This window comes from Fructilactobacillus sp. X2R5C2, assembly GCF_059901375.1.
This window is the reverse complement of record NZ_JBWXUX010000003.1, coordinates 115,343-173,013: the sequence shown is the minus strand read 5'-3', so window position 1 is coordinate 173,013 and position 57,671 is coordinate 115,343. Positions and strand designations below refer to the sequence as shown.

The following is a 57,671-nucleotide window of genomic DNA, read 5'->3' as shown; positions in this document are numbered from 1 at the left end:
CAAAGTCAACCGTCATTGCGGTTGTTTTAAACTTGCTACTCTCATGAACGTTCAAATGAACGCCATCTGTCATTACTTTCTTCAAACCAATTCCTCCAAAACAAAAAGTTCTCCTAGAAAGAATTCTAAGAGAACTTTATCAATTAGTACAACTAATTCTTTGTAAACACATGCTTAAATTTTGACCAGAAACCTTGTTTCTGTGGTTTGATCTTCATCAAAGGAACGGTTTCACCTAACAAACGACGCGCAATATTTCGGTACGCCGTTGAAGCAGGATCATCCGTATCTAAAACGACTGGTTCACCGTGGTTGGATGTAGTAATGACCTTATCATCATCAACTACAACCCCAAGTAAACTAATTCCTAAATGATGAGTAATTTCATCAACATCCATTACATCACCATCATCCATCATGCTAGGACGAACTCGATTAATGATCAAACTGGGTGTCTCTTTTAAGGGATGCTTCCCTAATAAGCCCACAATGCGGTCAGCATCACGAACAGCCGAGATTTCAGGAGTAGTAACCACAATGGCACTATCAGCACCAGCCACTGAATTCAAAAATCCTTGTTCAATTCCAGCCGGACAATCAATCAACACGAAGTCAAATTGTGGTTTTAACTCATCAACAATTTCTTTAACTTGATCCTCTTTTAGAGCTGTTTTATCTGTATTTTGTGCAGCGGGTAATAAGTATAAATTATCATCAAACCGTTTGTCTTTTACTAGGGCTTTCTGAAGCGGAACTCGACCATTTGCGACATCGACAATATCATACATAATTCGATTATCCAAGCCAAGAACAACGTCAAGGTTTCTTAGGCCGATATCCAAATCCATTAGGCAGACACGCTTACCCATCAAGGCTAAAGCAGTCCCGATGTTAGCAGAAGTAGTTGTTTTACCAACTCCACCCTTTCCAGAGGTAATAACGATTGCTTTTCCCATTATTCAGTTCCTCCTATTCGATTATAAAACTTTGGACTAATGTTTTTAATCTCATCTAAATTGCCATACTCGATAGTATGTAGGTCATTAATGTAAATTACGGTACGGCTATTTTCAGACATTCTATCTTTATTATCACTCACAATATCAAACTGTTCACCAATCCGAACTTGTTGAGCATCATTTAAGTTTCCGATCACAAGGGCTTCTTCATCATTAGGGAATCCAGCATGAACGATTCCTTTAACATACCCTAAGTTATAAACGTTACCACCGGCAAGTAACTTCCCACCTTCATGTATTGCTCCACAGAATAGCACGTCACCTTTAGCCATGACTTCTTCGCCATTTCTGATGGTTTTCCCAATTACTGAAACCTTATTTAAATCACGAATGCGATAGGCCTCTGAAGTTGTAACTACATCGGCCATAAAACGTCTAATACTCATTTGTGGATACTTGGAAACGATCTCCCTTAACTCTTGCTTTTGGGCTCCGGTTAAGATGCGATTCCCGGTAAAGACATCGAAGGAAAATTGTTTAGTGTTTCCTAGTTCCTTACCACTACTCAGTTGCTCCATTAAATTCTTAAACTCATTAATGTCACTGTCAAAATTACTGGTATCAGAAATATTAATCTCATAACCATTCTGAGTACCCTTTAAAACTACGTTCTCCATACAATCAATGCTCCTAGTTTAACTAAAATAATTGAAAAGTGCCCTGATTGGGAAATAAAGAATAACAAACAGGATCAGATTCAATACTAACGTTGGCCCCAAGGTGTAAATCAATAACTGAGTTCCACTAAGAGACGCAATGTGGGCAATTCGATCACCCAAGTAACTCAAGATAAATACCACTAAAACATCCCCCATATAAATTAGGGATGAAGTTACCAGGTTTTCACGAACAAACTTAAAAACAATGCGATTAATATAAACCACCAGTGGAAAGGCAAACATAAAGATTCCAACGATTCCAACGTAATAAACATCGTAGACGATTCCAATTCCTAAGGCCCACCATCCAATATGAAGTTTTTCGTGGCGCGCAAAAAGCGTTGCCATCACTAACCACATTAAAGTTAGGTATGGTACCATCGAAAATTTTTCAAAAAGTACTGGTGAAAAAAGTTTAGAGATTGACCCCTCTAGTAGGAATGCAATTACCAATCCAATTGGAAATAAGAATTTCAAACGGGATGGGCGACGCATCGTACGCCCTCTTCTAATCCTTCTTGCCAATTACGGTCACCGCCTCAATATCATCCATATTTGCAGCTGGCTTAATGTTAACTTTTTCAGAAATGCCATCACTATTCTGCTTGGTTCCGGCCACTTTTCCTACAAAAAGTCCTTTGGGAGTGACACCACCAAGACCATTTGTCATGACTTTCGTCCCCGTCTTGATTTTATCCTGATTAGTGACACTTCCCATTACCAACTCGTTAGTATCACGATTATAGCCATCAATGAGACCATTAACAACTTTCTTTTGTCCCTGAACTTGAACAGAGAAACGACTAGCGTTATCACCTTTATCTGTGATTAATTCAACTTTACTATTGGTTTTGTTGACTTCGGCAACTCGACCTACTAATCCTGAATTAACGATTACAGACATGTTCTTTTGAACTCCAGAAGCTGATCCCTTATTAATGATCAATTGGTTCAACCAAGAAGATGGCGTTCTAGTAATTACACTAGCATTAATTGATTTGTAGTCCGTGGGAGTTCCTTTAATATCCAACTGTTGTCTTAATTTTGTATTTTCATTTTCAAGTGCTTGATTTTTAACTTGAGTTTGAGCTAATTGTTCAACTTGACCCTTTAAATGATTGTTCTCCTGATAAGTGTTTAATAAATTACCAGTTGCACCAAAGAGTGAACCAACACCATTCGCAGGGATGCTAACAATTCGATCACCAAATCCAACAACGTCATTTCCTACCTGCTGAATCAATGGAGGAGTAGCACGGTTTTTTCTAACTGCCACTGACCCACTAATCAAACCTAAGCCAATAATTAAGCAAACGACAATGATTACTAGCTTTCGACTTGAAAAAAACTTGTGCATAATAATCCTCCGTGCGTGCTTAAAATAAATAAGCGGGAATTAAATCCCCGCTTATCCAGTTTATTTTTTATTCATTACTTCAATACTCTTAAGTGATTCACCTGTACCAATAGCAACACAATCCATCGGATCCTTAGCAATGGTTACAGGAACTTGAGTGGCATCTGAGACTACTTCGGGGAGATTCTTAAGTAATGCACCACCACCAGTTAACACAATTCCATGATCAATCACATCAGCCGAGATTTCGGGTGATGTTTCTTCCAAGGTTTCTTTAATTGTGGTAATAATTTCAAGAATATCTTCGTGCATCGCAGAAGCAACATCTTCAGCAGTGACTTCAACTGATTTTGGTAACCCAGTCAGAAGGTCTCTTCCACGAACGGTTTCATCACTCATATCTTTGGCAGCGCCAATTGAGGCAGAACCGATTGAACACTTAAGATGTTCAGCGGTGGGCTCACCAATTAAAACGTTATAATTTTTTCTAATGAAAGTAACGATCACTTCATTAAGTTTATCACCAGCCATTCGAACTGAACGAGACGAAACAATTCCGCCAAGAGAAATGGTTGCCACATCAGTAGTTCCACCACCAATGTCAACTACCATACTACCAGTAGGATCCATCACTGGTAATCCCGCCCCAATAGCTGCAGCGAATGGTTCCTCAATTACATAAGCATCTTTGGCTCCTGCCACACGAGTAGCATCAATTACGGCGCGTTTTTCAACGGCTGTAATTCCACTAGGAACACAAACCATTACGTATGGTTTGGCCCCGTGGTTGCCAAGGGCTTTATCAATATAATACTTCATCATGGCTACCGTAGTATCATAATCAGCGATTACCCCATCCTTCATTGGGCGAATGGCTTCGATACTAGCTGGCGTTCTGCCAATCATCGATTCCGCTTCCTGTCCCACAGCGACAACTTCACCGGTTTTGGTATTTTTAGCAACCACAGATGGTTCTCGTAAAACGATTCCCTTTCCATCAACATATACAATGGTATTAGCGGTTCCTAAATCGATTCCGATGTTTTTCGTACCTAATCCGAACAATTTATTCATCCCTTCAATTTTTAAGTTTTAAATTTTAAGTTATTACTTTGATAAGACTAGTATATCATACTGCATTTACATCAGTCAGGAATATAAAGCCAAATTTAGTTACTTAAGTTTTTCTTCATTTTCTTTAATTAGTTTCCGAACTTCCGAAATAAATAAAAGTGAACCAGTGACTAAAATCAATCGTTGCTCATTCTTACTTTTCAACTCTTGATCAATCGCTTGCTTTAACGCCAACTTCCAGTTACTAGTGAACGCGACGTGGTCACTGCCGGAAACATCAAGACCAGTGAAATCAGCGCTGGCCCTGTTTTCGTTGGCAGTAAAACGGGTCAAAATAATGTCAGCATTAGGAATTTGATTCACAATTTTAAACATCTCTGGGTATTGTTTGTCAGCAAAAACTCCCATGATAACGGTAAGATGATAGTCTTTCCATTGACTATAGGGAGCCCGAATTGCCGAAAACAGTTTTTTAATGGCGGGAACATTATGAGCTCCATCAATCATAATTGGAGGGTTAGTTTGGATTAATTCCATTCGTCCAATCCATCGCGCTTGAGCAATTCCTAATCTGACGGCCTTTGCAATTTTCCCTTGATCTTGGTTTAAATAATTAGAAGCATAAATCAGGAAGGCCTCGATGGCAATGGCGGCGTCTTCCATCTCAAAGCTTCCAATTTGTTTCATCGTAAGATTCTTGATCCTAAATCTGGAATTCATAAAATCAAATTGGTTTTGCTCTTGAGGAATAAAACGGTAATCTTCCCCTTCTCTAAAGATCGGACTTTGAAGTTTCTGAGCCGTCTTCTCAATTACCTCACGTGGTCCCTTTTTAATTTTTCCAATCACACATGGACGATTGGGTCGAATAATACCAGCTTTATTATCAGCAATTTGTTCTTCAGTGTCACCTAAAAGCCTCATATGATCCATTCCAATGGTAGTGATAATTGAAAGTCGAGAATGAACCACGTTGGTAGAATCAGACCTTCCCCCAATTCCTGCTTCCACAATGACAATGTCAACCGGATGGCTTTGAAAATATAAAAACATCATGGCACAAATGATTTCGAATTCTGAAGGTCCAAGAGATGGAGTGGCCTGATCAATTTGATCAACAACTGGCTTGATTTTTTGAACAAGTTTGAGAATTGCTTCATCAGAAATGGGAACATTATTAACACTAATTCGTGCATTAAACCTAATCATAAATGGTGAGGTAAACGTTCCTACCGTCAGCCCAGCAGCTTGGAGCATGTTACTCAAGTAAGCTACACAGGAACCCTTTCCATTCGTTCCTGCTACATGAATACACTTTAATTTGGCTTCTGGATGCTTTAATTTCCCCATCAAATGTTCCATTCGTTTAGTGGGAGGTTCTTTTTTAATGCGTGGCCGCCCGTGAATATAATTCAAGGCGGCTTTATAACTAGTAATCATGGTCTTACATCTCCAAAAATAAAGCTCAGCTTGTTAGCTGAGCTTTAATGTTATTTATTTAGAGCATCCTCAACGTCTTTTAAGCGAATTTGAACGGCTTTAAGTTTATTTTCATTATCCTGCTGCTTCTCTTTTTGTTCGTTTACAACGGCTTCAGGAGCATTTTCAACGAATTTTTTATTAGCCAGCTTTTTCTGTGCCCGTTGAACTTCTGCTTCAAATTTTTGAACTTCTTTTTGCAAACGAGTTTTTTCATCGTTTAAATCAATTAGTTCATCCAACGGAATGCTGATCTCAGCATCCGTAATCACTGATGTCATGGCCAACTTAGGAATGTTAATATCCGCCCCAATTTCTAACTTATTGGGATGACCAAATCGGTCAATGTAGTCACTATTATCTTCCAAAACCTTTTTCAATTCTGGGTCATCAGTTTTAACCAAGATATCCACTGGGCTTGATAATGGTGCATTAACTTCAGAACGGATATTTCTAACCGCCTTAATAACATCAATTAAATGATTCATGTCGGATTCAGCCTGTGAATCGTTAAATTCGTCATGATTTACAGGATAATCAGCGACTACCAAAGATTTTCCAACATGTGGCATTGAAAGCCAGATTTTTTCGGTAACAAATGGCATCACTGGTTGAAGTAGTCGCAAGATTTGATCAAGGACGTATGCCAAAATGTTTCTAGTATTTTCCTTGGCCACTTCGTCTGAACCAGTTAAAATTTCCTTACTCATTTCAATGTACCAATCACAGAAGTCATTCCAAATGAAATCGTAAAGGGAACGGTTAGCTTCACCAAAGTTAAACTTATCGTATTCCTCGGTAACGTGGTTTACCACATGATTCAGCTTTGAAAGAATCCAACGATCAGCCAAATTCCATTCAGATTGTGCTGGCAATTTCGGCTGTTTCATATCACCAAGGTTCATGATGACGTAGCGACTAGCATTCCAAATTTTATTAACAAAATTCCAAGCTGACTCAACTTTACTGTAACTGAACTTCATATCCTGGCCAGGAGTTGTTCCAGTTGAAAGACACCAACGTAATGCGTCAGCCCCATACTGATCGATCACATCCATCGGATCGATTCCATTTCCAAGCGATTTACTCATCTTAACCCCGTGTTCATCCCGGATTAAACCGTGCAGAAGAACATTTTTAAAGGGACGCTTACCAGTGAAATGTAAACTTTGAAAGATCATCCTAGAAATCCAAAAGAAAACTAGGTCGTATCCAGTAACCAAGGTATTCGTTGGGAAATACCGTTGGTAATCCTTAGAATCAGTGTCAGGCCAACCAAGAGTCGTAAACGGCCACAAAGCTGATGAGAACCATGTATCGAGTACATCTGGATCTTGGGTCCAATTTTCTGGATCCTTGGGAGCCTTTTCACCAACATAAATTTTGCCAGTTTGATTATTATACCAAGCTGGAATTCGATGTCCCCACCATAGTTGTCTTGAGATGACCCAATCATGAACATTTTCCATCCATTGCATAAACGTATGCTCAAATCGTTCTGGAATGAAGTTAACGGAATCCTTGGTCTTCTGATTTTCCATTGCTTTTTGAGCCAATGGTTTCATTTTGACAAACCACTGGGTCGAAAGCCGAGCTTCAACCTGAACTCCCGTCCTTTCAGAATGACCAACGGAATGGACAATTGGATCAATCTTAATCATCAATCCCTGATCCTTTAAGTCCCTTACCATGGCTTTGCGAGCGTCAAAACGATCCATACCTTCGTACTTACCAGCATTTTCGTTCATGGTTGCGTCTTCGTTCATGGTATTGATGCGCTTCAAATCATGTCGATTTCCAACCTTAAAATCGTTAGGATCATGAGCGGGTGTAATTTTAACCATTCCAGTTCCAAATTCTGGATCGACATATTGATCAGCAATAATTGGAATAGTACGGTTTACAAGTGGAACCACCACTTTCTTACCAACTAAATCCTTGTAACGCTCATCGCTTGGATTAACGGCAACTGCGGTATCACCCATCATCGTTTCAGGTCGAGTAGTGGCAATTTCAATGTAATCTTTCCCGTTGAACTTCGTATCATCAGCAAAGGGATACTTAACGTGGTAGAAAGCCCCCTGATCATCCTTATGAATTACTTCAATATCGGATAATGCAGTGCGAGCCTTAGGATCCCAGTTAATGATGTATTCCCCACGATAAATCAATCCTTGATTATATAGGTCAACAAAAACCTTGCGAACAGCTTTTGACAAACCATCATCTAAAGTAAATCGTTCACGGCTGTAGTCAAGTGATAATCCTAGTTTAGCCCACTGCTTATGAATGGTATCAGCAAAATCATCCTTCCATTCCCAAACCTTATCAACAAACTTCTCCCGACCAAGATCATAACGAGAGATTCCTTGTTCATTTAACATGGCCTCTACTTTGGCTTGGGTTGCAATTCCAGCATGATCCATGCCTGGAATCCATACGGTATCGTATCCTTGCATCCGTTTCTGTCTGATCAGCATATCTTGGAGGGTCGTATTCCAAGCGTGCCCTAGATGAAGCTTACCAGTAACATTTGGTGGAGGCAAAACGATTGAATATGGTTTTGCTTCTGGGTTCCCACTGGGTTTAAAAACATCTTCATCAAGCCATTTTTTATACATCCCTGCTTCAACAGAAGTGGGATCATACTTCGTTGACATATCAACTTCTTTTGCCATTTCTTCACCTCATTATAAAATAAAAGCATCCGTCCAGAATAGGACGAATGCTCGCGGTACCACCTAAATTGAATTATTACTAATTCCAACTTAACTAGATAACGGCTAGTACCGATTACATCTTTATTAATTCAACATAACTGCTCACAAGCAACATTAATCGTTTTAACACATGAATTTCTCAGCTTTCATTCACTCTCTGTGTGCCCTAACAATTAAACTCTTGATCAATGCATTTAACATAATAAATACTACTTAATTTAGGATGCTTCGTCAACCACATTAAAGTAATTCTGAAAAAACATCTTCATTAGCGTTTAGATAATCATCATCAGGATGGATTTTACTAATCTTAACGCCATCGAGAGCTTCTTTCATTAATCCATCAACATCAATATTTTGTTCAAACTCACGAGCTTTTTCCACTTTAGGCTTAGTCTTGGGTGCGGGTGGAGTAAAGATGGTACAGCAATCTTCATAAGGAAGAATTGATAAATCATAAGTATCAATTTGCTCTGCAATCTTAATGATTTCAGTTTTATCCAAAGACAGTAGTGGTCTAAGTACTGGCAAGTTGGTGACATCGTTAATGGCACGCATACTTTCAAGCGTCTGAGAGGCCACTTGTCCCAAGGATTCTCCTGTGAACACACCATCGCAGTGACGTGCAATGGTAATTGCTGCAGCAATTCGTAACATCATTCGTCTTTGAACCGTCATCAAGTATCCCTCGGGAACTTTTTCCTTAATCTCTTCTTGGATCTTAGCAAATGGAACCTGAATAAAGTCCACGGTTCCACCTAAGGCAGAAAGCTTAGCAGTTAAATCTTTGGCTTTGGCTAACGCCTGTTCGCTGGTATATGGAGGACTGTAAAAGTGAATCATATCTAACTTAACTCCACGCTTCATTGCCATGTAGGCAGCTACTGGAGAGTCAATTCCACCCGATAACATCATTGTCCCTCGTCCACCAGTTCCAACTGGTAGTCCAAGGGCGCCTTGAATGGTCTGACTAGACAAATAAATTCCTGACATTCGAACATCAATTTGTAAATTAATGTCAGGATGCTTCATTTGAGCCTCAATTCCCTTTAAATGATCTAAAACATAACCACCTACTTCATCATTCATTTGATAAGTATTTAATGGATAATCTTTGTTTTGGCGATTCGTGGAAATCTTGAAAGTTTCGCCATTTTTAAATTGGTTTGAAATCATTTCTAAAGCGGTTTCTTGAATTTTCTCAATTGGAGTATTTTTTTCTAATTTAACGACTGGCGAAAAGGTTTCAATTCCAAATACCTTTTGCAAAGCGTCCATGACTGGTCCTGCATCCTGGTCATGCAAGCTAACGTGCATTCGATCACGTTGGGCATCTACCGTGACTCCGTCAAACTGCTTTAAGACCTGTCTAACATTATGGCCTAATTGACCAATGAAAACCCTTCGATTTTTCCCTTTGGTTGATAATTCACCATAACGGACCATAATTTCGCTGTATTTCACGTTCTCACTCCTTTATTATTTAATAATTATTATTAATTAGCTTAACTTTTTGAATTCTTCGTACAACTGATCAAACACTTGGTTAAATTGATTAGCTTCCTCTAAAGTATTTTTGTCACCTAAAGAGATTCGAACTGCACTTCGCGAAATACTAGGATCGATGCCCATAGCATCTAACGTGCTAGCCGTCTCCTCCTTCTTAGATGAACATGCACTGGTGGTTGAAATGTAGATTCCATGTTCTTCAAACGCATGCACAATTGTCTCACCTTTAACGCCCTCAACTGCAAAACATAAAATATGAGGAGCAAAATGATCGGATAAACCAGAAAAGGTATGAACTTTATCAAATTTTGTAATATGATCATAAATTTGTTTTCGAATCTTTTGCTCACTAGCGACACTTTCAGTCTCATGATCTGAAATGATTCTCAAAGCTTTAGCCATTCCAGCAATGGCTGGCAAATTTTCGGTTCCACTTCTTTGACCGCGTTCTTGACCGCCACCATCCATTAATGGGGCAATCTTTCGGCCATTTCTACCATAAATTAGTCCAATTCCTCTTGGAGCATGAAATTTGTGTCCTGAAAAAGTGACAAAATCAACCCGATCATTAAAAACGAGATCATGGAGACCCTTTCCCACGGCTTGAACAGCGTCAACATGAAAGTGAATCTTAGGGTACTTTCTTAAAACATCACTAATCTCATCAAGTGGTTCAACTGCTCCCATTTCGTTATTCACTGCCATAATGGAGACTAGAATAGTATCCGGTCTAATCACATTTTCTAAATCTTGAGCTGATACTCGTCCTTCTTTATCAACGGGAAGGTAGGTAACATCGAACCCCAGATCCTCTAACGCGTGCATCGAATTCTTAACAGCTGCATGTTCAACCGAACTAGTAATGATGTGTTTTCCAAATTGATGTTTTTCCTTAGCAGTTCCTTTGATAACCCAATTATCACCTTCGGTTCCACCACTGGTGAAATAAATTTCATTGGGTTCCACTCCTAAAAGTTTAGCAATTTGGTTCCGTGACTGACTCAATAGATTAAAGGATTGTTGACCAAAGTTATGAAGACTGGAAGGATTTCCCCATATTTTTTCACTTACCTGATTATAAGTGTCCAGAACTTTACTATCCACTTTAGTCGTCGCACTATTATCAAAGTAAATCATTATGGCATCTCCTCTTATTTTTAATTCGTTCAAATTACAACAAATTTCATTATACCAGCATTACATCATAATAAAAACAAGCTGAATTATATAATTTCAATTCAACTTGTTTTTTATTATTTTTGGTTTTGTGAATCCTGTTTATTTTTATAATAGGCATTTTCAATTCTTTTATATGATCCCGGATTAGCCTTATCAATTGCCGTTGCAATTGTCTCTAGACTTTCAGGGTACTTATATTCATCATCAAAAAGATGTTTAGCTTTAGAAAGAGCACTACTAATCTCTGGATTTGAATTGCGATAACGGTTAGCGTACTGCATGACCTGTTCTGCTAGAGACGAACTATCAATTAAATCATCAGTTTTTTCTTCGAGGGTATCCCGATCTGATTTAATGACACTAAGCTGTTTTTGCACATCATCCATACTGATCTTAACTTTATCCATGGTCCGGTTCAAATCTTTAATTTCATCAGCAACAATTCCAAAATAATCAACATAGTCCTGGGAAATTCCCGGTAAATTCAATTCATCAATCTTACGCTGAATACCATGAAGTTCTAAGTCCAGATCATCTAGGACTTGATGAGCCTTTTGCTCTTCATCCTTAAAGTCAGCCACTGAATCATTAATTAAGCGTTGTTTCTTTTCAATATCATTGAGTTGACTATCACTACTGGTAATGTGCTCCAGAATATGAGTATAAATGGCTTCCTTATTATTGATGGCATCGCGATCTTTTTTATACGTGTCCTCAATTTCATCAATTTGTTTGCCAAGAGCATTCGCATTGTCAATCTCACCATGTTCTAACGAATAGTTATGACTTAGTCGATCTAACTCTGAAATTAAAATCTGATTCTGTTTTTTGGCATGCTGAATGTATTCACCGGTAATTTTGAAGTTCTTATCAACCTTTTTCTTAGCGACTAACTGCTTTTCCATTAAGTCATAAAGCCGATCAATTTTAGTTTCAATCTCATTATCCGAATCTTCCGCTAATTTTAGATCCAAATGGGCAATGTTTTTCAGATTATCCGAAACCGCACTTCTTAATTCTTCGAGTGAAACATCAAATTCATCATCTGCAAATTCATAACCACTTGCATTCATCTTGGCATGGGTTGAACTAATTTCTTCAATCTGATTTTTGAATTCAACGTTATTAGTAGCAAAGATATGAGGGATTTTTTTAACGTCTAACTCAAGTTGGTCAGTTGATTTATTTAAATCCCCCAATATCTTATCGGCCTTTTCATGGTCCCCATTTTTAGAAAGACTAGAAAAATCATCAAACGTCCCTTCGATGGTCGATAATTGATTTTCTAAGGCATCAATAGCCGGGCCAAAGGAAGCATTCTTAGTCAATAACTTTTTCCTTAAATCTTTATAACGTGCCTCCAGATCAGTAATGGCCTTTTTATGTTCAGAATTTAACTGATTCATTTTGGCTAAAAATTGACGAATGACCTTCACATCATCTTCAGCCGTATTGACGGATTGTTCAGCTTCAGAACATTCATCACGGGTTTTAACAAAATTAACTCCTTTTGAATCACTTTTCACAGCTTCAACATTCTGCTTGATGGTTGGAATTAAATTGTTAGTAACATTATTAAAATCAGCCTGAGCACTATTAACACTACTCAGTGAATCTCCCGTTAGACCAATATCCTTTACCTTGTTAATTTCATTCTGCAGATTCAGATCGTTCAACCGCTTAACGCGGCCCTCGATTCCTTCTGCAATCTTTAATAAATGATGTTGATACATAACAACTGCAAAATAAATCACAGCTACTACAACTAAAATTCCAATAATGACGTTAACCATTAAATATCCGTCCTTCAACAAATTAATTATGTATAAATTCTTTTCCTTGTTATTAAAATAATTATATCATAAATGGGCAAAACGTATGGTAGCATTCCCAATTTTTACCATCACAAATTCTAATGTTACATTGACTTTTATGCTTTAGTTTCATATAATTAGGCTTGTGTAAAATAATGCAGCAGTACGCGGTAAGCTCGTCAACATGTTCTTGCTACTTATAGTTTAATTAGTAACCCATTGGCTGCTGAGGCGAAAATTCAGAGGAATATGCACGAATACTAAGCGCACATCGTTATTTTACTCCAAATATTTTATTGGAGGATTCATTTATGTCAAGATATACAGGTCCAAGTTGGAGAATTTCTCGTCGTCTTGGAGTTTCTTTATCAGGTACTGGTAAGGAATTACAACGTCGCCCATATGCTCCCGGTGTTCACGGTCAAGGTCGTCGCCAAAAGCTCTCAGAATATGGTGTTCAATTACGTGAAAAGCAAAAGTTACGTTACATGTACGGTTTAACTGAACGTCAATTTTACTCATTGTTTAACCGTTCTGGTAAGATTCGTGAAGGTAAGCATGGTGACAACTTTGAAATTATGCTTGAAAGCCGTTTAGATAACATGGTTTACCGTTTAGGCTTAGCTACTACTAGAAGACAAGCTAGACAATTAGTAAATCATGGTCACATCACTGTTGATGGCAAACGTGTTGACATCCCTTCTTACGAAGTTAAGCCCGGCCAAGTAATCGGCGTTCGTGAAAAGGATAAAGATATGGGAATCATCAAAGAAGCTGTTGAGTCAGTTGTTAGCCGTCCTGCTTACGTATCATTTGATGCTGATAAGCTTGAAGGTTCATTAACTAGATACCCACAACCAGATGAATTAAATGCAGATATCGATACTTCATTAGTTGTTGAATACTACAACCGTTAAAATATTGTGTCTGTTCACAAAAAGGCGATCTCAATTGAGACCGCCTTTTTGTATCTCCATTTTCTTTAATGTTAAAATATAATAAATACCCAATAAGGAGCAAATAATATGGCAGATGACAAAGGATCAGTTCAAAATCGTCTCGATCAAGCAATGAGCGGAAATTCCCCTCAGATTAATCCTGATGAACAAAGAAAATACTTAGGAACCTTTCGTGAAAGAGTCGATTTCGCAATTACGGTTGCTGATGATAAAAACCAAAATGCGATTGATCAATTAAGTGACAAAATGAAACAACATCCTAATTACCAACTTTTCATTAATGGTAATATTCCTGAGGAACAGCAGCAACCCTACATGAAGTTAGCGAGCCAAAATAACGCTAAATTCACTTTGAAAAATAACAGTGCTTACGGAACTAAACCTGACGAATATGCGGTCGTTCTCGTTGCACCGGAAGCAATCCATCAAGATCAAATTGACTTTGACCCTGACAAAACTAGTAGTAAGAAGCAAGACGATCAACCTAAAAAATCTGAATCGTGGTTCTCACGTTTATTTCATAAGTAGAAAGAAGATATATGATGCAAAAGCCCCTCGCCTATCGAATGAGACCTACTAAAATTGAAGATATTGTTGGTCAACAAGACTTAGTTGGACCGGGCAAAATTATTGATCGAATGGTAAAGGCAAAAATGCTATCATCGATGATTCTATATGGACCCCCTGGTACGGGAAAGACTAGCATTGCAAGTGCAATCGCTGGATCGACTAAATATGCATTTCGAATGTTAAACGCAGCTACTGATACTAAAAAGGATCTTCAGGCTGTCGCTGAGGAAGCAAAAATGAGCGGTACGGTGGTTCTTCTTTTAGATGAAATTCACCGATTGGATAAGACCAAACAAGATTTTTTGCTACCCTTACTTGAAAGCGGACAAATTATCCTAATTGGTGCTACAACTGAAAATCCATACATTAATATTAGTCCAGCCATTCGTTCCCGAACTGAAATTTTTCAGGTTCATCCATTAAGTAGTGATGATATTAAAAAAGCCGTTGAACGAGCATTAACTGATAAAGAGAATGGATTAGGTAAGTTAAACGTTAAAATTGATCATAATGCAATGAGCTTCTTAGTTCACAGTACGAATGGTGATTTAAGAAGTGCATTAAACTCATTAGAATTATCAGCTAAATCAACTGAACCCGATAAGGATGGTGTTATTCATCTTACCCTTTCCGACATTGAAGCTTGCCTACAAAAGAAGGCCCTCAGTCAGGATAAGAATGGTGATGCTCACTATAACGTGGTATCAGCCCTTCAAAAGTCGATTCGTGGCTCAGATGTCAATGCCGCCCTTCATTATGCCTCACGTTTAATTGAATCAGGTGATTTAAATTCATTAACCCGTAGACTAATGGTAATTGCTTACGAGGATATTGGTTTGGCTAATCCTGCAGCTGCTGCTAGAACTGTTAATGCGGTGCAAGCTGCTGATAAGCTGGGTCTTCCTGAGGGACGGATCCCCTTGGCTGATGCGATTATTGATTTGTGCCTATCACCAAAATCTAATTCTGGCATTAAAGCCATCGATAATGCTCTATCAGATGTAAAATCAGGAAATTATGGCGATATTCCCAATCACCTTAAGGACACCCACTTTAAGGGTGCTAAGAAGCTTGGTCATGTTGGCTATAAATATCCACATAATTACCCAAACGATTGGGTGCAACAACAATATCTTCCGGATAAAATTAAGGATGCGAAATACTACCAACCAAAATTAAACGGAAAATACGAAAAAGCGTTAGCTGATCAATATCAAAAAATTAATGAAGCTGAAAAGCATCACGGAAAGGAATAGTTTTTAATGCTCATCAAAGTCTTAATGTTATTTTTCTCCGTAATTTTAATTATTAACGGAATCTACTTTTTAACTCATGCTCATAAAAGTTTCCTTCTCTTTCATCCTGAAAAATTTCCTTCATTAAGGATCATTTTAATTATTAGTGGAATCATACTGCTCGTAGTAGCAATTTTCGGGATTATTTCATTGTTCTTTGATAACACCGTTTTCACGTTGTTAGTCTTATGTGCCGGATGTTTATGTGCTGTTATTCCAGAAGTTTTTATCATTCAGTACATGGATAAATAACCTTTATATCTGACTTTTCAAGTAAAAAATACTAGAATTAAGTTAAATAAAACATTGAGGTGGTTTTTATGCTACAAGAATACAATAATATCTTAGTTCCCGTTGATGGTTCATATGAATCCGAATTAGCTTTTAAAAAAGCCGTTGCTGTTGCCAAACGAAATGATGCTCATTTGCACATTGTTCACGTTGTTGATACTCGAGCTTTTCAAAACATTTCTAGTTTTGATACTTCCGTGGTTGAAGAAGTAACGCAAAACGCTAAGAAAACCCTAGAACAATATGCTCGTGAAGCCAAGGATGATGGTGTTGACAAAGTTGATTATTCAATAGAATATGGAGCACCTAAAACAATTATTTCTAAAGAGTTACCAACCAAATTAAACATTGATTTAATCATGATTGGAGCTACTGGATTAAATGCTGTTGAACGCTTACTAATTGGTTCTGTGACCGAATATGTAACGCGAATGGCTATTTGTGACGTTTTGGTTGTTAGAACTAACTTAAATAACCAAAAAGTTGATCCTAAAAAGGGAAAACAAAAAGTTACTAAATAAAACAAAAAAGCATTCGTTAAATTTAACGAATGCTTTTTTGTTTGGCAATTTTTAATAATTTATCAATTCTCCCACTATCACGAACCCCATTCAACAAGTTAATCTTGTTCTGGATCGCTTTAGCTTTTGAACATAATTTTTCCTGTTTATAACTCAAGTACTTCAAACTATAAAATGATTTCAAACAATAAAAAGAATATTTACGCTTTAAATAAGCAATCATCCGATTCGATTCATTGATAACCAGTTGGTAATTGTTAGAAATAAACGCAAAGGTGACAATCGCTAATCCTAACTTAACGATAATGTAGCGTTCGTTTAAATTCGTCTGCTTTTGATGAAGCAGATGATGCATTCTCATTAATGCATCATCTAAGTACTTATGGGCTAATTTTTGACATCATAATCTACGATATGAGATGGCCATCCCTAAGTAACTCCATGCTGTACAAACAACATTCGCCTTAACTGCATAGGTATCAATCATCGTATGAAAACATAAAGTGACTTCGTCTAAAGAAACACCGCAAAATAATTCAGCAAATCCACGTTCACAATAATAACGTCCCTTAATTTCTTTTGAATCAATATTTTCAACTTTAATCGTTTTGATGATGGTGTTGGCATTTTCAAAATGATAGTGGAGTAAATTACACTCAATTTGCTTCAATAATTCTTTGGCGTAGCAGTAATTATTAGAAACACACATCTCATCCAGATTCATCCCTAATCGTGATACAATCTTTGGGATAATACTCCATTGGTTAAAACAACCATCGTTTTCCAACGCACTAATCGTCGATTGAGTACAAAGACCTTTTGATAATTCTGCCTGGGTCATATGAAGGTTCAACCGTCGTTTTCTAATTCTAATTCCGATCTTTTTTAATAACGCTTTTGAGGGCATGATGACTTCCAAGCCCGTCATCTCCCTCTGTATTTCAAAATCTCATCGTGCCTAAAGCACTCAACATCATGATCATTAACGATTCCTGATGCTTGTAAAAAAGAATAGAGCGTCATGGGACCAACTCTTTTAAAATGGTATCTCTGAAACATACGCTTAAACTTTTCCATCACTGGTTTCATTTCATCCAAATTAACTTGATCATTACTAACTAAATGATCAATTGGCGTGTAATTAACTAACTGCCATAGTTGGTCAAAAAAATGGATGTTTTGCGCTTCTAATTCAGCCATAATTTGGGCATTCGTTAAAATTGCCTCGATTTTAGATCGATTTCGAATTCCTCGGATATCATTCAAGGCTTCCCTTCTAACCTCCTCGAAATGATAAGCAAGGTAATCGAAGTCAAATTGATGATAAATATCATCCAATCCATCTAATTTTTTTAAAATTAGATTCCATTGGAGGCCAGCTTGCATAATTTCAAGTGACAAATCTCGAAACAACGATTGTTCATCATAATCAGGAACGCCCCATTTGGTATCATGATAATCCATTAGCTGCGGACTTTTAGTAGCCCAATCACATCTTTTCATCATTATCACCTCCTACTAAGTAAATACGTAACAATTCTTAAAAACAAAAAAGATTATGACTAAATTAAGTCATAATCTTTTTTGTTTATTTATCTTCATAAACTTTTTTCTGGTCACCCTTTTGAAGTGGCTTAAAATCATGAAGAATTTTAGATTGACGATTAAACTCCGCATATGCTAATTCAATTAATTGATCAATCAAATCGGTGTAACTAATTCCAGAAGCTTCCCAAAGTTGAGGATATAAAGAAATGTTTGTAAAGCCAGGCAAAGTATTAACTTCGCTTAAATATGGTTTGAAGTCTTTAGATACCAGAAAATCAATTCGAGCCATTCCTTTTAATCCAAGTGCTTTGTACGCTCCAAGTGCCATTTTAGTAATTTGATCATCAACTCCATCAGGTAATTGAACTGGGATAGTAAATCGAACCTGACTAGCATCTACGAACTTATTGTCATAAGTATAGAATTTATCATCAGCGGGAACCTTAATTGCACCAAGTTTAGAAGCCTTAGGGTCCTCATTTCCTAAAATAGAAATTTCAACCTCTTCAGGACCTTCAATGGCTTCTTCGATCAAAATTTTATTGTCATAACGAAAAGCATCGTTTAATCCACTTTCTAGTTCTGCTTGATTATGAACCTGGTGAATTCCAATTGAAGATCCTTGATTAGCGGGTTTGATAAACATTAAAGAACCCAATTTTGCTGCCAACTTATCATAATTCCAATCTTTTCGATTATCTGGAGTTAACAATACGTATTTAGTGTTGTTAATCCCAGCTTCATCTAAGATTTTCTTAGTAATGTCTTTATCATATGCCATTGCTGAAGCTAAGATTCCACTACCCACGTATGGCTTGTTCATTAAACGTAACAACCCTTGAATCGTTCCGTCTTCACCAAGATTTCCGTGAATAATTGGAAAGAAAACATCAATATCACTAGTACTATCAAAATTAATGATAGGTGCTAAGGGATTATTCATGTCTAACTTGGGAATCTCATCTTTTACTACATCAGCTTCATCTTCACCGTCAAATACACGGTGAGAAGCTTCATTGCTCAAGACAATTCCATTTTTGGTAATTAAGAATAAGCTGACTTCGTACTTATCCTTGTCCATCGCATCATAAATATTATGCGCGGATCTTTTTGAGACGTCGTGCTCTGATGAATTTCCACCGAATAATAGCGCAACGTGCTTTTTATTTTTAGTCATTTTCGCACCTCTGTCGTTCATAATAGAACCTTAAGTATAACACAAAAAATTCATTGTAGATGAAACCAAATAAAAAAGCATGAATAAACATGCTTTATGAGAAATTCTTTTCTGTACTGAACATTGAGCTCTTATTATGGTATTGCATTGACATTATCAACCCAATCCCTATCATATTACCAATTAAGGCTGATCCTCCTTGACTCACAAATGGAAGTGGAATCCCAGTCATCGGAAGCAATCCGATACTCATTCCAATGTTTTCAAAAACATGGAATAAGATCATCATGATTACTCCACTAGAAATGTAGGCATAGAAAACATTCTTAGTTTCAAAGGTAACTTTAATCATTTCATAAATTAATAAGAAATAAAGTAAAATCAATAAAACGCCACCAATGAATCCAAAGTTTTCTCCCATTACGGAAAAAATCATATCAGATTCACGAACTGGCACATACACTTTAGAAACGTTAAATCCAGTTCCGGATAATCCTCCCGAACCGACAGCTTTCATACTTTGCCACAATTGAAACCCTTGGTTACTCGTATCTGACTCAGGATGCAACCAGGTATCAATTCGAGCAAATTGATAAGCTTTGAAACCAAAGTTTCCTAGTAATGCTCGTCCCTCTTTGGTAATAGCCAGGGTAAGGGCAATCACGCCTAAACCACCAGTCACTCCAAAGATGGGACCGAGGATTTTCCAAGTAACTCCCGAGACAATCATCATGCCAGCTAAAATAGCAATAAACACGATGGTCGTACCAAAATCATTTTGTAACTTCAACAGAATTACGATTGGAATTGTCCATAAAATCATTTTACCAAGTAGTGCCCAATCCGTTCGTGGCTCATGAATGGGATGTTCATTATTATGGGCAGCAATCACCTTTGCTAGCATCAAGATGTACGCTGGTTTCATAATTTCTGATGGTTGAAATGTTAGTGGACCCAGTTGAAACCAACTCTTAGCACCGGTCTGTGCTTCATAAGATCGACTGTATAAGAACAGGACAGCGACTAGAAGAAAGATTCCAAACCAATACGCGTATGGCGCAAGTTTCCACAACTGTTCAGAATCAAACTGCATCACAACGACAATCGCAATTGCTCCAATTGCGTACCATACTAGTTGAGATACCACCGCTTTTACGACACTAGTCTGACTAGTGTCATGACTTGCTGCTACAAAAATTGATCCTAAACCTACCAAAGCAAGCATCAGTACACAAAAGATAATTTCCCAATCGATTCGATTATCGTCTATATCTTCCGACTTATTAAACACGATTAGAACTCCCTTTTTATAAGATCATACTTATCTTTGATGTAAATTATACTCTCTTATTACTTCAGCGACAGCATCTTCCTCACTATTTTCATGGAAAGTTTTATCACCGATTACGCAAACAGATTTCCCATTTTTTTCTTCAATTGTACCGACGGTATGGCCACCAATTTGAACTAACTTTAACGCTTTTTCTTCTGGATCCTCGACGATATTAACTCCAATTTGTTTTTCTTTTCTCGACACTTCTAAAACCTCCTAGAATAAAAAATAGTTGATAAAATCAACTATTTTAACTTCATTGAGCGACGATAATCTTCTTCAGCTTCCTTATTTCTACCCAGTGAAAACTTCATTGGAACGGGATCATATCCACCTTTTACAAGTGGATTGCATCGTAAAATTCGGGCGGTACCCATCAAAGTCCCTTTAAAAGCTCCAAAGCGGTCGATTGCTTCAAGCGTGTAATGGGAACAAGTCGGTGAGTAACGACAACTAGGCGGAAATAACGGTGAAATAAAATGCTGATAAAATTTGATTAAAGATATAAATATTCGTTTCAACTTTTTTCTCTCAATTATTTTCTACTGAAGAACCCTCGATTCTTCTTAGTGTTACTCATGTGTTCTAGCATTTCACCAGCACCTTTAGCAACGTTATCTAATGGATCTTCAGAAATATAAACTGGAACCGTCAAAGCATTCGCAATTACAGTGTCAATGTCTTTAAGTAGTGCTCCGCCACCAGTTAACATAACACCACGATCAATAATATCAGCTGAGATTTCTGGAGGAATAGTTTCAAGAACTGCCTTTGCTCCAGATACAATTGAATTAATAGATCCATTAATGGCTTGAGCAACCTCTTGACTAGTAATGGTTACCGACTTTGGCATCCCACTGACTGAGTCACGACCTCTAACTTCCATTTCTTTGACATCTTGACTTGATACGTCAGCCGTTCCAATCTGCATCTTGATTCGTTCAGCAGTATGTTCTCCAATGATGAGATTATGTTCTTGTTTTAAGAAATTAACAATATCACCATTCATAACATCACCGGCAATTTTCAGTGACTTACTAGCCACAATATCTCCAAGTGAAAGAACCGCAATATCTGAGGTTCCCCCACCCATATCGATGACCATACTACCATGTGGTTGATAAATATCCATTCCCGCACCAACAGCAGCTACCTTTGGTTCTTCTTCGATGAAAACCTGTCCACCAGCTGCTCGTTCTGCTGCTTGAATAATTGCTTTTCGTTCAATGTTAGTGATGTTTGTAGGAGCACAGATCATTGTCTGTGGTTTAGAAACAACGCCCTTAACGCTTAATTTACTAATAAAATATGAAAGCATTTCCTGAGTGATGTCAAAATCAGAAATTACTCCATCTTTTAATGGTCGAATGGCTTTGATGTTTCCGGGAGTTCTTCCAACCATCTGGTAAGCTTCAGTACCAACCGCTAATACCTTATTAGTCTTTGTATCAACGGCAACTACAGATGGTTCATTAAGAACAATACCCTTTCCTGTAACGTATATAAGAACGTTAGCAGTTCCTAAATCAATCCCAATATCTTGTGCCATAAAAATACTTCCTTCCGTAACATCGTTTAACTAAATTATAGCATATTCATAATAGCAAAAGAGAATTATCACATACGAAATTATCTAAGTTTTTCTAACGATCAAAGTTAGTCATTAGCAATTGCGTCGCTTTCTTTGATGGGAATTCGTTCAACTTCTGCACCAAGCTTTTGGAGCTTCTTGTGAAATTCATAGTACCCACGATCAAGATACTTGAGATTGGTAACTTCAGTATACCCATCAGCAACTAATCCTGCTAAAATCAGCGCAGCGGCAGCTCTAAGATCAGTTGCCGCAACCTTGGCACCCTCAAAATGAGTTGGTCCATACATAATGACTGATTGACCTTTAATATCAAAATTAGCACCCATTCGGCGCAGTTCTTCCATATGCATAAATCGGTTTTCAAACACCGTTTCTGTTAATTTACTAACACCATTAGCCTCTAATTGAAGAACAGTCATTTGAGGCTGCATATCAGTAGGGAACCCTGGGTATGGAGCAGTTTTAACGTCAACCGGTTTTAATTCAGCGGGGCCGATTACTCGAACCCCATCACGTTCCTGCTCAACTTTTACCCCCATCTGTTTCATTTTAGAAATCAAAGGAAGATTGTGTTCAGTAATTCCATTCTCAATTAAAACATTGCCTTGAGTAAGCGCAGCCGCTACCATAAAGGTTCCAGCCTCAATCCGATCCTGAACCACTTCATGATCAGCACCATGAAGACTTTTAACTCCAACTACTGTGATTGTATTAGTACCAGCACCAGAAACCTTGGCACCCATTTTGTTTAATACCTTTTGTAAGTCGACAATTTCAGGCTCACGAGCAACATTTTGAATCTTAGTGGTTCCCTTAGCAAGGGTAGCTGCCATCATCACGTTTTGTGTTGCTCCGACGCTTGGAAAATCAAAGTAAATATCAGTTCCAACTAATCCATTTGGAGCAGAAGCTTCAACGTAGCCATCATGTTGTTCAATATGGGCGCCTAAAGCTTCAAAACCACGTAAATGTAAGTCAATTGGACGACTGCCAATTGCACATCCGCCTGGCAAAGCAACCTTAGCCTGTCCTAAACGAGCAAGAAGTGGTCCCATAACCACAATTGATGCTCTCATTTTTGAAACGTATTCATATGGAGCTTCTGGTGAAATTTCACCGGAAGCATCCACGGTAATTTTATTTTTATTTTCATCAAAATCAACTTTAATGCCTAAATGTTTTAAAACTTGATTCATAGTAAAAACATCGGACAGCATGGGACAATTAGTTAAAACGGTCTGACCATCTTTAGCAAGAATAGTAGCAGCTAGAATCGGTAAAACAGCATTTTTGGCACCCTCAATGTGAACTCGTCCATTAAGCTTATTTCCGCCATGCACAACAATTTTTTCCATGGTACTCTCTCCTATAAGTATTATTTAAATAGTACTGTTAAATTTTTTAAGTTATCAATGAATGACATAAAGAACGAACTGCATATAAAACCAATCACGATCGAAAGTAAGACAATTAAGACCTTACCTTGACGCTCTTGAATTGGTAAGAACCGTTCAAAGTGAATTCCTTGTATAGCCCAAAAAGCTACTGCAATAAAGAATAGCTGGCTAATTATTGTGATTAATGATTCAACTCCAAATGGGTTCATTACGCGATACTCCTAATATTCATTCTTAGTATATACTATCATAAAAATACCTAATTGTCGTAAATCGGAGGTCCATGTAAAAAATTGTAACAAAAAAGAGGAACTAGAAAGTTCCTCTTTTTTAAAACTAATGCTGTGCAACATTAATTCGGTTAACAGCTCTTTGTAATGCAACTTGTGCACGTTTCAAAGCATCCGTATCGTTCTTAGATTGAGCATCTTTAATTTTCTGTTCTGCACGCTCACGGGCATGAGTAGCTCTCGATACATCAATGTCACCTTTACGCTCAGCACTATCAGCAACGATTGTCAAAGTATTATTGGAAAATTCAGCAAAGCCACCATTAACGGCAACGGTGTCCATGTCATTCCCATTAAACTTGAATCTCGTTTCACCAATTCTTAAAGAAGCAATCACTGGAACATGGTTAGCTAGAATTCCAAGATCACCCATCATGGTCTCAATAACGGCCATAGTAACTTGATCGTTGGAATAAACTTCGCCATCAGGAGTAACGATACTAACGGTTAATACTGATGATTTATTATCAGCCAATTAGATCACCCTCCTATTTGCTCTGACTTGCTTTTTGTTCTTTCAGTTTGTTGTAATTAGCAACAACATCATCAATTCCACCACAGTTTCTGAAACAATCTTCTGGAATATTATCGTATTTACCTTCAAGGATTCCCTTGAAACCTGCGATAGTATCTTTAACTGGAACGTATTTACCAGGAAGACCAGTAAACTGTTCAGCAACCGTAAAGCTTTGTGATAGGAAGAATTGGATTCGACGAGCACGACCAACAATGGTCTTTTCTTCGTCAGACAATTCATCCATTCCTAGAATTGAAATGATATCTTGCAATTCACGATATCGTTGAAGAACGTGTTGAACCTGGCTGGCAACGTCAAAGTGTTCTTGTCCCACAATTTCTGGAGAAAGAGCAGATGAAGTTGAAGCCAACGGATCAACGGCAGGATAAATACCTTGTTGCGTCAATGAACGTTCAAGGTTGGTAGTAGCATCCAAATGGGCAAACGTAGTTGCAGGAGCTGGGTCGGTGTAGTCATCGGCTGGAACATAAACAGCTTGAATTGAAGTAATCGCACCTTTTTTAGTCGAGGTGATTCGTTCTTGTAGCTGTCCCATTTCAGTAGCTAACGTAGGCTGATAACCTACGGCTGATGGAATACGACCTAACAAAGCTGAAACTTCAGTACCAGCTTGGGTAAATCTGAAGATATTATCGATAAATAGAAGGACATCGTCTCCTTCTGCATCTCTAAAGTATTCAGCGATTGTAAGACCAGTTAATGCAACACGCATACGAGCACCAGGTGGCTCATTCATCTGACCATACACCATGGCAGTCTGCTTTAAGACACCTGATCCTTTCATTTCGAAGTACATATCATTACCTTCACGGGTTCTTTCACCAACACCAGTGAAAACGGAAATACCGTTATGACCCTGGGCAATGTTATGAATTAATTCCTGAATTAAAACAGTCTTACCAACACCGGCACCACCGAATAATCCAACTTTACCTCCACGAATATATGGAGCTAATAAATCAATAACTTTAATTCCAGTTTCAAGAACTTCAGTAGATGGGTTTAACTCATCGTACTTAGGTGGCTGTCTGTGAATGGCCCATCTTGTCTGATCAGGTCCAAACTCAGGTCCACCATCAATCGGTTGACCTAAAACATTAAATACTCGACCTAGAGTATCATTACCTACTGGAACTTCAATTGGAGCACCAGTATTTTCAACATCCATTCCACGACGTAAACCATCAGTTCCGTCCATGGCAATGGTCCGTACTACTCCGTCACCTAATTCAAGAGCAACTTCGACAACTAACTGTTGGTTGTCACCCTTTTTAATGTTCAAAGCAGTATTGATTTCTGGTAAATCACCGTCTAGGGGAAATTTAACATCAACAACTGGTCCGATAACTTGTTGTACTTTACCAGTAGTATTCATTATGCTTTAATTCCTCCCATCTATTATTGGTTCAATGCTTCTTGACCACCAGTAATTTCTGTAATTTCGGTAGTGATTGCGGCCTGTCGTGCACGGTTATACTTAAGTTCCAATGATGAAATCAAATCATCGGCATTATCCGTAGCAGATTTCATTGCTGTCGAACTTGAAGCATGTTCAGCAGTTTTGGCATCCAAGATTGCCCCGTACATCAAACTTTCAGCATATTGTGGAATTACGACTCCCAATACTGCTTTAGCAGATGGTTCAATATCGTAATCTTCAATCAAGTTTTTCACTTTAACATCAGATCCAGCTTGACCACTATCTTTTTCATCCATGGAAGATTGAATGGAATCTTTGTCCATTGGCAAGAGCTTTTCGGCTCTAAAATCAGAAGAAATTCGGTTAATGAAATGGTTATAGCAAATGTACAAGTCGGTATAAATTCCGTCGTTATACATTGAAGTGATTGTTTTAACGATTCCTTGAACTTCAGTATAAGTAGGTACATCTGAAACCGTACGATTTTCGTACGCTACGTTTGCACCACGCTTCTTGTAGAAGTCAGCGCCACTACCACCAATTGCTAAAATCATATAATCATCGGTATTCGGAGTATGTTTTTCAATAAACTCGTTCGTACCTCTAATCACATTACTGTTATAACTTCCAACCATTCCACGATCGGATGAAATTACAATATACGCAGTCTTTTTCTTAGCATTTTTTGAATCTTGACTTGAAGGTTTATTATCCTCTAACAAATCGGACTGAGCCAGATGAGCGATTACAGACTTAACCTTAGATACATACTGATTATAGTTCACAGTATGTGCCTGAATTCTGTTCAACTTGACAGTTGAAACCATCTGCATCGCCTCGGTAATCTGACGCGTACTCTTGGTCGATGCGATTCTGTGCTTTACATCATTCATCGATTCAGCCATTAGTTGTTATCCTCCCTTCAAGTTAATTACTATTAACTACACTGTCACCCTTAGCCGAGGGCTTAAAGGTGCTTGCAAATTCTTGAATTGCACTGTTTAATTTCTTCTCATCTGGAAGATCACCAGTCTTCTTAATGGTCTCAAGTAAGTCAGAATAACTAGCATCAAAGAATTTGAAAATCTCATCCTGGAATCTTAAAACATCATCAACTGCGATCTTGTCTAAGTAACCATGAGTTAAGCAATACAAAATCAAAACTTGTTTTTCAACTGGTAGTGGAGAATGAAGTGGTTGTTTTAATACTTCCACCATTCTAGCACCACGATCCAGTTTAGCTTTAGTAGCTTCATCAAGATCAGAACCAAATTGAGCAAATGATTCTAGTTCATGATATGAAGCAAGATCCAAACGTAATGTACCAGCAACTTTCTTCATTGCCTTGATTTGAGCATCTCCACCAACACGAGAAACTGAAGTACCAGCATCAACAGCTGGACGATCTCCAGAATAGAACATGTCAGAATTTAAGAAGATCTGACCATCGGTAATCGAAATTACGTTGGTTGGAATATAAGCTGAAACATCCCCTGCTTGAGTTTCAACGATTGGAAGAGCGGTCATTGAACCGCCACCCATCTTGTCACTCAATTTAGCAGCACGTTCAAGTAAACGTGAGTGAGTGTAGAAAATGTCACCAGGATATGCTTCACGGCCAGGTGGACGTCTCAAAATTAAGGAAAGTTCACGATAAGCATTAGCTTGTTTCGTTAAATCATCGAAAACAATCAGAACATCTTTTCCTTTATCCATGAAGTATTCACCCATTGTTGCACCAGCATATGGAGCAATGTAAAGCAATGGGGCAGGTTCAGATGGACCAGCTGACATGACAATCGTGTAATCCATCGCACCATACTTTTGGAGCGTGTTTACTTGTTGTCTAACAGTTGAATCTTTTTGTCCAATTGAAACGTAAATACAAATCATATCTTGATCTTTTTGATTCAAGATCGTATCAATCGCAATTGAAGTCTTACCAGTTTTTCTATCACCAATGATCAGCTCACGCTGACCTCTACCAATTGGAACCAAAGCATCAATTGATTTGATACCAGTTTGTAGTGGTTGTTTAACACTTTGACGTTGCATGATTCCGGGTGCTTTTTTCTCAATTGGAGCAGTTTGATCAGTCTTGATCTCACCTTTACCATCAATTGGTTGACCTAATGAGTTAACAACTCGTCCAACCATGTTGTCTCCAACAGGAACTTCCATGATTCTTCCGGTTCTTTTAACACTGTCACCTTCACGAATACCTGTAAAGTCACCTAAAACAACGATACCAACTTCGTTGCTTTCGAGGTTTTGCACCATTCCATAAACACCGTTTTGGAACTCCAGTAATTCACCGGATAAAGCATTATCTAGACCATATGCACGAGCGACACCATCACCAACATAGGTAACAACACCGGTTTCGTCGACGTTAAGTTCGTCTTTGTAGCCATCTAATTGTTTTTTAATTAGGGCACTAATTTCTTCAGCCTTAATGCTCATAAAAGTTTCACCTCTTCAATATAGATATCTTATCGACTAAGAGAGCAGTTTTCGCACTTCTTTAATCTTTGTTCGAACGCTTCCGTCGTAAACAACGTTATCAGACGACAAGATTGCGCCGCCAATGATACTACTGTCTACTTTCGCAGACAAATCAACCGTCTTAGCACCAACTCGTTGAGCAAATGTTTGGGTTAATTTATCTTTCTCTTCGTCATTCATTGGAACTGCTGTAACTACGCTAGCACGCACGATTCCTTGTTTCTTATCATATAATTTGCCAAATTCATCAATAATCGCGACCATATCATTAATACGTCCATAGTCATAAACCATTTTTACGAAATTCTTGACGTACTCAGAAGTTGCGCCATCAATCAAAGAATTAATGATCGAATCTTTTTGCTTAAGATCAAGAACTGGACCAGCCAATGCCATTGATAAACTAGGATCATTTTGAAAAACAGCTTTAATAGCCATTAATTCAGCGTTTCCAGTTTCCAATTCATTGTGTTCTTCCAGGACTTGAAACAACGCATTAGAATATCTTTTGGCAAGCGTAACCTTATCTAGACTCATTTGGATTACCTAGCCCTTCAATATAAGAATCGATTAATGCTTTTTGATCATCAGCATTTAAGTTCTTCTTAATGATTTTGGAAGCAATCTCAATAGATAAATCTGCCACATCATCTTTAGTACTTGCTAAAGCGTCTTCACGTTCTTGTTCGATATCTTTATGAGCCTTATCTTTTAAACCTTTAGCATCATTTTGAGCATCGGAAATAATTGTGTCTCGACGTTTTTGACCAGCTTGTTCAGCATCACTAACGATTTTAGTTGCTTCGTCATGCGAGTTCTGTAATGCATCGGCACGTTCTTTTGCTAACTTAGCAGCGTCGTTACGTGATTTTTCAGCAGAATCAATATCGTTGGCAATCTTAGTTGAACGATCTTGCATCATTTTGGTAATTGGCTTCCAAGCGAAAATCTTAACAATCCACATTAGAAGTAAGAACAAAATGGCATAAAACAACATATCACCAACGTTGAATCCAGCCGCAATAACTAAATGTGTATACATCTATTGACACCTCCTTTTTCTAAACTAAGAAAATGTTTTCTTTATTTGTTCATAACCAAGAAGGCAACAACAAAGGCCAAGATGGGCATAACTTCGACTAAGGCAACACCAATGAACATGTTAGTTCTAAGTGTACCTGATAATTCTGGTTGACGTGCCATACCTTCAAGCATCTTGGAAATAATTAAACCGTCACCAATTCCGGCACCAATAGCGGCACCACACATTGCGATTCCAGCAGCAATAGCTCCCATAATATAATCCTCCTATTTTCTTATTCCTCAATTGATAATTTTTGAGAAACATATACAGATGATAATGTTACAAATACATAGGCTTGAATACAGCCAATAAACACTGAGAATCCTTGCCATGCCAATTCAAGCGGGGCAGCGACCGGAACCAGCCACAATCCATTTGAAAATGCTAAATTAGCAATTATTCCGGCCAACAATTCTCCAGCAAAAATATTCCCATAAACACGAATTCCAAGCGTTAAGAAGTTCGTAAGCTCCTCAAGCAGGTTGATTGGTAGGAACAAGAAGACAGGTTGTAAGAATCCCTTAAAGTGTCCCTTGTAACCCAACTTTTCAACACCACTATACATAGCAAATGTCAGAGACATTAATGAGAACGTTAAGGCAACGATTGGATCAGCCGTTGGACTCTTAACATAAACAATGTTACCTACCTGAATATGTATAAACAGTCCAAGCAGGTTAGCTATTAAGATGAAATAGAATAGCGTAAAAGCCCATAGTCCATATTTCTTAGGTGCATCATTTCCGATCGTTGACTTTATAATTCCATTTGTAAAATCAATCATGTACTCCAATAAATTTTGTTTACCCTTTGGCTTCAACTGCAGGTTTCTCGAGCAGACAAATATAAACGCAAACAAAATGACAGCCACAATCACACCAGAAATCATATTGCTGACGTTGAAAGTAAGACCTAAAAATTGAAAAGTACGAGTTGGCTCCACAGATATCACCTCTTTTCGCAACTATTATCACTCGCAATAAAAAACGTGCCATAAAAAAGTAGTTGAATAATTGCGATTCATTATTTAAATAAGTCACATGCTCACTTATTCAAATCTGATGAAATAATACCACCATTCTGAGCAAATTTCAAAGCTATAAAGCACCAAAAATTCTAATTTTATAGTCTCTATAACAATTGTTACACAATCGCAGTTTATAAAACTCAAATACCACCTTTAAGTAAAGCAATCCAACAAAAAAAGTGGGAGTTAACTCGCTCTCACTTAAAATTAATATTTATTTAGTACCAAACAAACGATCTCCGGCATCACCTAAACCAGGAACAATGTATCCATGGTCAAGATGATCATCAAGCGCCGCCGCATAGATGTCAACATCCGGTTCGGCTTTTTGAACCGCTTTAACACCCTCTGGAGCCGCAACCAAACAAACAAATTTGATGTTCTTAGGGTTAGCGCCATGTTTCTTTAATGCATCAAGGGCCATGATTGCTGAACCACCCGTGGCAAGCATCGGATCAACCACAAAGATTTGTCGTTCGCCAATATCACTTGGTAATTTTAGAAAGTATTCATGTGGTTGAAAGGTCTTTTCATCACGATACATCCCGATATGGCCAACTTTTGCCGTTGGAATCAAATCAAGAACTCCATCAACCATTCCAATTCCAGCTCTAAGAATTGGAACTACGGCAACTTTTTTGCCAGCTAATTTCTTAGCGTGCGCAGTTCCCTCAGGTGTCTCAACTTCAACGTCTTTAAGCGGCATATCACGAGCAACTTCAAAAACCATCAAACTAGCAATCTCATTGACGACTTCTCTAAACTCACGTGTCCCGCAATTCTTATCTCTAATAATGCTTAATTTATGTTGGATCAACGGATGATCCATTACGTGAAACTCGCCCATAACGCACTCTCCTCTTTGTATTATATTTATCAATATTATAACACAAGGAACAAACAAAAATTTCTAGAATCCTATCGGGTAATGGGATTCTCCTTACACAACTTTGCTACTTCACCCTTAATTTGTGCTAACACGCTCGGGTCGTCATAATTATCAATTGCTTTAATAATTAAATCTGCAACTTTTCTAGAATCGTCCTCATCAAATCCCCTTGAGGTAATAGCAGGAGTTCCAATTCGCAAACCACTCGTTAAAGTTGGTTTTAACTTTTCATTTGGAATTGCTTCCTTGTTAGTAGTGATCATTAACGAATCCAACATGTCTTGAACCTGCTTTCCATTCAAACCAGTATCGGTTAGATCCACGGTCATCAAATGATTATCAGTTCCACCTGAAACTACTCTTAGATGATCTGATTGGTTAAATTCATCAGCCATCGCGTTTGCGTTTTTAAGGATTTGTTTGGAATAGTCAAGAAAGTCAGGTTGTAAATCTTCATGAAAAGCGACTGCTTTCGCAGCAATTACCTGTTCCAGTGGTCCACCTTGAGTGCCAGGGAAAACCGCCGACTTAATTTTCTTAGAATACTTTTCCTGACTTAAAATCATTCCTCCACGAGGACCCCTTAAAGTCTTGTGAGTAGTGGTAGTAACTACATCGGCAATTCCAACTGGACTGGGATGCAATCCAGCTGCCACTAAACCAGCAATATGAGCCATATCTACCATTAAATACGCTCCAACACTATCGGCAATTTTACGAAACTGCTTCCAATCAATGATTCGACTATAAGCCGAGGCCCCCGCAACAATAATTTGGGGTTGGACTTCTTCAGCAATCTTCTGAATATTGTCATAGTCCAATTGTTCAGTTTGTGGATCAACTCCGTAAGTAAATGATTGGTAAATCTTACCAGAAAAGTTAACTTTAGCACCGTGAGACAAGTGTCCCCCAGCATTTAAATCCATTCCAAGAATTTTTTCACCTGGTTTTAGAAAAGCAGCATAAGCTGCCTGGTTAGCTTGAGACCCGGAATGAGGTTGAACGTTTACGTATTCCGCACCAAATAGTTCTTTTGCTCTATTAATGGCTAAAGTCTCAACCTTATCAACATACTCACATCCACCATAATATCGATGACCAGGATATCCTTCTGCGTACTTATTGGTTAAAACTGAACCTTGCGCAGCCCGAACACCCTTCGAAGCAATATTTTCGGAAGCAATGAGCTCGATCGTGTTATCCTGACGCTTTTTTTCGTCATGAATGGCATCCCAGAGCTCAGGATCCATTTTTTCGTAGTCTTTATTTGTCATATTATCAACCCCAATTTATTAGTTGAGTCAATTATACTTATTCAAAGTGTTTTTGTCCCGCTGATTTATTTAATCGATTCATATAGGCTTCTCCCAATTCAGTCGCAGGAAATCCCTGTGTCAGAATATTGTCGACACCATCTTCTAGGTCAAAATGGCGTAAGCCGGCAAAAAGTAAGTGACTAGCGGTTGAAACATCTTTTCCTAAACTATACAATTCAGCATTTTGGGGCCAATTAATCGAATCAATCACATCATCCGTGGCCATTACACCCACAGTTTCATCCTGACCTTTAATCCAATCAGCAGCACGTTTCCAGTCATCTTTATGATCAACAACCTGAACCTGTGCATCCGGAGCATAATGACGATACTTCATTCCGGGAGCCTTTGGAACTTGATCGGCACTCACATGGTGCACAGCATCATCCACCGGTCCAATCACCCGCTCAATTTGATCCACGGTAACAGCACCAGGTCGAAGAATGGCAGGTTTATCAGTCGACATGTCAATGACCGTCGACTCAACACCAAAATCGGTGGCCCCATCATCTAAGATCCCAGCAATCTTACCATTTAAATCATGATAAACATGCTTAGCAAGGGTCGGACTTGGCTTGCCCGAGGTATTAGCAGATGGTCCTACAAGTGGAACTCCAGCAGCTTGAATTAAGTTCAAAGTAGATTGTTTATTCGGGTTTCGAAAGGCAGCAGTATCAAGCCCTCCAGTAACCTCTTTTGCAAGAGCCCCTGGCTTTAATTTCAAAATAATGGTCAATGGACCTGGCCAAAACGTCTTCATCAACTTTTTGACGTTTTCATCTAGTGGTTGGGCATACTTCTCAACCGTCTCAACGTCAGCAACGTGCACAATTAATGGATTGTCACTTGGACGTCCTTTAGCTTTATAAACCTTCTTCACAGCCGAGACATTAGTAGCATCTGCTCCTAATCCATAGACCGTTTCGGTTGGAAATGAGACCAAATTACCCTTTTTAAGCTCAGCTGCTGCCGCTTGAATTTGATCCGGTGTAAATATCTTAGTATCCATCTTATTCATTCTCCTTATTTCATTTTAATCATCCGATCACGCATCGCCATGTCTTTTCTTAGACGAACCGATCGGTCAGGGTTATCAGCCTCTAGCAAACGTTTGACTGAATTTCCCTGTTTAAAGCCAATCTCTAAATAAAGTGAACCATTCTTCTTTAAGTAAGCATGAATGTTCTTTGCAATCTTTTGGTAAACCGCAAGACCATGATCTTGTGCAAAGAGTGCCTGACGTGGTTCATACTCTAAGACACTTTCATCCATATACTTAATTTCATCTTTAGCGACATATGGCGGATTAGAAACAATTAAATCAAATCTTTGTCCGTTAAAAGAATCGAATAGATCGCTTTCAACCATTTTCACCTCAGCATGATTGGCTATTGCGTTTGCTTGAGCTACTTTTAGCGCGGCTTCAGAAACATCCGAACCCGTTACGTTCCACTTAGGACGTTGCTTTTTTAACGAAATTGCGATGGCACCACTTCCAGTTCCCAAGTCTAAAACACTTATCGGCTGGTCATCGTGCTCATTTAAGACCCATTCCACCAACTCCTCGGTCTCAGGTCTTGGAATTAAGACATTTGGATTAACCTGAAAGTGATATCCGTAAAATTCTGTCGTTCCAATGACATACTGAAGTGGTTCATAATTAAGGATCCGATTTACCATTTGAATAAACTGACTTTGCTGATCATCAGTTAAATTCAACCGATAATTCATCAGTAAGTTGGTTAGATTCCACCCCATTAATGACCTCATCAACCAACGTCCCTGGTCGGGATCCAAATTTTTCTCCTTAAGACGCAAAGAAGCCCAATTAAGGGCTTCAAAAACGGTGGCATTCTTTTTAAGCTTCTGAATCATTTAACTTCTCCAGCTTTTTAGCCTGATCAGAAACAATTAGGGCATCAATAATGTCATCTAAATCACCATCCATAATCTTGTCTAACTTATTTAAAGTTAAACCAATGCGGTGATCAGTGACCCGATTTTGCGGATAATTGTAAGTACGAATTCTTTCAGAACGATCCCCCGTCCCAATCGCATCCTTACGCTTTTCATCATATTCATTTTGTTCTTTTTGCTTGTAGTAATCGTAAACCCGCGCTTTTAAAACTCGCATTGCCTTAGCCCGGTTTTGCTGTTGGGAACGTTCATCTTGCATGGCAACCACAATTCCAGTTGGTAAGTGGGTCATCCGCACCGCTGATGATGTTTTATTAATATGTTGTCCACCAGCTCCTGAAGAACGATAAACATCCGTCCGAATGTCACCGGGATCAATGTCAATATCAACGTCTTCCTCTTCTGGCATTACACCAACAGTGGCCGTTGAAGTGTGAACTCGTCCAGCCGACTCAGTGGAAGGAATCCGTTGAACCCGATGGGCACCATTTTCATACTTTAACTTAGAATAAACCTTATCACCAGTAATCATCAAAACGATCTCTTTGAATCCACCAACTTCAGTGTCAGTCTCATCAATCACTTCAATCTTCCATCCCTGTCGTTCTGCGTACTTGGTGTACATATTATACAGATCCGCAGCAAACAAACTAGCTTCATCACCACCAGCAGCACCACGAATCTCCATGATGATGTTCTTTTCGTCATTAGGATCTTTAGGAATCAACAGCAGTTTCATTTGCTCTTCTAACTTTGCTTTTTGATCCTTTAGATCACTAATCTCGGACTTAACCATCTCTTCCATCTCACTGTCGAGCTTTTCTCTGAGCATGGTCTCATCGTCATCCAACTGTTTACTAATCTTTTTATACTTGTTATAAGTTTCAACCGTTTCTCTGAGGCTACCCTCTTCTTTCGACAGCTTCATGAACTTTTGTGTATCAGCAATTATTTCCGGATCACTAATTAATTCATTCAGTTCATCGTATCTGTCAGAAACGGATTGCAATTTATCAAAAATCTTATCCATATCGGCTTCAGCCATTTTATTACTCCTTACTCTTCTGTGCTTCGATTGGCGGATTAAAGTAATGGTAGCGACAAACTGGGTAATAGGACTCATTGCCGCCCATAAAAATCTGTTCACCCTCATAAACAGGCTTCCCGTCATGGACTCTAAGATTCATAATTGCCTTTTTTTCACAGAACCAGCAAATTGTTTTCATCTCTTCAATTTTATCCGCATACAACAGTAAATACTTTGAGCCCTCAAATAATTTGTTCTGAAAATCATTTTTGAGCCCAAATGCCATGACCGGGATATGTAATTGATCTACCACTTCAGTTAATTCGAAGATGTGATGTTTATTTAAGAATTGCGCCTCATCAACTAACACACAACTGATGGGTTCATCGCGCTTTTCAATCTCTGCTTTGACCATCTTAAGTGCGTCAGAATCAGCATTAATTGAGAGGGCCTTACGCGTTAAGCCAATCCGAGAAGCAATGGTACCCTTCTTCTCCCTGGTATCGACCCCACTGGTCATCAAAATAACTGATTTACCCTGCTCCTCATAATTATGGGCCACTTTGATTATTTCGATTGATTTTCCGCTATTCATTGCTCCATATCGAAAGAATAATTGCGCCAAACTATCACCCTTTTCTCTTTTTCACTAACTGTTTCATTATATCGAATTTACCACCTTTTCGCATCCAAATTCAAAATTTGTTCTACCATTGTAAATTGCTTTTTTTTAAATTAGCCGCTATTCTACTTATAAGAGTGATTTTATGCTAAAATATTTTTTGATTGTGTAAAACTAATCATTTCTCAAGGAGAACCCATTTATGTCATTTCAGAGTAGAATTGCCACCATGGCTGGTAAGTCATCTTACTGGTTTTTGCATAACTTTTTGCACCGTGGTAGCTCATTACCAGGAAAAATAACCACTGCAATTGATCCCAATATTTTAAAAACTCTAGGCAAAAATTACGATGTTATCATCGTTTCTGGTACCAACGGAAAAACGCTGACGACCGCTTTAATCGTCCAGGTCTTAAAGGAAGAATATAGTCAGATTTTAACTAATCCAACGGGTTCAAATATGACCCAAGGAATTGTTTCAACCTTTCTCCAGGCCAAACATCCCAAATATGGTGAGAATCCAATTGCGGTCCTAGAGGTCGATGAAGCAAACGTGAAACCAGTGGTAGAAGCTATCAAACCCAAAATGTTTGTTTTAACCAACATCTTTCGAGATCAACTGGATCGGTATGGTGAAATTTACACCACTTATCAAAAAATTCTAAATGGAATTCTATTAGCACCAGACGCACTAGTAGTTGCCAACGGTGATTCGGCCATCTTTAATTCTAAAAAGATGCCTAATCAACAGATCTTTTACGGGTTTGAAGATCAACCCGCCGATAAAGATCTTAGAGCGGTTCCTAACACCGACGGAGTTCTTTGCCCGGTCTGTTCTCACATCATGCATTACCATTACATTACTTACGGAAACCTTGGCGACTACTTCTGCCCTAATTGTGGTTTTCATAGACCAGCACTAGAATACAAAGTTACTAAGGTTGTTGACGAAACTCCCACAAGCTCAACGTTTGATATCGATGGAAATCAATATTCCATTGACGTTGGTGGAACATACAACATCTATAACGCCCTGGCCGCCTATGCTGCAGGTCGTCAAATGGGAGTTCGACCCGATCAAATCAAGCATGCCTTTGAAACCAATAAGCGTTTGTTTGGAAGACAGGAAGAAATCAAGGTTGGCGACAAAGAAGTTACCATTGTTTTAGTTAAAAACCCTGTTGGACTTAACCAGGTAATTGATATGATCTCACACGAAAAAGATCCCTTCTCATTCGTCTTCCTCGAAAACGCTAACTACGCAGATGGAATCGACACAAGTTGGATCTGGGACGGTGATTTCGAACGACTTCCAAAAATGAACATTAAAAAATTCATCTCCGGTGGTGAACGGTACAAGGACATTACATTTAGACTCAAAGTTGCTGGAGTTCAAGATAAAGACCACCTAGTTGAGCCTAGCATTGATAAAGTACTCGAAAAAATTAAAACATTACCAACTAAAAAAGTGTATGTCCTAGCAACTTACACAGCAATGCTACAGTTTAGACATTTACTAGCACAAAAAGGATTCATTAAAGGAGGGATGGACTAATGACAAAAACCATTCGAGTCGCTCACCTGTACGGTGATTTAATGAATACTTATGGCGATATTGGTAACATTCTTTCGCTACGTTACTACGCCAAACAAATTGGTGTAGAAGTTACGTCAAACGTTGTCAGTCTTGAAGAAGATTTTAACGCGGATGATTATGATTTCATGGTATTTGGTGGTGGTCAAGATTTCGAACAAACCATCGTTTCTAAAGATATTCAGACTAAAAAAGATGAAATCAAACGATTCATTGAACAAGGTAAACCGGTCATTGCCATTTGTGGTGGCTTCCAGCTTCTAGGTAACTACTATGTTGCTGCTAATGGTAAGAAATTACCCGGAATTGGCGCCCTTGATCACTATACTGATGCCATGAAAGATAACCGTTTTATTGGTAATATTGAAATTCAAAATGAACAAACCAAAGAAAAGTACCACGGTTTCGAAAACCATGCCGGAGTGACCTACTTAGGTCCAAGCGAGCGTGCTCTGGGGAAAGTCATTAAAGGACACGGAAACAACGGTAAAGATGGAACAGAAGGTGCCATCTACAAAAATACCGTTTGTACCTACTTCCATGGTCCAATCCTAGCGCGAAATGGCAATCTAGCCAAAAGAATGATGTTTCACGCCCTGGAAAAGAAATATCCAGAGACTGATTTTACAAGCGAAAAGCCCAAAGTTAAGGTTGATTCATTTTAAAATTAAAGCACTACCAACTAGTTGGTAGTGCTTATTTTTTACATAAAATGAATGAATGGACGACCACCAGCCAGCATAATCCCGATGATTGCGACAATAATAATCGCAACAATGGTAATCCACAAAAATGTTTTTGATAGTTTTTGTTGTGATTTAAAAGCAAATGCCATTTCAATTAAACCAATCAACAGTAGTGCGCAAATAATTTTAACAATCGTCAGAATCGGATCACGTCCCCAGGCATACGGAACTAAGAAAATTCCTGAGATGATTAAAATTACATAACATAATCTAGCAATCATGGTCATGGCCTTAAAGTGCCAGTTTGAAAAAAGCGCAATACAAACTGCAATAAATAAAACCAACCATATAAGTAAATGAATCCAAACGAGCATCATAACACTTCCTTATTTAGCTTACCTTCATTATACACGTAAACCGTGCTGGATTTTTAGTTGTAATTCGTTAACACCATTCTTTGGTTATGGCATAATTACTGCAATTAAAGAAATGGTGTGATAAATATGAAAAATAATCAGTTTGCCCAGAAATCAGTTAATCTGAATACTGTTAAACAAGAGTTAGCCCAAATTGGATTCGATCCAGTAGAGATTGAAAATTCTAAGAACGTTGCAGATGCCTTTTTGAAATTACTTAAAAAAGCTCTCGTTAATGTGAATGATAAAAGCAGTCAAATTGAAAAATTAAATAATTTACTTGCAACCCCGGACCAACAACTAGGTAATTACTTAGTAAATAATGGTGAAATTAATCAACAGGTCTTTTATTTAGTTGTCCTTCAATTACTTCAGTTTCAAGCAGACGTTGATTTTAAAATCAATGATCCAATTTCAGCAATGAAAAAAATTAATTTAGCGTACATTTCCAAGACAGCAAAGTGGAATAAGAACGATCTTCTAAAAGCCTGGTATCTTCTCCTAACCACCCACACTAAAAATGGGCAAACATACCTAGATCACTTAGCCAATCAAGGCTTTTTTAAGGGAATTTCAAAAGAACATCCCCTCTTTTTTAACGGTAAAGCCCAGGCAATCTTTGAACCAAACGACCTAATCTACGAAACCGTCTACGTAGAAACAGACACTGATTCTGATAAAGATGGCAATGCCGACTTAATTAAAGTCGAGATCACTCGTCCTAAAACTTCATTCAAGTTAGGAACACTTTATACTGCCAGTCCCTACGATCAAGGAACTAATGATGATTGGGGCGAACAAATGACCCATAACGTAGATGAACCTCTTGCCCGAAAAGAACCCGACGATACCACGTACTCTGATATTCAGTATCAGAAACAACCACAAAAGTTCAGTACCAGAAAAATCATGGGCTTTTCCGATCATGCTACTGAACACCACACCCCTAAACCTGGTTACACCCTAAATGACTACTTCTTGATGCGCGGATATGCTGTGGTCTACTCTGCCGGAATTGGAACCAAGGATTCTGACGGGATCCAAACTTGTGGTTCACACGCTCAGACTGACGCTACCGTAGCGGTCATCGAATGGATTAATCATAAACGACGAGCATTTACTAATCGAACCGATAACATTGAGATAAAAGCTGACTGGTCTAATGGTAACGTAGCCATGACTGGTCGCTCTTACCTTGGAACACTGGCCAACGCAGCCGCCACTACCGGAGTGGATGGCCTTAAAACCATCATCTCAGAGGCGGCGATTTCATCTTGGTACGATTACTATCGTGAAAACGGACTAGTAATGGCCCCTGGTGGTTTTCAGGGTGAAGATGCTGATGTCCTGGCCGCTGAAACCTTTAGTCGAAGCTTAAATCCCGGGGATAATCTAAAAATTCGCCCCTTCTTTGATCGCTATCTGGCAAGTATGAAAAACTTAATGGATCGAACAACGGGTAACTATAATGAGTTCTGGGATGAACGAAATTATCGCAACGATGTTTCCAACATCAAAGCTGATGTATTAATCGTCCAAGGATTGAATGATTGGAACGTCAAACCAGTAAATGCTGCTAAACTATGGCAGGGAATTTCTCATCTTCCAATTAATAAAAAAATTATCCTGCACCAGGGTCAACACATTTATATCAACGCTTTTCGATCATTTGATTTTAATGACATCGTTAACATGTGGATTTCACACGAACTATACGACGTTGACAACGATGTAATGGAACAAATTCCCAATATGATCGTCCAGGATAACGTAAAGCCAGAAACTTGGACCAAGCAGAAAAGTTGGCTTGATAATAGCGGGAAAAAATATTACCTAAACCAACATGGATTAACTGATACTTCAAAAACAGGCCAACTAACTTATCATGATCAATTAGATCAAGCAGAATTTAAGCAATACCGTACCAGTCCCCAAAAATGGGCAAAAGACTTGCTTGATCAAAATGGCCCACTAAAAGCAAACCAACTTCTCTTCAAGACTCCTAATTTGACGGAAGACCAGATCATTTCTGGCTTTCCAAAGCTTCATTTAAGAATCGCAACGTCCAAGAATGTGGGACTTTTGTCAGCCCGACTGGTTGATTATGGAGAGGCTAACCGATTGAACGTTACCCCTACAACTCTTGTACCAAAGGGACTACTGCTAGGACACAAGTGGTATCCAGATGATCTAAGAGAATTTACCTTAAATAAACATCCCACACCTAATAAAATGATCTCATTTGGTCACATGAACCTTCAAAATCGGCATTCATCCTACCAAAATGATGAACTTGTACCCCATCAGTTTTATGATATCGACCTAACTTTCCAACCAACCTTTTACCATCTACCAGCTGGAAGAAAGTTAGGATTAGTCCTGTATGGAACTGATTTTCAAATGACACAACGTGGCAATCAGAAAATTGATTATACAATTGACCTAGAAAATAGTTATTTAAAAATTCCACACAAATAAAAAAAAGCACGTTTATTCTTTTTTAAGGGTAAACGTGCTTTTAATTAATTAAATAATTCATCAAGATACGTATTAATTAAATCATTGCGATCTTCCATAAAGTGTTCCCGTAATTGGGGGTGAACTCGATTTGATAAGAAAACAAACCCACTCTTTCGTTCACGAACAAGGACCATAACAACTCCTGTATATCCTGACTGCCAAATATATGGATTGTCATCATAATCCGCTAGGGCCCAACCAAACGAACGAGTTCCATCACCCATCGGAGTTTGATCGGTATATAGCTCATCAAAAGTCTCATTATTAAAGATGTTACTGCGGTCATTAATTTGCAACATCCATTGTGCAAAGCGCGATAAATCGTTGAGGGTACTAAACATCCCAGCTGAGCCACAGTCATCACCTAAAATCTGAGCTTTAGGATCATGAACTTTCCCTTGCAAGTTAGTCCCCGTTTTTTCGTTATAGGTCGTTGGAACCGACCGTTGGGCATCCGGGTGAAAGGTCGTCTCATTTAACCCCAACGGATTTAAGACCATCTGGGTAATTAAGGGTTGAATCGGAATTCCCATAACGAGTCCAGCAATCCAGCCTAAAAAAATGTAATTAACGTCTGCATACTTCATTTTTTTATCAAAATTATCACCCACGTGCAGTCCCAAAAGGGCCTCACGAAGTTGATTAATGTTCATTTCATTTCGATTAGGAATGTAGCCTTCAATCCCAGAAGTATGCGTTAGTAAATGTCTAATCGTAACTTCAGGATACTGCCATTCTGGCAGATAATCCGATACAGAATCATCCAGGTGAATGCGTCCGTCCTGAAGTAACCGCATGACCACTGGTAAAGTGCCAACTACCTTGGTTAATGAAGCAATGTCGTATACATCGTTCGGGCCAACAGGCTGTTCACTTGGCTCAACCTGCTTCAAGCCCACTTCGTCACTTTCAACGTTCATCCCAGTAATAAATGAAAATGAAGCTCCGGGGATACTTTGATCTTCAACCATTTGTTTAATTTTATTCTTTGTCTTTGAAAAATTCATTTTGTAATCTCCTAATAAAATCAATTATACTAGTCTTTTCAAAGATCGAGAAGTTCAAAAACTTTAAAATCGAATTATTGAGGATCATTAACTTTCAATGTCTGGTCAACATCCAACTTTTTCATTTCCGTTGCCCTTGGATCAAGAGTAGCCCGTGTCATTGTCAAGCATGTCGGAGTTTGAAGGTAGAGCGTCCTATTTTTAACATCATAACCAACCCAGTATTGCGTTGAATCGCTCTGTCCAGGAGTGTCAGGATTGCGACTGATTCCCTTTGGAACGATAAATGGTTTAAAACAATTGTACAGTGTACTGACTCCTTCAGCGTCGGAAAACTCATCAATGTTTTTAGCGATAAAAGTAGCTCGAACGAAACGGGATGGTGAGGTGTAGTCACCTGGTAAGCCAAACATACCGTAACCAGTTCCACCTTCAATTGGTTCAATGGGTAACTTCCCGCCAATCTTTGTGGCCTTTTGATTGTTGGCATCAAGTGAAATGTAATTTCTAAGATTGGTAGTATGAAAAGAGTATTCGGGACTGTTAGTCATCACACCTACGCTATCGTAAATCTTAAAACCACCGTTATTGGTTGCTTCTAAAACAATCGAATTTCCATTTTCATCAGAAAAAGTATAGTGCAGTTGAAGTTTGCCATTTTTACCATGGAAAACATAATCCCTATCAATTAATCCAGTCTTCTGGGCCAATTTTTTTACATCATCCAACGTTGCACATTGGGTCAAAACATAAGTCCCAAATTCTTCACCAAAAACAGGAGTTAAATGTCGTTTTTCTAAATTTTCAGCACTATCATGAGTGGTTTCTAAGAGAACTTGAAGATCTCCTGTAATTCCATGTTCATTAATGCCGTCAAAGAGGATACTTCCCTCATCAGGACCAACTCCCATGACCGCATATTGACTTTTCCAGTCCTTTAATTCTGACTTAATTATGTGATTTGCTGGAATATTCACGATTTTCGTTGGAACCGCAGCTTTTTCCTCTGGTGAATCAAAAAGTGGGACGATAAAGTCCATCGTTCTACCCCAAAACGGATGACCATCTTTTGACTTAATAATAATTGATGTACACATAAAACCATCCTCCTTAAATTTTTCAACAAAAAAAGCCCTCAAACGTGATGTTTGAAGACTCTATCATATTTGAATTACCCGTATGAGACTTGAACTCATAGCTCCGCCTTGAGAGGGCGACGTCTTAAACCAGTTTGACCAACGGGCAATAACTGAACAATTACATAGTTTACCCAATTTAAACCGGTCTGTCAACAAAGGAATGTTAAATTTTCTGTTGACAACTGTCCGGAAAGAATTGTAGTATATTAGATGTTCAATTATTGAGTATTCGCCAAATTGGTAAGGCAGCGGACTCTGAATCCGCAATTTACTGGTTCGAGCCCAGTATACTCAACTATAAATTTAAAACGTCATTTCAAGTATCCACTTGAGATGGCGTTTTTTAATGGATTAAAAAAGCATTTCATCACGAAATGCACTTCTTAAATGATTTTGATTTTACTAATAACTTCTGATTTCTTGAACCTTCCCTAAAATCGTTCGAGCAATTGGTCCAACGATAATAAGTTGAAGTGGTAAAGCCAAGATGACATTTCTAATCCAAGTAATTCCGAATGAAGTCAGATTTAAGCTTGAAATCCCTCCTTGAACGATAATGCCAAAAATTGACATGCATGTCACCATTCCTAAAACCATCAGAATGGAAATTCCTAGTGAAATCAGAAACGGTTTTTCTTCCATCTTCTCATTAAAGATAAATTTGAAGAAAATTTTCTTTGCGAGTGGACCAATAAAAAGTAAATCACAAAGCGCAGCGATTACTAATGCTAATGGATATCCTACTAGAACACTCTTAATAAACGTGGAGTCAATTCCACTACCTAACGCAATATTATAAGCTTCCATCACAAGGACCATCATTCCAGCCATTAGTCCAGTAAACAATAATTCTTCTTTAAAATCCTTTGGCATACTTAACCTCCTAATTTTTTAACAGTGATTAAACTATCATAAAGTAATTATTCATGTAAGTTAGTTTTATATCATGATGAAATCAAAAAAGATTAAACGTCGAAACGTTTAATCCCCTTTAATTAATTATTTGTTTATTACTTTCTCTGATAAAAATAATATAAAATACCGCAAACGATCAAAACTGCGTAAATAATACTGAGCGGCAAAACCTTAATGACAATTACTAGCGTTGCAATCGAAATAGCAACTGCAATCCACAAAATAATTTTGCCAATATCGGCATCATTAAATTGATGCGGTTCATGGTTTTGATTCTGATGTTGCTGGTAATTAGAATAATTGTAATTAGTATTTTGCTGATAAGAATCGTTGTTAGTACTAGAATCACGAGAATGTGACTCATAACTAGACTGGTCTGATCCTGTATACGATCCAAATCCAGAACTATAATTATTTTCTTTAATAATTTCGTATGCATTCGTAATTTCTTTGAACTTAGAAGCTGCATCTGGTGAGGGATTAACGTCTGGATGATACTTTTTGGCTAATTTGCGGTAGGCTTGGTCGACCTCCTGCTTGTCAGCAGTCGCAGGTAATCCCAAAATTGCATAATAGTAATCTAAATTTCCGTATGCCACCATAATCATCTCCACTCTTATGTCATTTCTCTTAATTCTACCAAACATTCCTTAACTAAGTTGGATAACGCTTGGTAAATAATTCTTCCATTATATTTAATTATATTCACCTTTTATAAGTTGATAAGTTGATCATTTTTTAAGTTAATTACTAATCCATTGTGAAAATAAAGAATAATTTTCACCATCTTTTTTTCGAACTTTTCTAATTGAAAATTTACTCTTTTGTAAAATAAAATTACAGATGACTACAAAATATTACCAAAATCATGATCATGAACTTCGGATTTTGAGTTTAATTGCAAAACTAAATGATCAATTTAATTATGCATCGAAGTAAATAGCTGATAAGGACTGCTATATCAGCAATTGCAGTCATCTTGTCTCTCATTCTAAAATTTGCAAAATTATGATCAATCACCATCTAACGTTAGATTCAAGCAATTCTTCTGCTAGCACAATTATATTACAGTATTGTTACTGTAAGTTTACTAGTTTAACAAACTATTTCCTGAATGTTTCGTACTATATCATTATAGTTACGCTTAGGTATATACCTTTTTTTCACATAATTTTGATGTTATGGTTTATATATTCCAAAGGAGGAAATCAAATATATGAATAATGAAAAATTACACTATAAAATGTACAAAGCTGGAAAGAAATGGATGTTTGCTGCTCTTGCAACTTCAATGGTTGCCGGTGGACTTCTAACTACCAGCAGCGTTGTTAACGCTGACGCCTTAGGAAATAATGCACAAACTACTCAAAGTGCTAAGAAAGATAATAGCACTATTAAAAACAACTCAACTAAGGACGCAGCTAACACTAACGTTGATAATCAAACAAATAACGCTAATGCTCAAAAAGAAGACACTACACAAACTAATGTTGCTACAAACAATGATGCAAACAAAACTGCTAATGATTCAGCTAAGGCTGCCACTACTAACGATCAACAATCAGCAAAAACTGATAACAATCAAGTAGCTAATAACAACCAAAACACTGATCAAAACAGCAAGGCTGATGACGTTCAAGCAAATGCTAAGACTGATTCAAACAATGATGCCGTTAAAGCTGATAGCCAAAAATCAGATACTACATCAAATAAAATTGTAGAAAACAATGTTGAAAAAGCTGTTACCCCTGCTCAACCAGCAAAAACTGACGTTAATGTTAACAATCAAAACCTTAACAATGCCGTTTCTGCCAAAGCAGACAACAACCAAAACAACAATAATGTTGAACAAAAGACTACTAATGATTCAGCTAAGGCTGCAACTACTAACGATCAACAATCAGCAAAAACTGATAACAGTCAAGTAGCTAATAGCAACCAAAAGACTGATAACGTTCAAGCAAATGCTAAGACTGACTCAAATAACAATGCTGCTAAAACTACAAATGATTCAACAGCTAAAGTTAATGCCACTACTAACGATCAACAATCAACTAAGGCTGATAACAATCAGGCTAACACTGACAATCAAAAAGATAACAATGTTACCCCTGCTTCAGCTCGTTCATACTCAAATGTTCAATTAAGTGCTGCTCGTGCAGCCGCAACGAACTTTAGAGTTCAAAACACTAACTTTATGGCATCAACTAATGCTGACCAAGTAGTTAACATTGGTAAACAATATGTTGGTACTCCATATGCATGGGGTGGTAACACACCAGCTGGATTTGATTGCTCTGGATTTGTTCAATACGTATTTGGGCAAGCTGGATACAGTCTTCCACGTACTACTTATTCACAATACCCTGCTACTCAACACATCTCACGTAGCCAAGCTCAAAAGGGTGATTTAGTATTCTTCTCCCAAGGTGGAGATCTTTACCACGTTGGAATTTACTTAGGTAATGGTTTAATGTTAGATGCTCAAAATAACGGTGTTAAATACAATGATTCACTTAGTTACTTCCCTGGTGCACAATTATTCGCACGTGTTAACGGCTTCAATGGTGGAAGTGCCAACACTTCATATACCCCAAGTCAAAACACTAATAACAATTCATACGCTCCAAAGGCTAACAATTCATACACCCCTAGAGCTAACAATTCATACACCCCTAGAGCTAACAACCAAGCTAGTTCAAATAATGTTCAATTAAATGTAAATACCCCAGCCGCAAAGCCTGCTACTAATAACAACAGAAACTACAATTACAACTTAAAGGCTAATGTACCTACTACTCAGTTGAACACTACTAACAAGTCAGCTAATACTGTTACACCAACAGCAACTACTTCAACTAGCAAAGCTACTACTAACGTTGCATCACAAAACAACGATGCTAAGAATGTTAACTTAAACGCTCAGCCTGCAAAGACTGAAAATGCATCAGCTAACGTTCAAAATGACGTTACCCCAGCAGCACAAAATGCTAAGACTAACTCATCAAACAATGATGCAAAGCAAGTAAACGTTCAAGCTTCAAAGATAACCACTACTGACAATCAAATTAACCCTGTTAAACAAGATCCTTCAGTAGTAGCTGCTGCACAAAAAGAACAACAAGCTAAAAATGATCAAGTAACTAACTTGTCAGACAACACAACTGCTAAGAAGAACACTACTGATTTAAACGCTTCAACTAAATCAAGCAATGATCCAAAGGCTGCTAAAGTTGTTTCAAACAAGGAAGTCTCTGACAAGAACGCTTCTAAGAAAGAAACTGTTGCTAAAGCAAACGATGATAAGAAAGCTACTTCACACATCGCTACCAACGACAATGGTCAAGCTGATTCAGCTAAAAAGAACGACCAACAAAAGAATGGTCACATCTTGCCACAAACTGGTCAAGCAAGCACATTACTTATGAGCGCCATCGGTGCCATTATGGTTGCCCTTGCTGCCGTACTTGGTTTCAGACGTAAAGATACTGATAAATAATATCTAAACACATAAAATGGTCTCTCGAATTAATCGGGAGACCATTTTTATTTGTCTAATTAGATTGCTATTAGAATGCGATTAGTGCTATTCTTTTTATATTGGAGGGATAACTATGGATGTACACTCAAAAGAAAAAGAACTCAAAAAGTTAATTAAAGATCAAGAAGAGTTGCAAAAGGAAAACTCAGACAAATTCAATGCTAGTTTGTTGGATAACTACAACGAACGGATGGACGTTGTCAAAGAATTAATTGAAAACGAAAATCAAACTAACAGCTTACGTGACACCAAAGTGACTAAACCTGCCCGTGATGACAAACGAGGAATGGATAAAAATCGCCACGTTGATGATCAAATGAACGATCTTGAAAGAGCTCAACAACGTTTAATCAAGAAATTACGTACACTTGAGGGCAAGTGGGAATAGTCTCCCCTCCTTCAAAAATTAACCATACAAAAAGAACGAACCTAGAAATTCGGGTTCGTTCTTTTTTGCTTCATTTAGTTATTGTTTTCATCTTTTAATTCTTCGTCAAGCTTCTTGGTTAATTTTTCGTAACCAGGCTTGCCAAGCAATGCATACATATTATTCTTATAAGCTTCAACACCAGGTTGGTTGAATGGATTAATTCCATTTAAGTAACCAGAGATGGCAACAGCAACTTCAAAGAAGTAGATCAAGTAGCCTAATGAATATTCTGATTGATCTGGAATATGAACAGTCATAACTGGAACTCCACCATCAGTATGAGCTAAGACAACCCCTTCGTAAGCTTTAGTATTAACTTCGTTTACAGTGTCGTTTTGGAGATACTTAAGACCATCAAGATTTGATTCTTCCTTAGGAATATCAATATCATAATCAGGTTTGTCGAGCTTAACCACGGTTTCGATTAAGTCACGAAGACCCTCTTGAATGTACTGTCCAAGTGAATGAAGATCGGTAGTAAAATTAGCTGATGAAGGATAAATTCCCTTTTGATCCTTACCTTCTGATTCACCCATCAATTGCTTCCACCATTCTGAGAACATTCTCATGTTTGGTTCGTAATTTTCAAGCAATTCAGTTGTGTAGCCCTTTCGGTATAAGATGTTTCTCAATGCGGCATAACGGTAAGCATCATTCTTGTTAACGTCTGGATTAGTGTATTCCTTTGAAGAATCAAGAGCACCTTTCATTAACTGACTAATATCAGCACCAGTAGCTGCGATTGGTAACAAGCCAACTGGAGTTAGAACTGAGTAACGACCACCAACACCATCAGGAATAACGAAGGTTTCATAACCATTAGCATCGGCCTCTTGCTTCAAAGCACCACGATGAGCATCAGTGGTAGCATAAATTCGTTTGTTGGCCTCTTCTTCACCATACTTCTTAACCAATTTTTCTTTAAAAATCCGGAAAGCAATTGCTGGTTCAGTAGTAGTACCAGATTTTGAAATGATATTAATTGAAAAGTCATCGTCACCAATGTAGTTCAATAGGTCATGAATGTATGGAGCACTGAGTGAGTTTCCAGCAAAGACAACCTTGACACCACGACGTTTGTCATCTGGTTCTGAGTTATAGAACGTACCGTTAAGAAAATCAACGGCCATCTTAGCACCTAAGTATGAACCACCGATTCCAATTACAACTAAAACCTTAGAATCAGATTTAATTTTATCAGCTGCCCTTTGGATTCGCTTAAACTCATCCTTGTCATAATTTTCAGGAAGATTCAACCAGTCACGGAAATCACTTCCGGCACCAGTACCATCCCTTAATTCTTTATCAGCTGCAGTTACCATTGCTTGAATCTCAGGTAACTCATCTGGATGTACAAACTTGCCTAATTTAGAATCGTCAAACTTTAAATAAGCCATTACACTATCCCCACTTCTATAAATATTTACATACATTATACAACAAAGCTAAGAGCCATAGCGGGGTTTTATCCCGTTAATTTATCATTTATTTGTAACACTCTTTCTACTTAATTTGGACGTTAATGCCCTTAAATGATCCCTCACGCTCGTAATCAGTATCAATTGGGAAATCACTTGGATTAGCATAAGTCTTGCCAAAATTAACGTTTATTCCACTCTGAATAAATGCATCTGAGATTTCAGATCTAAATTTTTTCGAGTTCATCTTGTTAGTATCGGTGGTAAAAAAGATGGAAGCATCCTGGTTAGCCACTTCACTTACGGCATTAACTAGTTTACCTAGGTCCTTTTTAATTTCAAAGCGATCTTTCTTATCTCTAACAAAAACCGGAACGTTAACAGTAATAAGATCAAACTTTAAATTATGCTTTTTAGCATAATCTAAGTAGCCAAAGACGCTCATTTTTCGAACCTCTTGGGCACCGATGGTATAACCATTCGCATCAATCTCGTTGATTAACTGTGATTTAGCCCGATTACTATCATCAACATTGACGGTCTTAACGGTACCACCACCAATCATCGCGTTGGCAACGCCAGTCCCTTCATAAAAGAGATTTAATCCAATTTTATCCTGTGCTTGATCAAAGACGTCTTGTCTTACATCACGATAAACAACGTCTAATCCAGTTGTTTTCGCATTTTGCAGACTAACAGGATAGGTTACTTCACCCTCTAAAACATTGGCAGATGACACTGGATCTGGGCTGGCATTCTCAACTGATTTAATCTCAGATCCATGTTCAAATTGACGATATTCGTACAAGTTCTGGTAGTCGCCTAATTGATTAATAATGACTGAAATTAATTGACTGCGCAATTGATAAATTCCAGAATTTTCCCAACTAATAACGTCCTGACCATCATAACTATCAATGGTAATACCGGCTAAACCATCACCCTGTCCGTTGAACATACGATGAATATCAATGCCCTCATCTTGAAGCAAGATCCGTTTACTAAAAGCCTGACTAAATAAGTGACCAAAGAAATTATCATCAATGGATTGATTCTCTTTCCGACTTAAAATCCAGCCAATGCCACCAGCTTGCTTACCAAAATAAGCACTTGCCACGAAGTGATCGCCCTTAACGAGCGCCACAACCTCACCATTGCTAAAGTCAGCTGGATTAACTAAATCCTTTTCACTAATTTGCGGATAACCACCCTCAAATTTCTTAACGGCCTTACCAGTTATTTCAATTTTTTTCATATTATTTATTCTCCCTTAAAAATCTCTTCCTTCTTTTATTGTACATGTAATGAGTGTTAATTAGTAGGAATGCAAAGCATGCCATATGTTAAAATAATAGGCAAAGGAGATTCAACTATGTATAAATATTTAGTATTTTTTGACTTAGATAGAACCCTGTTTGATGAAAATTCCAAGGTGAACGACGAAGTCGCAAATGCAATGGAAGAAATCAGAAAACACGGTGGCCTTCCGGTTATTTCAACTGGAAGGAATATTTTTGAAATCAAAGACACACTGGAAAAGACCAAGATTGATTCTGTGGTTGCCGCTAATGGTGACTTCGGAATGTTAAGGGGAAAAGAAGTCTTCTCTAACACAATTGATCCAAAGATCATCGACCAATTATATGATTTTGTTGAACAACATGGTAATACTTTGGTCCTACTAAATCAAAAACGCGGTGCCATTACCAATCATGATGAGTTAGCCATTAAAGCATTCAAGCACGTCCATGCCCCGCTACCAAAGATTGTTACTAAGACATACTGGCACGAAAACCCCATTAATATGATGGTTGTTACCAACACTGACCTAGATACTGAGTATGAGGATGCTTTCGGTGATGTTTTAACCTTCTACCGTAATTCACCTTACTCCATCGATGTGGTCGTTCATGGGGTTTCTAAGGCTACTGGAATCAAGCAATTAATTGATACTGCTGGATTAAAGGGAATCCCAACCTACGCCTTTGGAGACGGTAATAACGACATCCCAATGCTAGACTACGTTGATCATCCAGTTGTGATGGGTAACGGTCTCTCAAACGTTAAACCACATGGTGAATTTATTACCACCAAGAACACCGACCACGGAATCGTGAATGGTCTCAAGTATTTTAACTTGATTTAAATTACTGTAAATTAGGCAGATATCATGGTATAGTAATAATGTATCTGTCGGGGGCGTTATGGATTCGACGGGTATAGTTTGAGCCTGAATTGCATTCCGTACGACGATGCGTCAAATCGCTCAGTTTAATTATAACTGCAAAAAATAATAACAATTCTTACGCCGTAGCTGCCTAATAAGCGCTTGACGTAGATCTAGCTGATTTTTCCTATGGATCAGTCCTAGGTCCTACCTTTAATAGGATACGCTTACTGCTCCCATCTGAAGTAGTATGAAGAGATTAATCAGATTAGCTGTGCATGCTAGCATTGACTAATTGCGGATTGTACAGTGAAATTCAAATGATTAGCCTACGAATGTAGACGTTCAGGAGGCAATATGCCCGGACGCGGGTTCAAATCCCGCCGCCTCCATAATTAAAAGCGAACCAGTCATTAAGTTGATTGGTTCGTTTTTTGTTTTGATATTTATAAATCCATTAATTGTATTTTTTTGATTAGACTTATCTTGAGTGATAACGCCCATAAAATGTCGGCTACAAAAATTGAACCTATTAAAACTTAATAATGCAACAATCTCCCATTATCACACCAACCACCATACATCTCGTTGGCCCTCGTCTTTTTCACCAACTTATGTAACCGGTGCTTGTATGACTGTGGTTTACTAAATTTCAAACGTGATTGGACTCCATCAACGCGAACCCGTTGGTACAAGTCCGGAAACTGATTGAAATTGTCCCATACCTTTGGATCACGTTTCAAAGCTCGCTTAACTGGTTTGATAATCTTAAAGGACTTGGGTGACAAATCGGGCAACACTTTTTGACCTTCATCAGTCATTAAACCCAATTTAATTAATCTCCGAGCACGTTCCTTATTAAGCTCGGTCCAATTACTATTCTCCTTTCTAGGAGTGAGTCGTTGGGCTAATCCGGTCTCATCCGAACTCTTATGCAAACCATCAACCCAACCAAAACACAATGCCTCTTCGACGATATCCAAATAAAACATCCTGTCATCATTTGTTGGACTCATACTAACTGGGATCCACAAACAACCCTCTTTTTGACAGTTTTCCGTGAACCAATTCCGCAATTCTGATCTTGATGTAATTGGTAAAAATGGTTCGTCCTTTCTTAGCAACTTGGTTCGCTCCCTTCAACTTTTGCCTATATAGTAATCAGGTAAGTTAGGAGTGTCAAAAAAGCCGTCAGGCTCATTAAAACCTAACGGGACTTTTAACTGTTTTTTTAGCAAATGAAACTGGGCGAGATACTCCGACTAAGTTCCACCATGGGGCGTGAATTGGTTCGATAATAACTCCACGATTTTGCGCATCAATCATTTGGTGTTTGTTTAGGGCAAGCCCAACGTGATAGATGTCGCTCTTACTTGAACCAAAGAAAACTAAATCCCCTTTCTTGATTTTGCTTTTCTTAACATGCTTATAACTGTCATATTGTGCTTGGGCAGTTCTTACAATATTACGATTAGCACCGTTTTTCATGACATATTGTGTGAATCCAGAACAGTCAAAACTGTTAGGTCCAACTGCACCATATGAATATGGTTTGCCAAGTTCATTTGTTGCTACTTTCTTAACATTTGAAAAATGGACTTTACTTGCGGATGCTTGCGTTTGATTGGCACTCATATTAATAACGCCAAACATCCCAAGTGCTGCAACTGAAACTGCGACTCCTTTAACTAATTTTATAAACATACTCTAGCCTCTTTCTTTATGTAATCCTTGTGTCTTTATTTACAATCTCCTCACACTTTCTATGGTAGGTGACGATTACTACCAAACGGTTACAACATGATTTCAAAACCATTAATTACAGACCATAGTGTCTCTTTGGCGAAATAAAAAGGGATGGAAATTATATAATTTCCATCCCTTTTACTTTTCGATTTATTTTTGATCCTTTTTAGGGGTTCTAATCATAACAGCGAAGATTAATCCAACTACCGCAATTACTAAGAAGACCCAGTAAACCATATGAAATCCATTAACTTGTGCTGGCACTGCTGGCATGCTGAGTTTGAAGAAACCAGTGGCTCTAACTAATACAATCGTAGCAACCGCTACTCCAGTTGATCCAAGCACCTGTCTAACCGTAGTGATTAGGGCCGTTCCATAAGAAATCAAATCTTCTGGAAGTGAATCAGCACCTAGAGTAACAGCAGGCATCATAACAAAGGCATTGCCACCTTCAATCAACATGGCAATAATCATCATTGCCCAAATGTTGTAGATTGGGAAGAAGGCTAAGACCGCCCAGCCAAGCACAATCATAATCATCCCTGTTAACATAACTGGCTTAAATCCAATTTTATCAACAATGGTACCTGTAATTGGGTTCAAGATACTTAGGAAAACAGCTCCAGGAACTAATGCCATCCCGGAAATAAACGGTGACACATCAAGTACTTGCTGGTAATACAGTGGAAAAATAATCGTAACCACAATTAATGAAATGTAAGAGAAACCCGTCAGAAGAACCGCCAAATCATAGTTAAAGGTTTTTAAAACGTTTAAGTTTAACAATGGATTACTGATTCTGAACTGACGAACGACAAACAATGCAATTAAGATGATGCTGACGGCTAGAATCAGTAGTAATAATCCGTAGTTGTTGTTCGGTTTAGCAATTTCACTAATTACATACAAAATTCCAATCAAACCAAATGAATAAATGATTGAAATCCAATCCAATTTGGACTTAATCCTTGGCATTACATCTTTCATAACAAAGAAAGAAATCAAGAAAACCGCGGTAATGATGACAATAAAGACGTCAAACAAACCCCGCCAAGTTGTAAATCTTAAAACGATTCCAGAGATGATTGGTCCACAAGCAAGCGCCGAACCCATAACCAGTCCAGCAACTCCCATGATCGTTCCCCGGTCATCCTCTGGGGTGATATTAAGTAAGACCGTTTGATACGATGGAAACAAAATACCAACTGCGATGGCTTCTAGTGCTCTTCCAAAAAGCACCCACGCGAAGCTATTACTGATTAAAATGATTAAAGTTCCCAAATCAAACATCAGCAACACGCCCATAAAGAGTTTCTTAAAACTCATGTTATTCAATAACCAAGGACTGATGGGCATCATAATACACATGATAATCATAAAACCAGTCGTTAACCATTGAACCGATGATGCTGAAATATTGAAATAATTCATTAATGTCGGATAAGCCGTTGATAACGATGATTGGCTGATTGACATTGTGAAAGTTCCAATTAACATAATGGTGATAAACCAAAATCTTTCTAATCTACTAAGTCCATTACTTTTTGCCATATAAAGCGCTCCCTTTTCGATTTGTGCTAATTTAATAGCTAGTTATAGATTATCATTTTTTGATTTGAATTGTTACAAATTGTCACAAAAAAGTCCACGATTTCTCGTGGACTAATGTAAATCTAAAATTTAATGCTACCTTGCGTTCTTGGATAAGGAATAACGTCCCGAATATTATCCATTCCGGTCACATACATCAGTAAACGTTCAAACCCAATTCCAAAACCAGAATGTTTGGTACCGCCATACTTTCTAAGCTCTAGGTACCATTCATATTCGTCCTTTGACAAGTGGAACTCATCCATCTTATCAGCCAATTCTTTCTCACGTTCTTCCCGTTGACTTCCACCAATCAATTCCCCAATTCGTGGAACCAAGAGATCGGAAGCGGCAACGGTCTTTCCATCATCATTATCTCGCATGTAGAAGGCCTTAATGTTACGTGGATAGTCGGTAACAAAGACTGGCTTACCAAAGACCTTTTCTGAAAGGTAACGTTCATGTTCGGCCTTTAAATCAATTCCCCATTTAACTGGATATTTAAAGTCAACGTCAGCCTTTTCAAGGAGATCAATGGCTTCCGTATAAGTAATACGAGCAAACTTTTCATTGACAGTGGTTTGAAGCAATTTGATTAAATTGTCATCAACATTATCATTTAAAAACTGCAGATCTTCTGACGCATTTTTCAACAAATAATTAATTACATACTTCAACATGTCTTCAGAAGTGGCAACAATGTCATCTAGGTCGGCAAATGCCATTTCAGGTTCAATCATCCAAAACTCTGCAGCATGACGCTTAGTGTGTGAGTTCTCAGCTCGAAAGGTAGGACCAAAGGTGTAAACATTTCGGAAGGCCAACGCAAATGCCTCAACCGGAAGCTGTCCACTAACGGTCAAATTGGTTTCTTGACCAAAAAAGTCTTTTGAATAATCAACCTTACCATTTGCATCCTTCGGGAGGTCGTTCTGATCTAAACTAGTGATCTGAAACATCTCACCAGCACCCTCAGTATCACTACTAGTGACAATTGGTGTGTTTACGTATACAAAGCCACGGTTTTGCAGATATTGATGAATGGCAAAAGCTGCTAGTGAACGAATCTTGAATACGGCATAGAACGTGTTGGTTCTAGGACGTAAGTGAGCAATGGAACGAAGATATTCCAGGGATTGCTTCTTCTTTTGCAGTGGGTAATCTAAGTCAGACACCCCTTCGATATCAACCTTTTCGGCATGAATCTCAAATGGTTGTTGTGCATCTGGGGTCTCAACTAGTTTTCCAGTCACCTTTAAAGTTGAACTAATTGGAAGCTTAATTACGTCATCAAAGTTATCCAGATCACTTTTGACAATTACCTGAACGTTTTTGATATATGATCCATCATTTACCTCAATAAAGGCAATTTTTTTAGAATTACGAATGGTCCGAATCCATCCCGTTAGGACAACTGATTTGTCTCCAAAGTCCCGTTTCTTAGTATAAAGATCTTTTGCTAACACGTTTTTCATTCTTATCACCCTTCTTTAAACAATAAAAAAAGACTTCATCTCACAAAGGGACGAAGTCATCGCGGTACCACCCATCTTGTTTATATTACATAAACCAACTCGAACAATGATAACGGATTGTAACCGTCAGTCCTACTTAGTTCAAACTGAAAACTCAAGGTGTTTTTCACATTAATCCTTTACCGAACTCCCACTATCTTCGACTCGCTGAAAAAGTAATTAATGGTACTCGTCCTCTTTATCGTCGTATTTTATCTGCTTTAAAAATACCATAACCAAGGACTCGTTGCAACATCATTAATAGGTTTTAATGCCAAGATAAATAGCTAGTAAAATGGCTAAAATTCCGACACCATACTTCATAATATTAGATGGAATGTGACGTACAATTGCTGGTCCAATGTAGCCACCAATGATTAGTCCAATGGTTAAAGTAATTAAAACGGGCCAGTTAATTTGAATCGTAAAAATAAAGATAATAGCTGAAATCCAATTCATGACCAAGGACATCACATTTCGAATTGCATTATCAACCGCATATGATTCGTTAAGAGCTCGAAGCAAAATGGCCATGATGAGGATACCACCACCGGCTCCGAAGTAGCCTAGGTACATTCCTACTACCGTTAATGCAATTGCTGTTAGTGCTTTCCCCCACAGACTAAGGTGAGTCTCCGTCTGCTGTTTCTTACTCTTGGGCCACATAATTAATAGTCCCGAAAGCATAATAACCACGGGAGCAATGTCAGCAAAACTTTTATTGGAACTCTTGAGTAGGATTAGCGACCCAATCGCTGATCCAAGTCCAGCAAAGATAACTACTTTAAGGATTGTCTTTCCCCGACCCTTAAGTTCCCTTTGTGACGATGCTACCGCACTCATATTGCTAAAAGCAAA

The 57,671-nt window shown here is 38.1% G+C and carries 58 protein-coding genes, 2 tRNA genes, 1 other RNA gene and 2 other annotated features (2 of these 63 running past the window's edge); of the genes, 13 read left to right on the top strand and 48 right to left on the bottom strand.

All coding sequences use genetic code 11. The features are described 5' to 3' along the window. From yfmF to ezrA, 11 genes are all read right to left on the bottom strand, one after another. Positions 1-85, bottom strand: partial view of an EF-P 5-aminopentanol modification-associated protein YfmF gene (gene yfmF, locus AC6UD2_RS05315; protein ID WP_500698238.1) — the 5' portion only. 1,178 nt of this gene lie to the left of the window's left edge; only the first 85 of its 1,263 coding nucleotides appear in the window; the start codon lies at positions 83-85; its stop codon lies beyond the left edge, outside the window. A gap of 67 nt (positions 86-152) precedes the next feature. Further along, positions 153-956: a septum site-determining protein MinD gene (gene minD / locus AC6UD2_RS05310; protein ID WP_010021987.1), complete on the bottom strand. Its 804-nt coding sequence runs from the start codon at positions 954-956 to the stop codon at positions 153-155. After that, positions 956-1,636, bottom strand: coding sequence for a septum site-determining protein MinC (locus tag AC6UD2_RS05305; RefSeq protein ID WP_039144303.1), 681 nt, complete (start codon positions 1,634-1,636; stop codon positions 956-958). Before AC6UD2_RS05305 ends, minD begins: the two co-directional genes overlap by 1 nt. Before the next feature lie 18 nt (positions 1,637-1,654). Further along, positions 1,655-2,203, bottom strand: coding sequence for a rod shape-determining protein MreD (mreD, locus tag AC6UD2_RS05300; protein ID WP_156112353.1), 549 nt, complete (start codon positions 2,201-2,203; stop codon positions 1,655-1,657). Next, positions 2,187-3,035: a rod shape-determining protein MreC gene (gene mreC / locus AC6UD2_RS05295; RefSeq protein ID WP_039144306.1), complete on the bottom strand. Its 849-nt coding sequence runs from the start codon at positions 3,033-3,035 to the stop codon at positions 2,187-2,189. Before mreC ends, mreD begins: the two co-directional genes overlap by 17 nt. Before the next feature lie 60 nt (positions 3,036-3,095). Next, on the bottom strand, positions 3,096-4,109 hold the full coding sequence (locus AC6UD2_RS05290) for a rod shape-determining protein (protein ID WP_082019965.1): 1,014 nt from the start codon (positions 4,107-4,109) through the stop codon (positions 3,096-3,098). 99 nt (positions 4,110-4,208) lie between these two features. Beyond that, the gene (locus tag AC6UD2_RS05285) at positions 4,209-5,549 is read right to left on the bottom strand and encodes a bifunctional folylpolyglutamate synthase/dihydrofolate synthase (protein WP_500698237.1); all 1,341 of its coding nucleotides are present in this window, start codon (positions 5,547-5,549) and stop codon (positions 4,209-4,211) included. 50 nt (positions 5,550-5,599) lie between these two features. Continuing rightward, a complete protein-coding gene (locus AC6UD2_RS05280) occupies positions 5,600-8,266 on the bottom strand; it encodes a valine--tRNA ligase (protein WP_500698236.1) in 2,667 nt (888 codons plus the stop codon). A gap of 36 nt (positions 8,267-8,302) precedes the next feature. Further along, positions 8,303-8,506: a binding site (T-box leader), on the bottom strand. Positions 8,507-8,548: 42 nt separating this feature from the next. After that, the gene (gene thiI / locus AC6UD2_RS05275) at positions 8,549-9,772 is read right to left on the bottom strand and encodes a tRNA uracil 4-sulfurtransferase ThiI (RefSeq protein ID WP_500698235.1); all 1,224 of its coding nucleotides are present in this window, start codon (positions 9,770-9,772) and stop codon (positions 8,549-8,551) included. Positions 9,773-9,808: 36 nt separating this feature from the next. Continuing rightward, positions 9,809-10,954 carry a cysteine desulfurase family protein gene (locus AC6UD2_RS05270; protein ID WP_500698234.1) on the bottom strand — a complete coding sequence of 382 codons (1,146 nt, stop codon included), beginning with the start codon at positions 10,952-10,954 and terminating at the stop codon, positions 9,809-9,811. Positions 10,955-11,070: 116 nt separating this feature from the next. Further along, positions 11,071-12,789, bottom strand: coding sequence for a septation ring formation regulator EzrA (gene ezrA, locus AC6UD2_RS05265; RefSeq protein WP_500698233.1), 1,719 nt, complete (start codon positions 12,787-12,789; stop codon positions 11,071-11,073). Between the two features lie 332 nt (positions 12,790-13,121). On the opposite strand from ezrA, the gene rpsD reads away from it, so the two are divergent. The 5 genes from rpsD to AC6UD2_RS05240 all read left to right on the top strand — a co-directional run bounded on the left by rpsD (position 13,122) and on the right by AC6UD2_RS05240 (position 16,446). Then, on the top strand, positions 13,122-13,727 hold the full coding sequence (gene rpsD, locus AC6UD2_RS05260) for a 30S ribosomal protein S4 (protein ID WP_039144319.1): 606 nt from the start codon (positions 13,122-13,124) through the stop codon (positions 13,725-13,727). A 108-nt stretch (positions 13,728-13,835) separates the two neighbouring features. Next, entirely contained in the window at positions 13,836-14,297 is a 462-nt protein-coding gene (locus AC6UD2_RS05255; RefSeq protein WP_010021970.1) for a YueI family protein, read from the top strand. Positions 14,298-14,311: 14 nt separating this feature from the next. Then, entirely contained in the window at positions 14,312-15,595 is a 1,284-nt protein-coding gene (locus AC6UD2_RS05250) for a replication-associated recombination protein A (RefSeq protein ID WP_500698260.1), read from the top strand. A 6-nt stretch (positions 15,596-15,601) separates the two neighbouring features. After that, positions 15,602-15,886: a hypothetical protein gene (locus tag AC6UD2_RS05245; protein ID WP_010021968.1), complete on the top strand. Its 285-nt coding sequence runs from the start codon at positions 15,602-15,604 to the stop codon at positions 15,884-15,886. 68 nt (positions 15,887-15,954) lie between these two features. After that, positions 15,955-16,446 carry a universal stress protein gene (locus AC6UD2_RS05240; RefSeq protein ID WP_010021967.1) on the top strand — a complete coding sequence of 164 codons (492 nt, stop codon included), beginning with the start codon at positions 15,955-15,957 and terminating at the stop codon, positions 16,444-16,446. Between the two features lie 22 nt (positions 16,447-16,468). On the opposite strand, the gene AC6UD2_RS05235 is transcribed toward AC6UD2_RS05240, so the two are convergent. The 24 genes from AC6UD2_RS05235 to AC6UD2_RS05120 all read right to left on the bottom strand — a co-directional run bounded on the left by AC6UD2_RS05235 (position 16,469) and on the right by AC6UD2_RS05120 (position 36,103). Further along, entirely contained in the window at positions 16,469-16,807 is a 339-nt protein-coding gene (locus tag AC6UD2_RS05235) for a hypothetical protein (protein WP_500698232.1), read from the bottom strand. Positions 16,808-16,846: 39 nt separating this feature from the next. Next, entirely contained in the window at positions 16,847-17,353 is a 507-nt protein-coding gene (locus AC6UD2_RS05230) for a helix-turn-helix domain-containing protein (protein ID WP_500698231.1), read from the bottom strand. Between the two features lie 17 nt (positions 17,354-17,370). Beyond that, positions 17,371-17,952, bottom strand: coding sequence for a DNA-3-methyladenine glycosylase I (locus AC6UD2_RS05225; RefSeq protein ID WP_500698230.1), 582 nt, complete (start codon positions 17,950-17,952; stop codon positions 17,371-17,373). Between the two features lie 82 nt (positions 17,953-18,034). Beyond that, positions 18,035-19,171: a D-alanine--D-alanine ligase family protein gene (locus tag AC6UD2_RS05220; protein ID WP_500698229.1), complete on the bottom strand. Its 1,137-nt coding sequence runs from the start codon at positions 19,169-19,171 to the stop codon at positions 18,035-18,037. 94 nt (positions 19,172-19,265) lie between these two features. Continuing rightward, entirely contained in the window at positions 19,266-20,462 is a 1,197-nt protein-coding gene (locus AC6UD2_RS05215; protein ID WP_500698228.1) for an FtsW/RodA/SpoVE family cell cycle protein, read from the bottom strand. Between the two features lie 30 nt (positions 20,463-20,492). Then, positions 20,493-20,708 carry a DUF2969 family protein gene (locus tag AC6UD2_RS05210; protein WP_010021961.1) on the bottom strand — a complete coding sequence of 72 codons (216 nt, stop codon included), beginning with the start codon at positions 20,706-20,708 and terminating at the stop codon, positions 20,493-20,495. A 41-nt stretch (positions 20,709-20,749) separates the two neighbouring features. Further along, complete coding sequence (gene yidD / locus AC6UD2_RS05205) at positions 20,750-21,025, bottom strand: membrane protein insertion efficiency factor YidD (RefSeq protein WP_500698227.1); 276 nt, start codon at positions 21,023-21,025, stop codon at positions 20,750-20,752. Positions 21,026-21,039: 14 nt separating this feature from the next. Continuing rightward, positions 21,040-22,053 carry a rod shape-determining protein gene (locus tag AC6UD2_RS05200; protein ID WP_500698226.1) on the bottom strand — a complete coding sequence of 338 codons (1,014 nt, stop codon included), beginning with the start codon at positions 22,051-22,053 and terminating at the stop codon, positions 21,040-21,042. Between the two features lie 107 nt (positions 22,054-22,160). After that, a complete protein-coding gene (murA, locus tag AC6UD2_RS05195) occupies positions 22,161-23,453 on the bottom strand; it encodes a UDP-N-acetylglucosamine 1-carboxyvinyltransferase (protein WP_039144342.1) in 1,293 nt (430 codons plus the stop codon). 20 nt (positions 23,454-23,473) lie between these two features. Next, the gene (locus AC6UD2_RS05190; protein WP_010021956.1) at positions 23,474-23,704 is read right to left on the bottom strand and encodes a DUF1146 family protein; all 231 of its coding nucleotides are present in this window, start codon (positions 23,702-23,704) and stop codon (positions 23,474-23,476) included. A 127-nt stretch (positions 23,705-23,831) separates the two neighbouring features. After that, on the bottom strand, positions 23,832-24,260 hold the full coding sequence (locus AC6UD2_RS05185; protein ID WP_010021955.1) for a F0F1 ATP synthase subunit epsilon: 429 nt from the start codon (positions 24,258-24,260) through the stop codon (positions 23,832-23,834). A 13-nt stretch (positions 24,261-24,273) separates the two neighbouring features. After that, positions 24,274-25,698: a F0F1 ATP synthase subunit beta gene (atpD, locus tag AC6UD2_RS05180; RefSeq protein WP_010021954.1), complete on the bottom strand. Its 1,425-nt coding sequence runs from the start codon at positions 25,696-25,698 to the stop codon at positions 24,274-24,276. A gap of 23 nt (positions 25,699-25,721) precedes the next feature. Beyond that, a complete protein-coding gene (locus tag AC6UD2_RS05175; RefSeq protein WP_010021953.1) occupies positions 25,722-26,648 on the bottom strand; it encodes a F0F1 ATP synthase subunit gamma in 927 nt (308 codons plus the stop codon). Positions 26,649-26,670: 22 nt separating this feature from the next. Continuing rightward, complete coding sequence (gene atpA / locus AC6UD2_RS05170; RefSeq protein ID WP_500698225.1) at positions 26,671-28,206, bottom strand: F0F1 ATP synthase subunit alpha; 1,536 nt, start codon at positions 28,204-28,206, stop codon at positions 26,671-26,673. A 36-nt stretch (positions 28,207-28,242) separates the two neighbouring features. Beyond that, the gene (gene atpH / locus AC6UD2_RS05165; protein WP_500698224.1) at positions 28,243-28,785 is read right to left on the bottom strand and encodes an ATP synthase F1 subunit delta; all 543 of its coding nucleotides are present in this window, start codon (positions 28,783-28,785) and stop codon (positions 28,243-28,245) included. Beyond that, positions 28,772-29,290, bottom strand: coding sequence for a F0F1 ATP synthase subunit B (gene atpF, locus AC6UD2_RS05160; RefSeq protein WP_010021949.1), 519 nt, complete (start codon positions 29,288-29,290; stop codon positions 28,772-28,774). Before atpF ends, atpH begins: the two co-directional genes overlap by 14 nt. A gap of 41 nt (positions 29,291-29,331) precedes the next feature. After that, the gene (atpE, locus tag AC6UD2_RS05155) at positions 29,332-29,544 is read right to left on the bottom strand and encodes a F0F1 ATP synthase subunit C (RefSeq protein WP_010021947.1); all 213 of its coding nucleotides are present in this window, start codon (positions 29,542-29,544) and stop codon (positions 29,332-29,334) included. Between the two features lie 20 nt (positions 29,545-29,564). After that, the gene (atpB, locus tag AC6UD2_RS05150) at positions 29,565-30,275 is read right to left on the bottom strand and encodes a F0F1 ATP synthase subunit A (protein ID WP_010021945.1); all 711 of its coding nucleotides are present in this window, start codon (positions 30,273-30,275) and stop codon (positions 29,565-29,567) included. Between the two features lie 298 nt (positions 30,276-30,573). Then, positions 30,574-31,206: a uracil phosphoribosyltransferase gene (gene upp, locus AC6UD2_RS05145; RefSeq protein WP_039144350.1), complete on the bottom strand. Its 633-nt coding sequence runs from the start codon at positions 31,204-31,206 to the stop codon at positions 30,574-30,576. Between the two features lie 71 nt (positions 31,207-31,277). Continuing rightward, on the bottom strand, positions 31,278-32,522 hold the full coding sequence (glyA, locus tag AC6UD2_RS05140; RefSeq protein ID WP_500698223.1) for a serine hydroxymethyltransferase: 1,245 nt from the start codon (positions 32,520-32,522) through the stop codon (positions 31,278-31,280). A 37-nt stretch (positions 32,523-32,559) separates the two neighbouring features. Further along, positions 32,560-33,573 carry an L-threonylcarbamoyladenylate synthase gene (locus tag AC6UD2_RS05135; RefSeq protein ID WP_500698222.1) on the bottom strand — a complete coding sequence of 338 codons (1,014 nt, stop codon included), beginning with the start codon at positions 33,571-33,573 and terminating at the stop codon, positions 32,560-32,562. A gap of 14 nt (positions 33,574-33,587) precedes the next feature. Next, entirely contained in the window at positions 33,588-34,439 is an 852-nt protein-coding gene (gene prmC, locus AC6UD2_RS05130; protein ID WP_039144358.1) for a peptide chain release factor N(5)-glutamine methyltransferase, read from the bottom strand. Continuing rightward, positions 34,423-35,511 (bottom strand): peptide chain release factor 1, encoded by a 1,089-nt coding sequence (gene prfA, locus AC6UD2_RS05125; protein ID WP_010021939.1) that lies wholly within the window; start codon positions 35,509-35,511, stop codon positions 34,423-34,425. The genes prmC and prfA overlap by 17 nt, the downstream gene beginning before the upstream one ends. A gap of 19 nt (positions 35,512-35,530) precedes the next feature. Beyond that, positions 35,531-36,103, bottom strand: coding sequence for a thymidine kinase (locus tag AC6UD2_RS05120; RefSeq protein ID WP_500698221.1), 573 nt, complete (start codon positions 36,101-36,103; stop codon positions 35,531-35,533). Between the two features lie 229 nt (positions 36,104-36,332). On the opposite strand from AC6UD2_RS05120, the gene AC6UD2_RS05115 reads away from it, so the two are divergent. Together AC6UD2_RS05115 and AC6UD2_RS05110 are read left to right on the top strand one after the other, a co-directional pair. Then, a complete protein-coding gene (locus AC6UD2_RS05115; RefSeq protein WP_500698220.1) occupies positions 36,333-37,685 on the top strand; it encodes a MurT ligase domain-containing protein in 1,353 nt (450 codons plus the stop codon). Next, positions 37,685-38,389: a type 1 glutamine amidotransferase gene (locus AC6UD2_RS05110; protein WP_010021936.1), complete on the top strand. Its 705-nt coding sequence runs from the start codon at positions 37,685-37,687 to the stop codon at positions 38,387-38,389. The genes AC6UD2_RS05115 and AC6UD2_RS05110 overlap by 1 nt, the downstream gene beginning before the upstream one ends. A gap of 38 nt (positions 38,390-38,427) precedes the next feature. On the opposite strand, the gene AC6UD2_RS05105 is transcribed toward AC6UD2_RS05110, so the two are convergent. Then, positions 38,428-38,787: a DUF1516 family protein gene (locus tag AC6UD2_RS05105; RefSeq protein WP_500698219.1), complete on the bottom strand. Its 360-nt coding sequence runs from the start codon at positions 38,785-38,787 to the stop codon at positions 38,428-38,430. A 126-nt stretch (positions 38,788-38,913) separates the two neighbouring features. Here AC6UD2_RS05105 and AC6UD2_RS05100 point away from each other — a divergent pair, with 126 nt between their 5' ends. Continuing rightward, entirely contained in the window at positions 38,914-41,304 is a 2,391-nt protein-coding gene (locus AC6UD2_RS05100) for a Xaa-Pro dipeptidyl-peptidase (RefSeq protein WP_500698218.1), read from the top strand. Between the two features lie 44 nt (positions 41,305-41,348). Here the strand turns inward: AC6UD2_RS05100 and AC6UD2_RS05095 are convergent, their stop codons facing one another. The 3 genes from AC6UD2_RS05095 to AC6UD2_RS05085 form a co-directional block, all read right to left on the bottom strand. Beyond that, positions 41,349-42,353, bottom strand: a complete 1,005-nt coding sequence (locus AC6UD2_RS05095) for a serine hydrolase domain-containing protein (protein WP_039144372.1) — start codon at positions 42,351-42,353, stop codon at positions 41,349-41,351. 74 nt (positions 42,354-42,427) lie between these two features. Then, the gene (locus AC6UD2_RS05090; protein ID WP_500698217.1) at positions 42,428-43,450 is read right to left on the bottom strand and encodes a linear amide C-N hydrolase; all 1,023 of its coding nucleotides are present in this window, start codon (positions 43,448-43,450) and stop codon (positions 42,428-42,430) included. Between the two features lie 74 nt (positions 43,451-43,524). After that, a tRNA-Glu gene (locus tag AC6UD2_RS05085) sits at positions 43,525-43,598 on the bottom strand. A 116-nt stretch (positions 43,599-43,714) separates the two neighbouring features. Between AC6UD2_RS05085 and AC6UD2_RS05080 the strand changes: the two genes are divergently transcribed. Beyond that, positions 43,715-43,787: transfer RNA gene (locus AC6UD2_RS05080), tRNA-Gln, on the top strand. Positions 43,788-43,894: 107 nt separating this feature from the next. Here AC6UD2_RS05080 and AC6UD2_RS05075 read toward each other — a convergent pair. Next, positions 43,895-44,365 (bottom strand): DUF2798 domain-containing protein, encoded by a 471-nt coding sequence (locus AC6UD2_RS05075; RefSeq protein WP_500698216.1) that lies wholly within the window; start codon positions 44,363-44,365, stop codon positions 43,895-43,897. Positions 44,366-44,502: 137 nt separating this feature from the next. Beyond that, on the bottom strand, positions 44,503-45,009 hold the full coding sequence (locus AC6UD2_RS05070) for a DnaJ domain-containing protein (RefSeq protein WP_500698215.1): 507 nt from the start codon (positions 45,007-45,009) through the stop codon (positions 44,503-44,505). A 614-nt stretch (positions 45,010-45,623) separates the two neighbouring features. On the opposite strand from AC6UD2_RS05070, the gene AC6UD2_RS05065 reads away from it, so the two are divergent. Both AC6UD2_RS05065 and AC6UD2_RS05060 read left to right on the top strand, forming a co-directional pair. After that, positions 45,624-47,906, top strand: coding sequence for an NlpC/P60 family protein (locus AC6UD2_RS05065; protein WP_500698214.1), 2,283 nt, complete (start codon positions 45,624-45,626; stop codon positions 47,904-47,906). Between the two features lie 115 nt (positions 47,907-48,021). Next, a complete protein-coding gene (locus AC6UD2_RS05060; protein ID WP_500698213.1) occupies positions 48,022-48,336 on the top strand; it encodes a hypothetical protein in 315 nt (104 codons plus the stop codon). 74 nt (positions 48,337-48,410) lie between these two features. On the opposite strand, the gene AC6UD2_RS05055 is transcribed toward AC6UD2_RS05060, so the two are convergent. Then, positions 48,411-49,775, bottom strand: coding sequence for a glucose-6-phosphate isomerase (locus AC6UD2_RS05055; RefSeq protein WP_500698212.1), 1,365 nt, complete (start codon positions 49,773-49,775; stop codon positions 48,411-48,413). Between the two features lie 106 nt (positions 49,776-49,881). Next, positions 49,882-51,051, bottom strand: a complete 1,170-nt coding sequence (locus tag AC6UD2_RS05050; RefSeq protein ID WP_500698211.1) for a class I SAM-dependent methyltransferase — start codon at positions 51,049-51,051, stop codon at positions 49,882-49,884. Between the two features lie 117 nt (positions 51,052-51,168). Here AC6UD2_RS05050 and AC6UD2_RS05045 point away from each other — a divergent pair, with 117 nt between their 5' ends. Together AC6UD2_RS05045 and ssrA are read left to right on the top strand one after the other, a co-directional pair. Continuing rightward, a complete protein-coding gene (locus AC6UD2_RS05045) occupies positions 51,169-51,942 on the top strand; it encodes a Cof-type HAD-IIB family hydrolase (protein WP_500698210.1) in 774 nt (257 codons plus the stop codon). A 49-nt stretch (positions 51,943-51,991) separates the two neighbouring features. Further along, positions 51,992-52,358, top strand: a transfer-messenger RNA (tmRNA) gene (gene ssrA, locus AC6UD2_RS05040). Positions 52,359-52,502: 144 nt separating this feature from the next. Here the strand turns inward: ssrA and AC6UD2_RS05035 are convergent. The 5 genes from AC6UD2_RS05035 to AC6UD2_RS05015 all read right to left on the bottom strand — a co-directional run. Beyond that, complete coding sequence (locus AC6UD2_RS05035; protein ID WP_039144393.1) at positions 52,503-53,087, bottom strand: YdeI/OmpD-associated family protein; 585 nt, start codon at positions 53,085-53,087, stop codon at positions 52,503-52,505. A gap of 76 nt (positions 53,088-53,163) precedes the next feature. After that, complete coding sequence (locus tag AC6UD2_RS05030; RefSeq protein WP_500698209.1) at positions 53,164-53,667, bottom strand: C40 family peptidase; 504 nt, start codon at positions 53,665-53,667, stop codon at positions 53,164-53,166. A 192-nt stretch (positions 53,668-53,859) separates the two neighbouring features. Beyond that, entirely contained in the window at positions 53,860-55,260 is a 1,401-nt protein-coding gene (locus AC6UD2_RS05025; protein WP_500698208.1) for a DHA2 family efflux MFS transporter permease subunit, read from the bottom strand. Positions 55,261-55,382: 122 nt separating this feature from the next. Then, positions 55,383-56,774: an asparagine--tRNA ligase gene (asnS, locus tag AC6UD2_RS05020; RefSeq protein ID WP_500698207.1), complete on the bottom strand. Its 1,392-nt coding sequence runs from the start codon at positions 56,772-56,774 to the stop codon at positions 55,383-55,385. Positions 56,775-56,817: 43 nt separating this feature from the next. Beyond that, positions 56,818-57,025: a binding site (T-box leader), on the bottom strand. 46 nt (positions 57,026-57,071) lie between these two features. After that, positions 57,072-57,671, bottom strand: the 3' portion of a protein-coding gene (locus tag AC6UD2_RS05015) for a sulfite exporter TauE/SafE family protein (protein ID WP_225349320.1). The gene runs 159 nt beyond the window's last position; the window shows 600 of its 759 coding nt (coding positions 160-759); its start codon lies beyond the right edge, outside the window — the gene reads right to left on this strand; its stop codon occupies positions 57,072-57,074.

Bases quoted from the DNA above. Each gene is read 5' to 3' on its own strand.
- minD (WP_010021987.1), bottom strand. From the start codon at position 956: ATGGGAAAAGCAATCGTTATTACCTCTGGAAAGGGTGGAGTTGGTAAA.
- AC6UD2_RS05305 (WP_039144303.1), bottom strand. From the start codon at position 1,636: ATGGAGAACGTAGTTTTAAAGGGTACTCAGAATGGTTATGAGATTAAT.
- mreC (WP_039144306.1), bottom strand. From the start codon at position 3,035: ATGCACAAGTTTTTTTCAAGTCGAAAGCTAGTAATCATTGTCGTTTGC.
- AC6UD2_RS05290 (WP_082019965.1), bottom strand. From the start codon at position 4,109: ATGAATAAATTGTTCGGATTAGGTACGAAAAACATCGGAATCGATTTA.
- AC6UD2_RS05285 (WP_500698237.1), bottom strand. From the start codon at position 5,549: ATGATTACTAGTTATAAAGCCGCCTTGAATTATATTCACGGGCGGCCA.
- AC6UD2_RS05280 (WP_500698236.1), bottom strand. From the start codon at position 8,266: ATGGCAAAAGAAGTTGATATGTCAACGAAGTATGATCCCACTTCTGTT.
- AC6UD2_RS05270 (WP_500698234.1), bottom strand. From the start codon at position 10,954: ATGATTTACTTTGATAATAGTGCGACGACTAAAGTGGATAGTAAAGTT.
- ezrA (WP_500698233.1), bottom strand. From the start codon at position 12,789: ATGGTTAACGTCATTATTGGAATTTTAGTTGTAGTAGCTGTGATTTAT.
- rpsD (WP_039144319.1), top strand. From the start codon at position 13,122: ATGTCAAGATATACAGGTCCAAGTTGGAGAATTTCTCGTCGTCTTGGA.
- AC6UD2_RS05255 (WP_010021970.1), top strand. From the start codon at position 13,836: ATGGCAGATGACAAAGGATCAGTTCAAAATCGTCTCGATCAAGCAATG.
- AC6UD2_RS05250 (WP_500698260.1), top strand. From the start codon at position 14,312: ATGCAAAAGCCCCTCGCCTATCGAATGAGACCTACTAAAATTGAAGAT.
- AC6UD2_RS05245 (WP_010021968.1), top strand. From the start codon at position 15,602: ATGCTCATCAAAGTCTTAATGTTATTTTTCTCCGTAATTTTAATTATT.
- AC6UD2_RS05240 (WP_010021967.1), top strand. From the start codon at position 15,955: ATGCTACAAGAATACAATAATATCTTAGTTCCCGTTGATGGTTCATAT.
- AC6UD2_RS05235 (WP_500698232.1), bottom strand. From the start codon at position 16,807: ATGAGAATGCATCATCTGCTTCATCAAAAGCAGACGAATTTAAACGAA.
- AC6UD2_RS05230 (WP_500698231.1), bottom strand. From the start codon at position 17,353: ATGCCCTCAAAAGCGTTATTAAAAAAGATCGGAATTAGAATTAGAAAA.
- AC6UD2_RS05225 (WP_500698230.1), bottom strand. From the start codon at position 17,952: ATGATGAAAAGATGTGATTGGGCTACTAAAAGTCCGCAGCTAATGGAT.
- AC6UD2_RS05220 (WP_500698229.1), bottom strand. From the start codon at position 19,171: ATGACTAAAAATAAAAAGCACGTTGCGCTATTATTCGGTGGAAATTCA.
- AC6UD2_RS05200 (WP_500698226.1), bottom strand. From the start codon at position 22,053: ATGGCACAAGATATTGGGATTGATTTAGGAACTGCTAACGTTCTTATA.
- murA (WP_039144342.1), bottom strand. From the start codon at position 23,453: ATGGAAAAAATTGTTGTGCATGGCGGAAATAAGCTTAATGGACGAGTT.
- AC6UD2_RS05190 (WP_010021956.1), bottom strand. From the start codon at position 23,704: ATGAACCCATTTGGAGTTGAATCATTAATCACAATAATTAGCCAGCTA.
- atpD (WP_010021954.1), bottom strand. From the start codon at position 25,698: ATGAATACTACTGGTAAAGTACAACAAGTTATCGGACCAGTTGTTGAT.
- AC6UD2_RS05175 (WP_010021953.1), bottom strand. From the start codon at position 26,648: ATGGCTGAATCGATGAATGATGTAAAGCACAGAATCGCATCGACCAAG.
- atpA (WP_500698225.1), bottom strand. From the start codon at position 28,206: ATGAGCATTAAGGCTGAAGAAATTAGTGCCCTAATTAAAAAACAATTA.
- atpH (WP_500698224.1), bottom strand. From the start codon at position 28,785: ATGAGTCTAGATAAGGTTACGCTTGCCAAAAGATATTCTAATGCGTTG.
- atpF (WP_010021949.1), bottom strand. From the start codon at position 29,290: ATGTATACACATTTAGTTATTGCGGCTGGATTCAACGTTGGTGATATG.
- atpE (WP_010021947.1), bottom strand. From the start codon at position 29,544: ATGGGAGCTATTGCTGCTGGAATCGCAATGTGTGGTGCCGCTATTGGT.
- upp (WP_039144350.1), bottom strand. From the start codon at position 31,206: ATGGGCGAGTTTCACGTAATGGATCATCCGTTGATCCAACATAAATTA.
- glyA (WP_500698223.1), bottom strand. From the start codon at position 32,522: ATGACAAATAAAGACTACGAAAAAATGGATCCTGAGCTCTGGGATGCC.
- AC6UD2_RS05135 (WP_500698222.1), bottom strand. From the start codon at position 33,573: ATGGATACTAAGATATTTACACCGGATCAAATTCAAGCGGCAGCAGCT.
- prmC (WP_039144358.1), bottom strand. From the start codon at position 34,439: ATGATTCAGAAGCTTAAAAAGAATGCCACCGTTTTTGAAGCCCTTAAT.
- prfA (WP_010021939.1), bottom strand. From the start codon at position 35,511: ATGGATAAGATTTTTGATAAATTGCAATCCGTTTCTGACAGATACGAT.
- AC6UD2_RS05120 (WP_500698221.1), bottom strand. From the start codon at position 36,103: ATGAATAGCGGAAAATCAATCGAAATAATCAAAGTGGCCCATAATTAT.
- AC6UD2_RS05115 (WP_500698220.1), top strand. From the start codon at position 36,333: ATGTCATTTCAGAGTAGAATTGCCACCATGGCTGGTAAGTCATCTTAC.
- AC6UD2_RS05110 (WP_010021936.1), top strand. From the start codon at position 37,685: ATGACAAAAACCATTCGAGTCGCTCACCTGTACGGTGATTTAATGAAT.
- AC6UD2_RS05105 (WP_500698219.1), bottom strand. From the start codon at position 38,787: ATGATGCTCGTTTGGATTCATTTACTTATATGGTTGGTTTTATTTATT.
- AC6UD2_RS05100 (WP_500698218.1), top strand. From the start codon at position 38,914: ATGAAAAATAATCAGTTTGCCCAGAAATCAGTTAATCTGAATACTGTT.
- AC6UD2_RS05095 (WP_039144372.1), bottom strand. From the start codon at position 42,353: ATGAATTTTTCAAAGACAAAGAATAAAATTAAACAAATGGTTGAAGAT.
- AC6UD2_RS05090 (WP_500698217.1), bottom strand. From the start codon at position 43,450: ATGTGTACATCAATTATTATTAAGTCAAAAGATGGTCATCCGTTTTGG.
- AC6UD2_RS05075 (WP_500698216.1), bottom strand. From the start codon at position 44,365: ATGCCAAAGGATTTTAAAGAAGAATTATTGTTTACTGGACTAATGGCT.
- AC6UD2_RS05070 (WP_500698215.1), bottom strand. From the start codon at position 45,009: ATGGTGGCATACGGAAATTTAGATTACTATTATGCAATTTTGGGATTA.
- AC6UD2_RS05065 (WP_500698214.1), top strand. From the start codon at position 45,624: ATGAATAATGAAAAATTACACTATAAAATGTACAAAGCTGGAAAGAAA.
- AC6UD2_RS05060 (WP_500698213.1), top strand. From the start codon at position 48,022: ATGGATGTACACTCAAAAGAAAAAGAACTCAAAAAGTTAATTAAAGAT.
- AC6UD2_RS05055 (WP_500698212.1), bottom strand. From the start codon at position 49,775: ATGGCTTATTTAAAGTTTGACGATTCTAAATTAGGCAAGTTTGTACAT.
- AC6UD2_RS05050 (WP_500698211.1), bottom strand. From the start codon at position 51,051: ATGAAAAAAATTGAAATAACTGGTAAGGCCGTTAAGAAATTTGAGGGT.
- AC6UD2_RS05045 (WP_500698210.1), top strand. From the start codon at position 51,169: ATGTATAAATATTTAGTATTTTTTGACTTAGATAGAACCCTGTTTGAT.
- AC6UD2_RS05030 (WP_500698209.1), bottom strand. From the start codon at position 53,667: ATGTTTATAAAATTAGTTAAAGGAGTCGCAGTTTCAGTTGCAGCACTT.
- AC6UD2_RS05025 (WP_500698208.1), bottom strand. From the start codon at position 55,260: ATGGCAAAAAGTAATGGACTTAGTAGATTAGAAAGATTTTGGTTTATC.
- asnS (WP_500698207.1), bottom strand. From the start codon at position 56,774: ATGAAAAACGTGTTAGCAAAAGATCTTTATACTAAGAAACGGGACTTT.